Here is a 57,671-nt window from a genome sequence, read left to right on the forward strand (position 1 = left end):
AGAGTTCCATATTAAATGAAATTATTGAAGAAGTATTGCCAATTTTACAAAAATTTGACACTGGACTATCAACAATCAAAATTGAAAAGAAATATGATGATCCAAATAACTACAATATATTTGCTATACATAATACCCATGAGGGTGGTTTAGTCGCCTGGCTTTTTGATGAAGAATCTCTTGGAACGCAACGCTTATTTAGTTTAGTATTTCTGATAGTAGTAGTTATGAAAACAGGAGGATTGATAATTGTTGATGAATTAGGTACAAATATTCATCCTAATATTGTAAGAATTATTATTAGAATATTTCAAAATTCTAAAACAAATCCAAAAAGTGCTCAACTGATTTTAACTAGTCATGATAACACGTTACAAAGAAACAACTTGTTACGACGCGACCAAATTTGGTTTACACAAAAGCGCTCTGATCAAAGCACTGAGTTGTATCCCTTGACTGATTTCCATGTGCGAAATGATTTGGCAATTGATAAAGCTTATTTAGATGGTCGTTTTGGGGCCGTTCCATTTCTCCCATCTGAAGAGGAAATGATTTTACAGGGTGATGAGCAGTGCCAAGAAAGTTAAATCGTCGCCCACCTAGCAGAAATATTGCTCAGAAAATACTAATTGCTTGTGAAGGAAGTAAAACAGAACCAATTTATTTCAATAGTATCCGCAATGAATTACGTTCGCCAACTTTAGATATTATTGTATTGCCTCATCAAAACAGAACTGATCCACGTAGTATTATTGAAAGACTCATCGAAGAACGACAGCAGAGGAAAGATAACCAGCAGTGGAGTAAAGAAGATAAAGCTTGGGCTGTTTTTGACGGAGATGAGCATATTGAAAAAAGTTTGGCAAATTGGCAAAGTGCAATAAATCGAGCTAAAAGTCAAAAGATTAATCTGGCAATTACAAATCCTTGTTTTGAACTCTGGTATCTAATTCACTTTCAAGACCATTTTGCACAAATTACTCGTGATAGGTTAGTTAATTTGCTTGAAATGCATATACCCGACTACGACAAATCAATGTGCTTGTATCCAACACCATTGAAATCGTTAACTGAACAAGCGATTCAACGTGCTGAGAAGATGGCAAAGCAGATAGAACGTAATGAATTATATGAGCATTCAAATCCCTGCTGTAGTGGCTTGGCTAAACTGATTAGTAGTTTATTAAGTTTAAAGAATAGTTAGAGAAATTACTTAAAATTATTTTAATCAGCTTTATATAATTAGTGCGTGATTAAAAAATGGTGGTTGTTCACGCGTCGTGGCTTTATTTGAAGAATTTATGCGATCGCTAATGAAATAGTGATAAATTTAATAATTACATAGGGTAGTTTTAAAAACAAGCCGAACTTGCAAAAGTCCGGCTGAGTTTAATCAATCTTCTATACGCAGTAGCTTGCGGTAAAACGGTTGTGAAAAATCGGTCGCACGATGACGTTTATAGTTGTCCATAAGTTCAATTAAAAAATTAATAAACTCAAAACTGGCCATCATCAGTTCGTAACTTAGATCAGCGTTGCCATCAAACTGGATTCGGCAACGCGTTAAGTCTGAGGGTAAAGTAGCAACATTCCAGGAGGCGACAAACGGGACATGCTCACTGGCTTCTATCTTCCGCTGTCCCTCCAAGACCCCTTTTTGATAGAGACTGATGGCATAGGGTAAGAAATTACGCCTAGCGCCCTGAATATAAGGTAAGTAAACACTGGCTTGTTGTTGAGTGACAGGCTGGAGTTGCTCAATAGACATAGTTAAATATTCCTCAAGTTAGTTAGCAACTGGGATATTAGCGTTCTTTTATTACTCTCATTAGAGAATATTTAAAACCTTGTTTCTCCGTGCTTTGTTCCAAACAAGGATTTTTTTTGGTTTTGCCGATAAAGCGGTCAGCATCTTATTTTTCTCTCCTCAGAGATATAAAAGAGCGTTAGTAGCTCTTAGTAGTATTCCCAAAAAATGTGTCTAAAGCACACAGTAGGGGAGCAAGGGAAGAAGAACTATTGACCGATACCTCATGCCCAATCTCCCATAAATGAAGTTACTGCTAAGAAATATTAAAATTTCGGTTACAATGATGCAGCATTAACTTTATCGAAGCTGGGGGCAATAACACTAAAAATCCTCACTGGAAAGTGGTGGATGTCGTTATTGCTATTGCTGGCAACGACAAACTGCTGTTACCTTGTGATCACTTTTCCTAATCTGGAGTTTCCATTAGTGAAAGTCCGACTTTACAAGCTTCCTACCCAAGTGGTTATCAAAGGAATTAAGCCTCTGTCTAAGAGTAGCAAAGGTGGTTAACATAAGGTAATTAAGCACAGTGGCGGTGAAAACAAAGGTAGTCCCAGCGGCTTGTAGCTTAGAGATAGCGGGTATTGCAGTTTGCCCATTTCGATTAATATCGGGAAAAGTAGCTTGGGGATATTTGTCCGTAAAATTACTAACTGTAGACAAATACTGGTTTTTAAATCAACTAACTTATGCCAGCGAATTCCTGGCCCGAAGAAGATTCTTATCAAGAGCTTGATTCGCTCAACTCCTTGTTGTCTGACCTATCAGTAGATGAGGAGTCAGCGTCTGAGACAGAACCTGTGTCTCTAACATCCCAGTTTCAAGGTCGTAGACGCAAAGCAGCTCTAGTCTTGACTATCGTCTGGAGTGGCACGATCGCTCTACATTTAGTTTCTTGGGCTTCCATATTTATTCTTGGACTGACCACCATTCTAGGATTTCATGCCTTGGTGGTAGTGTTTGCTAAATCCCGTCGCTATCCAAAAGAAATACAGGGAGATTTGCCCTTTGTATCTATGCTAGTGGCTGCGAAAAATGAGGAAGCAGTAATTGCTAAATTAGTCAATAATCTTTGTAACCTGGAATATCCAGGTGGGCAGTACGAAGTATGGATAATTGACGATCACAGCAGTGATAGCACGCCACATTTATTAGCAGAACTAGAACAGAAACACGAACAACTGAAAGTACTAAGGCGTTCAGCAGAAGCTAGTGGTGGCAAATCGGGGGCGTTGAATCAAGTATTGCCACTGACAAAAGGTGACATTATAGCAGTATTTGATGCTGATGCCCAAGTGACACCAGACTTGTTACTACAGGTAATACCTTTATTTCAAAGAGAAAAGGTGGGGGCGGTGCAGGTGCGAAAAGCGATCGCCAACGCTAAAGAAAACTTTTGGACTAAGGGTCAAATGGCAGAAATGGCACTTGATACCTGGTTTCAGCAACAGCGGACTGCCCTTGGTGGTATTGGCGAACTGCGGGGCAATGGTCAATTTGTCCGCCGTTCAGCCTTGGAAAGCTGCGGTGGCTGGAACGAGGAAACCATTACCGATGATTTGGATTTGACAATCCGCTTACATTTAGAAAAATGGGATATTGAGTGTGTTTTTCATCCAGCAGTGCAAGAAGAAGGAGTGACAAGTGCTGTTTCACTCTGGCATCAGCGTAACCGTTGGGCAGAAGGCGGATATCAACGCTATTTGGATTATTGGGATTTAATTCTCAAAAACCGCATGGGATGGCGCAAAAGCTGGGATTTGCTGATTTTTATGCTGATTATGTATATCTTGCCGACAGCAACAGTACCAGATTTACTAATGGCGATCGCCCGTCATCGTCCACCAATGTTAAGTCCGATCACAGGCTTGTCCGTTACTATGTCGATGGTGGGGATGTACACAGGTCTAAGGCGGATACGTCAAGATCAGAAATTCCCACTTTCTACATATTTTCTGATGCTGGTGCAAACCCTGCGTGGCAGTTTATATATGTTGCACTGGTTAGTGGTCATGAGCAGTACTACTGCCCGCATGTCGGTAAGACCAAAGCGCTTGAAATGGGTGAAAACCTTGCATACGGGGAATGGGGAATAGTCCCTAACGGAGAATTTAAAATTTAAAATGCAAAATTAGCAAAAATAATTTTGCATTTTTTTATTCATCATCAACTTCTGATTCCTCTACCCACTCAGGTGTAGTTATAGAATCGGAGAATTGTGTTGAATCCTCTGCAAAGCGGATAATTTGTCCGTTGAAGAATTCTGCTAGACGTTGAGCTGCGATCGCTACTTCGTCAGGTTCCCAATCAGCTGTGGGTGTTCGCTTTGGCGCTGTAGGCAAAGCGAACACCCCATTTCCATTTGGCCCATTTTCATTTACACCATTTCCATTCCTTGCTACCGGCTCGGTTTTTACTGGTGCTGTTGCCGGTGGTTGAGTTGCTGGCTGTGGTACTGGCGCTGAAGGTGGAATTTGCTGGTTGTAACTGGGAGTAGGCGGTTGCTGAACGCGAGTAGAGTCTTTTGGCGGAGGAGCTTTTCTAGCTGAGGTAGGAGTTACAGAGCCTACTTGTTCCAGATTTACCTGAACTTCATGCTTAAAAGTCTGCTGGAAAGCTGCCTTCATCATCGGCAGATCAGATTTAAGTGTTTCATACCATTTAGAACCTTTGACAGCAATACGCGCTACAGTACCGTTAAACTCTATTAGCTGGCACATTTGCCCCAATAAAGCTTGTCTGGAAGGCATCGGAAAATTAGCACGCACCTGTTGCCAAACCTGAGTTAAGTCATATTCTGCTTCTTCAACAACTTCTGAAGTTACTGGTTCGATTTTCGCAGGCGGCACAGGAACAGATACAGGTTCTGGGGTTGGTGGTGAAACTGAGTTAGCAGCAGAATTGTGATTTGTTTGCCGTTCAACTGCGGCAGATGAAGTGATGGGCTGATTTTGAGCAGCTGCTAGGTGAGAATTGTGATTTGTTTGCCGTTCAACTGCGGCAGATGAAGTGACGGGCTGATTTTGGGCAGCTGCTAGGTGATTGGGAGATGCAGAATTATGATTTGTTTGCGGATCAGCTAGAGGTAAAGAAGAGACGGCGTGATTTTGGGCAACTGCTGGAGGATAGCTTGGAGATACAGCAGGTGTGTTAACTCGCGGCGCGACACTTGGGGCTTGTGGGTGAATATTCGTCGCACTCGGTAACAATCCTAGTAATGTTATCTCTAACCACAAACGCGGCTGGGTGGTATTTTTAATTTGCACTTCAGCTTCTCGCAGGTGTTTCTGTCCTGCCAAAATCGCGCTCATATCGAAGTATTGGGCAAACTCAACCAGCGCTGTCCAGGTTTGCTGAGTACAAGCAACCAAATCGTGGCGGTTGGGTGCTGTTCTGGCAATCAGTAAATCGCGGTAAAAGGCGGCAAGATTTTGCAGAAGAGTTAGCGGTTCTCGCCCACGATCTAGAATTTTATGGGTACAGTCCAGAACTGCTTCGGGTTTATCTTGAGCGATCGCATTTAAAAGCCCCAGTAAGTCCTGTTCGCTCACTGTCCCAACCAAATCCCAAACTCTATCCGGTGTTACTTCACCCGCTAACAAACCCAATTGGTCAAGTAGACTTTCGGCATCCCGCAACCCTCCCTGAGCAAGTTGGGCTACCAGGGTTACAGCATCGTCTGAAATATGAATGTTTTCTTTAGAGGCGATCGCACTTAAATGCTTGACCATCGCTTCTAACTGAATGCGTCTAAAATCAAACCTTTGACAGCGCGAAATAATTGTTGGTAACACCCGTTGCGGGTCTGTTGTCGCCAATACAAAAACCACATGTCTCGGTGGTTCTTCTAGTGTCTTTAGTAGCGCGTTAAATGCCTGGGTACTGAGCATGTGGCATTCATCGATTACATAAACCTTGTAGCGGCACTGCACAGGAGCAAACTGGGCTTTTTCAATTAACTCGCGGATATTATCAACACCAGTATTACTAGCGGCGTCAATTTCAATTACGTCTAAGGCATAGCCCTTGGTGATCCCCTGACAAACCTCACACACGCCGCAGGGTTCAGCAGTCGGCTTGTCACTTTTGAGACAATTGAGGGATTTAGCCAGAATCCGGGCGCTAGAAGTTTTCCCCGTACCTCTGGGCCCAGTGAATAAATAGGCGGGGGCGATTTTGGATGTGCCGATCGCGTTCGTGAGGGTAGTAGCGATCGCCTCTTGACCCACCAGTTCAGCAAAACTTTTGGGGCGATATTTGTGGTGCAGGGGTTCGTAAGACATGAAAATATAGACTTCAATGCCTTTCAAAGTTAATTACTAGCACCGAGTCGAGTTTAGGATTCAACTATTTTAAACTCTCGTACCTGCTTTGTTTGTCGATTTTGCCATAGCGGAAGACTCAACTAATGCCGTAAATTTTGGCACTCAGGAAACTTGCAGCCAGAGCATATCCTCTACTATGATTTCAAGATCAATGTATGGGAATTATAGCATATCATTTAGTACGTTTGTTCTATATAGAAAAATTGGGAGTGGGCAAGAATAACTATTGCTCAATCAGGACTTACGCACTCAGATCCCCCAACCTCCTTAAGAGGCTAGGGGGATCTACGTTTCAGGCTTCAGTGCGTAAGTCCTATATATACTCAAACTATACTTAGAACAGAAACGCAATTCTTTAAGTGTTTATACTGTAGTTTAAAAGAGAAAGTATCGTTAGATTTACATAAACTACAAAAAAAATGCCTTTTAAAACTACTCCTAATAACTTGTGACTTGGAGGCTGATGCTACATAAACTAACATTTTGAGATTTCTTTAGTTAAAGATTTTCAGGCGTTGCATAACAGTAGCAATTGTATAGTATTTGTCCTTATTCTACAAAGAATCAGGACGCTATTTCCGTTTGCTTTTAAATAGTAAACAGTCAGCAATATTTAATCAGTAAACCAAAAATTTTCCAAAACATGAATTACAGACGGACTCAACTGCTTTTTATTGATGCGACTGTTAATGATATTGAGACTTTATTACAGGGGGTTTTACCTGGTATTGAAGCGCACGTCCTTTCTGGTGAGCAAGATGGTGTAGCCCAAATTTCCCAAATTCTGCAAAACTGGCCAGAAGTTAATACACTTCACATTGTTTCTCACGGTTCACCAGGTTGTCTGTATTTGGGTAACAGTCAACTTAGTCTTGATACCCTGAATATTTACACATCTCAGTTGCAAAGTTGGTTAAGAGATGGACTGACTTTGATGCTCTACGGTTGTAATGTTGCAGCCGGAGATGCGGGGGAAGAATTTGTTAATAAATTGTACCAGTTAACAGGGGCAAATATTGCTGCTTCTGAGAGTCTGACAGGGAATGCAGCTTTAGGGGGAAATTGGGAATTAGAAATAACATTGGGTAACGTTACCACAAGTAAAGCTTTTACCCTTGAGGCGATGGTAGCTTATGCAGGGGTTATGCCCAATTTAAACTATGTACTTCAACCAGCCAATACAGCTTTTATAGATATTAGTGGAACAGGTTCATTTATAGATATAAACGATGTTGATGATCAAATATTTGACTTACCCAGTTTACCTTTCGCCTTCAATTTCTATAACGTTGATTATACAACTGGTGTACGAGTAAGCACCAATGGGACAATCTACTTCGGTGAAGGTACTACTACTTTTACCAATACAAGTTTACCAACGAGTGACTTTAGTGCACCTTCTCTTATGCCTTATTGGGACGACTTATATGGTATATCTGGAGCTGGTCATAAAATTTACTATCAAACGATTGGCAGTCCTGGTAATCGCAAGTTCATTGTTCAATGGAATGCAGGTCACTACGATTATCGGTCTAATACCTCGATTGGTTCTATTAGTTTTCAAGCTGTTCTCTACGAAGGGACTAATAACATTGATTTTGTCTATAATGACGTAATTTTCGAGAACAGTAATGGCATTAATGACAGAGGCGCTTCTGCTACCATTGGTGTTCAAGAAAATGAAAGCAATGGAAGTCAGTATTCTTTTAACTCTTCTGTTCTCAACAATGGTTCAGCAATCGGTTTAACAAGAAACAATTGGCCTACTTTCACCGGAACAGCAGCCACCCTCAGCAATGGCACAGAAGATACCGCTTATGCCATCACTGCCGTTCAACTCTTACAAGGGTTCACCGATGTTGACAATGATACCCTTTCCGTTTCTGGATTAACTGCTACCAATGGCACTCTGACTGACAATGGCGATGGAACTTACACCTTTAACCCTGCTGCTAACTACAAGGGTACAGTTAGCCTTAACTACAACGTCATCGATGCCAAGGGTGGGATTACCCCCGCAACTGGCACCTTTAGCCTAGACAGGGGAAATGATGCGCCTACCTTCAAGCTTTCAAAAATTGCGGATGATATCTTTAAAATCTCTAATAGCAGTAGCAAATCAAAACTTCAAGTTACTCTCACCGGACAAAGCTCTAATCTTGTAAATGAACTAGGAGTGTTTACCGTTGACGATGCTCAAGGTAATATCAATGGTATTGCTCCAGGCGCAGCAGGTTATGCCCAAGCAGCTTTAGACCGAGCTAAGGTAATTTTCTCTGCTATTGCCAATCTTCCCAATGGGTTTAATACTGACAATTTGACACATCTGTTGGAATTTAACTCCGGTGATAACCTCAGATTTTATTTGGTGAAAAATAGCACAACTGATGCTATACGGGCTGGAATAAGTCCATTCACAGACATACTATTTTCTGATCCTTTAACGCAAAAGATTACAGACTTGGGGAATGATGACTTTTCCCTTGCGTGGAAAGATGGCTCTGGTAATAACGCTGCTGACTTCAGTAATCTGGTGGTAAAAATTCAGTCCACAAATGATTCATTACCTCTGGGTACAAATCTGCAAGGAAACCCCCAAGGAGAAGTGATTGATTTGCGCGGTGTCACAAGTCAGGTAAAAGCTGATTTTGTGGTCAACAGAGAAGCAGCTTTCAAGAATTTCATCGGCTTCTATCAAGTAGCTGATGAGAATGGTGGCGTTGACACCAACGGAGATGGCAAAGCAGATATTCTCACCGGACAGGCTGGTTATACTGAAGCCGCAGTTCGTGGGCGGGTTGCAGGCATTGACTTGACAGTTAATAATTAAGGTAGTGCAACTTCCACAGGAACTTTCCAGCCAGGTTCTATCTTTGCACCATTTATTATTACTAATGGTACGCCTGATGTTTTACTTGATAGCAATCCAAATAACGATCCAGCAGTTTACTTCCCATTCTTGGGAGCTAACGTTGATAAAGTAGATCACATTCGCTTGTTAGGGAATAATGTTTTTGGCTTTGAGGATTTAGCAAGTGGTGGTGACAAAGATTTCAACGATATGATCGTGCGAGTCAATCTGACTATCGCCTAGTCTAAATTATTAAACATCGCCTATACTCAGTCGAGCCGATGTTAAGCAATGTTGTTAAGCACCATTGGTTTAAGTAAGTGAGCGTGAATAATTAAAGGTTTGTAGTAGGGGCTAAAGCCGAATGGCACTGAGTTTAGTTATTTGTTGAGGCAAGCAGGGGGTGCAGGGGAGCAGAAGGAAAGTTGCAGTAAGTCTTTCCCCTCTGCCCAATAATTCGACGCCGCTCAGTACAAGTGCCCAATGCCCTAGAGGAAAAAAGAGATTTTCTGTCTATACATACATTTTATTGACTGAACTAGCGCCATAGTCCAGTGCGATCGCTACAATTTTAGGATAAGCAATATTCGATGGTGCAGCAGATGCTCAAGCGGCTATTTCAATGGCTCAAAAAGCTTTTTCAGAGCTTGTTTGGTGGAAAACAGGCTGCCTCAAAATCTAGGGGGAATGTGGAAAAAGAACCAGCACCACCCCTAAGCGATACGGATCTGGAATTTCTCTTCACAGAGCTATTGCAAGGAGTACATCAAGCACGAGGGGAAGTATGGGCGCAAAAGTGGCTGCATAATATTGAACATCGGATTACAACTGAAGACTGGGTTGAGTGGTTAGGGCGCTTTGGTGAAAGATTGCTAGCATCACCTACACCCAATAATGAAATAGCTGCGCGGTTGGTGCAACTGGGTGAGTTGGGCATCGGAGAAATTGGAGATGTTGCCTATAGTATCGGGATGCAGTTGTTGACACGCAATCAAGGTGAACCAATTTGGGAATATGAGGGGCCAGATGCTGTTAGCACTACTTTGCCATCTGAGCCAACCGACCCAATATTAGAGTCAGCAGATGCGCCAGAAAACCTCCCGGAGGGAGAATACCAAACTGTCACCCTAGAACAGTTGTTTGTGATGTTGCAGGAGGATGAAAGCTTACGCCAGCAGATTGCTCAACAGCTTGCCGTTGAGACAGATGATCCCCAAGTGCTTGTGCAGGCATTGATTAATCAATTATACCCTGCTGGTGAATCGACTACAGAGCAAACAGAAAATTAGTTGAATCTGGGAATTGTAACGTTGTAATGCTGTACTCTTGAAGTTTTGTATATTTTTTGCTAACCTGCGACGAAAGCGCTATCCGGATCTAATTAGTTTTTACGTAATTGATGATTTTTTTAACACAACGATGGCTACAATCTAGAAAAACAAAATCCAAGAGTGTGGCAGATGCTCAGGCGGATATCACAGTCGCTTAAAAGGTTTTTAAAGCGCCTCATTAAAAGTAAGCAGACTAGTTCTCTCAAGCGTGGGAGAAGACACAATCTGGTGGAGATACTACCAGAACTAACCAATGCGGATCTGGAACAATTGTTTATCCAATTGCTAGAAGGCGTGCATCAAGCACGAGGACAACAGTGGGCATTGAGGTATCTGCAACGGGTCGAAAATCGCATTCCGGCTGAACGCTGGATAGATTGGTTGGTGATGTTTGGTGAAAGCTTGCTAGCTTCACCGACGCCGAATCCTCTGTTAGCAACACAGATGGTGCAATTGGGGGAACTTGGTATTGGCAGAATTGGAGACATTGCCTATGACATTGGCATCCGGCTAATGCAAAACTCACCCACACAGATAGAGGATGAGGAGAATCAGGCGCAAGATGGCACAGAATCCACTCCTGGGCAAGAACTGATCCGCAATTTAGGCGAACAGTTATGGGAATATGATCAGCCAAATGTAATAGAAACTACTCCTGGGCAAGAACTGATCCGCAATTTGGGCGAGCAGTTATGGGAGGATGATGAGCAAAATGTCGTAGAAACCAATGAAGAAATTCTCCTAACTACACCTGGGCAAGAGCTAATCCAAAGCTTAGGTGAGCAGTTATGGGAATATGATGTTCCAGATGTTGAAGCAATAACGCCAGCGCCCGAAAATGCCTCTTCTGAGGAAAGATTGACCAAGAATTTAGAGGAACTGGTATTGGAGTATGAACGAGAAGATGCCCAAACTACAATAAGAGAAAATCTCCCTGTCCCCGCAGCGGAAGATTCAATCACCTCATTAGCCGAACTGAAGTTCGGTGATGAAGAGAAAGTTACTTCAACTAAGACACCAGCAAATCTCCTTTCCACTAGACAAAGAACTGAATTAGCAACGTCTGACTCAGTGGAAACCTGGGATAACACTTTGACCAATTTAGAGCCAAATGTAGCAAATACCTTAGATGAGTTGTGGGTGAGATTGGATCAAAGTACCAATTTAGTCCAGCAACTTGCTTCTAACTTGGCAGTTCAAAGCAGCAATTCCCCTGGTATTATTGAGCGACATAGCGATAATCCGATTACCCAGGCTCAAACGTGGTTTTATCAAGGTCTTCAGCAAGCTAAAACAGGTGATTTGTTAAGCGCGATCGCATCTTATGACCAAGCCATCGAACTGCAACCAGAATTTTCCGAATATTGGTTTAACCGAGGCTTGACGCTGTTTCATTTAGAACGTTTTGATGAAGCGATCACATCTTACGAAACCGCCACAGAACTGAAACCCGACTACTACAAAGCTTGGTACAACCGGGGTGGAACTCTCGGAGAATTAGGATACTTTGAAGAAGCGATCGCTTCTTTTGACAAAGCCATAGAAATCAAGCCAGACTACCAAGAAGCTTGGTCTAGCAAGGGTTTGGCGCTGCTGAAGTTAGGTTGGCTACCAGAAGCTATTTCCAGTTATGACCAAGCGCTCCATCTGGAACCAGAAGACCAGGAAAACTGGTATCACCGAGGCATAGCCCTAGCTGTAAGCGAACAATTTGCAGAAGCGATTATATCTTACGACAAAGCGCTAGAAATTGACCCAGACTACCACGAAGTTTGGATAGACCGGGGTGTAGTCCTGTTTAATTTAGGAAGGTGGTCAGAAGCGATCGCTTCCTGGGATAAAGCACTGTCAGTTCAAGCCGACTTCTACTTAGCTTGGTACAACCGGGGTATAGCGTTAGACAATTTAGGACGCCGCATTGAAGCGATCGCCTCCTATCAACAAGCGATCGCCATTAAACCCGACTTCCACTTAGCTTGGTATAATCAGGCAGTAGCACTGTTTTATTTAGAACAATTTGCTGAAGCGATCGCCTGTTATGACAACGCTTTGCAAATTAAACAAGATTATTGGGAAGCTTGGATTGGTCGTGGAACCGCCGTCGGCAACTTAGTGAATGCTGACGGATTGCTGAATTTGTCGAGTAGTATAACAGCAACAAATCCCGCCTTACAACAGGGCGGCTACGAAGGAAAATTAGCCAGCTACGAAGAAGGGTTAAAGCATCTGCGGACAGATACCCACCCAGAAGGTTGGGGTAGATTACATGTTGCGATCGCTAATACTTACTACGACCAAGGCAAAAAACATACCAATACGCGCGATTATTGGCGCAAAGCTGCATCTGAGTATCATCAGGCGCTGTTAACCCTGACACTAGAATATTTTCCGCAGTTGCACTTAGAGGTTTTGCAATCTCTAAGCAAAGTGCTGATGGGTTTGGGACAAACAACACAAGTTCAAGAATTACAGCAACGCGGCACAGATTTATTGCGACAATTATTGAGTGAAGAAACTCGCTCAGATGAAAGTAAAAAACAGCTAGCTTTGAAATTTACAGGCTTTAAGCAGTTGGCAGTTGATTTAGCTGTAGAGTCTGGTGATTTAGTTGAAGCCTGGGAAATTGCCGAACAAGGCAAAAATGCTTGTTTAAACTGGCTACTTTCTGGCTGGAATGATCAGATTTACTCACCTGATTATGGCGCAATTCAACAACTATTCAATCCCACAACAGCAATTATTTACTGGCATGTTAGTCCAGTCGCCTTACACACATTTATTCTTAAAGACCAAGCGCCATCACCCATCCTCCTGTTTACACCCATGCAAGATCCTGGGGCAATACCTTTAGGAGAAGACGCTATCCGTCTAAATGAATTGCCGCTACCCGAAGCAGTGCAACGCCTAATTGAATTTGAAAGTTGGCTAGAAGATTGGCATCAACAATACCAAGAATATCGCAGCACGGCCCAAGACAAAGAAAGTAAAAGCCAGCATTCTTGGCGAGTTGATATGGAACAGAAGCTAGTGCAACTGTATGACATCCTGAATATTTCCACAATTGCACAGGAACTCGAAGGCATCACCCAACTGGTTTTAATTCCTCACCGTGACTTGTACAGATTGCCCATTCATACCCTTTTCCATCTCTCTTCTCCATCCCAGGAAGAATTGCCGAATGTGGAATCAAATTTTACCGTCACTTATCTACCTAGTGCCCAAATAGGTTTACCAATAAAAACTGAAGAGATTTGGCAGTGGCAAAATCAGTTATTGCTCAGTGTTGAACATCCTGAAAGTGCAGGTTATCCCACACTAAAATTTGCCAAACTTGAGTCTGAAATTGTGAGCCAGATGTTCAATAATATTCAACGAATTCAGGGGTCTGAAGCTACGAAAAATATTGTCGAAAAGTCCTTATTTGATAATTACAACATATTTCATTTTACGGGTCGTGTCACTAATAATTTGGCTGAACCTAAAAAGTCAGAATTAGCATTAGCAGGAGAAGACAAACTTACTTTAGATGAAATCTGTCAACACAATCTAGCAAGTTACAACCTTATTACTCTGTCTGCGTGTGAAAATTTAAGTACTAGCAACCACACTATCAGCAGCGAATATGTGAGTTTAATGAGTGGTTTTGTGAGTCAGGGTGTTCCTCATGTAGTGAGTACTCTTTGGAGTGTAGAATCTTCAGCTAGTGCCTTGGTAATGATAGAGTTTTACCGAAGATTACAGCCTAATAAATCAGCAGTTACTGCCTTAGCTGAAGCAACACGATGGTTGAAAGAACTAACTGCTGGCGAACTGACAAAATGGTATGAAGATATCTTGAATAATCTGCATCCTGAGGAATTACGAATTCAAACTTATTTAGCGACACAGCTATATAGAAATAGTAAAATGGCATCAGACAAAAATCTTTATAATCATCCTTACTACTGGGCGGCATTCACGATTATGGGTAAGCCAAATTAATCCTTTGAAACTTAGTCAAAATAATTCATAAGGTCAATCTAAAATCGTAAGAATTCAGGAGTCAGAATAGTGGAAGAATCAGGAGCTAATTTACTTTACTCATGAATTTACTTGTGATATTAAACCTTCTATAAATTCTGACTTCTGAAACGGCAGTTGCTTCTCCTAAGGGAGACGCTGCGCGAAAGTCGGGGAACCCGCCCAATGCACTGCCTCCTCCTGAGTACTGAATTCTTATCTAAAATCCAAAATTGAGTCACCAACACTAAGGAGTGGAGAAGGCTTGAATCTAAAGTTTATAACTTTTAAATAAGCCTAATCTAACTCCCGGCGTCCTTCCAATGCCCTTGCCAGGGTCACTTCGTCGGCGTACTCTAAATCACCACCTACAGGCAAACCAAAGGCAATCCGCGTCACCTTAGTAAATGGTTTCAGTAGCTGACCGACATACAGTGTCGTAGTCTCCCCTTCCACACTCGGACTAATTGCCAGAATCACTTCTTGAGGTTTTTGCTGACTCACCCGCCGCTGCAAAGCCAGTATAGTCAACTGTTCTGGCCCAATTCCATCAATTGGCGAAATCACCCCACCCAAAACGTGATATTTGCCTTTGTACTCGCGGGTTTTTTCCAGGGCAATCACATCGCGGGGATCTGCTACGACACAGATAGTGTTGTTGTCACGGTTGGGATTGCGGCAGATTTCACAAACAGGTTCAGCCGATAAGTGAAAGCAAACAGAACACAAGCCTATTTGTTTTTTTGCCTCAATTAAAGCTTGTGCCAAAGCTTCAACTTCTGCTTCTGGGCGCTTCAAAATATGCAAAGCCAGTCGCTGGGCAGATTTGGGGCCAACTCCTGGCAAGCGTTGCAATTGCTCAATTAATCGTGCTAAAGGGCGTGCGTAAACCGTGGTTTTGTCTCCAAAATGTTTTTACCATAACTATGATGACACTTTTACAAGATTTTTTGGATTGGTTATTTAATATTCTGACCCGATGAATATTTATAGGATGACTTTTGTAATTCATGTGCTAGTTCAGATAATCCGCAGTCCTTTAAGTTTTGGTAAAAACTCTCGTCCTTTAGGGTACGGAATTTTGCAAGTGAACGTATTGCATCTTCTAGTTCTTTGACACGATTTAAATGGTAAGCCAAACTAGCTGCTTGCTCTATCACTATAGGATTGTACTCTCGGCGTATAAACTGTTTAGCTGACTCAAACGCACCTTCCAAATCTCCATTATCTTTCAAAGTTTCTATTGCTAAAAAGATAAGCGAACCTCCTAGCTGCTTCGGAGGAATATCTGGAATTAATCTCGCTGCAATCTCAGTTTGGTCTAACTTAAAAGCTGTTCTAGCTGCAATCAATTTTGCTTGTATTTGGATATCATCATCAAGTTCTTGATCCTCACACAAAGGAAAAACAACATCAAAACTTTTAGAATATTCTTCTAAATCTTCCAATATATCTGCGTAGCGTACAGATTGTTCTGAGTTAAGTTCTTCCCTTTGCCATAGGGGATCTATGACACGCACAGCTTTTTTCTTATCTTGTTTATCAAGCTTTCGCTCAGATAAATAGCTTTCTGCAAGAATTTGTTGTGCTTCTTGGTCAGTTGGTAATAGCTCAAGCAGTTCCCAACCAAAAGACCTTAATTTTTCTGTGTTCTCCCTTAACCTGAAGAACCGCATAGCAGCACGATATACATCTGGATGCGGATAGAGTGCAACTAGCTCTAAAACATCCTCTTCTGACTTTTCGAGTGAAGATGAAAAGAGCAAGCGACTACCTATTTGCTCAATCCCAGCCCGAATATTTTCACTAGAAAGTTCTAAATTCAATCCATAGAAGAGTCGTACATAATTGCTTACTAGTTCCTTATTACTGTCAGGATCAGCAATTGCCAAGAACTCTTCTTGTTCTAGATTCTCACAGGAAAACAAAAAGAACAGTTTAGTCTCATCTGTTTCAAAAATTTGGCAACATCTTTGCTTAAAGCTGTCTAAATCTTTAGGTTTTGGTACGCGTGATACAACAACTTTAACATCGATTGACTTTCCAAGCGCTTTGGCTACTGCACTTTGCTCAATCAGTCGCTTAATATGCTTGCTTACTTTAATACTTTCTGAACTCAAAGGAGACAGCATGACAACTTCATCAGGTAGCTGCTGTGTACAAATACCTGCTATTTCGGTAATGCCTGTACGGGAGTCTATAATCACAAAATCTGCCTGTAATTCTTTTTCAATCCGGGCAAGAAACTGTTGAAAAAACGCAACTCCATCACGTTCTTTAGAGAATAATAAATTCCAGTCAAGCTTAGTCAGCTTTCTGTAATACTCATCAGAGAGATACTGACCTGCTGGAATGAGCCACAAGGGTGAAGTTCTTTTTGAAGGAATTGGTACCTGAAGGCTTATTTGCTCAATGCTTCCTGGATCAGTATTTTGTTGCTGATAATCTAGGATGTAATCGAGGAGTCCTTTTTGATTAGCTGGTAATTCAAATCCAGAAAACTGGGCAAACTTTGCGTCTAAACCTGGTGCTTCAAGGTCAAAATCTACTAAAACAGTTTTTCGACCCAGTTTAGCTAGATAAAGTGCAAAATTTACTGCGGCCAGTGTTCTACCAACACCACCTTTATACGAATAAAAAGTAATTGTCTTCATGCCACACTATCCCTCCCCCAAGAACATCCTTGTCGATGCCGAACATGCTGTGCCTCAGAATATGTCTCTCTCTCTTTCGGTGAGATTAAGTTAAAATCTGGGGTTGGTACTTCGTTCACTAGCTCTGTGTCTTTAGCATCTTCAAATATTGTGTTGATGGCTGCCTCTACGTCTATCTTATCCACAGTCAGATTTGCTGCAATTATTTCAATCCGCTGCTTTTCTACAATAATCGCTGCCTCAAAATCTGCCCCTAAAGCATTTAAGTAGGCAAGTACTGAGTCAAATGTGTGATCATGATTGATGTCTTCCAACTTAGATACCCAACTTTGTCCCACACCAAACCGTTCACCCATTTCTTTTTGGGTAAGTCCAAGCCGCTTACGTACATTTCGCATTGCCTGAGTTAAAGCAAGCCGAAAAATCTCCTGACGCTCGACGAGACGATTCTCAGGTGTATCTTGGACAATTTCATTTAAGGAAGCCAAAGCATCGCCGCCTAGATGGGGATTATTGCTCATCTGTTTTATCCTCCTTCGCTACTACCAAATCTCGCCTTTGAGCTGCAATCTTAATTTGATTTGGTGGAGTTTTACGCCCCTTTTTCTTAAAAGCGTGCAGTAAAATTAGACGCTTAGGTGTTAAAGCACAGAGAAAGATACGGATATTGTTAGGAGTGTTATCCAAACGTAATTCATAAAGATTATCTTCTGTCTCTATTTTGTCTAAAATATCTGAACGCTCGACTAGTAAGACTAATCCTTTGTTTTTTAGATAGTAGAGGCGCTGTTGAAACTGCTTCAATTCGCCCTGAGTGAGCGAACGATCATTGAAAAACTCCTCAACTGGTTGAGTCCCGTCTACCTCCTGGTAGTAAATAATCTGCCATTCTTCACTCACCACAGGCTCCTCACACCCTGAACTAATATGCCATATTTGGAATATTAGTCGATATTACAATATTATCAACCTAAAAATTCGGTTGTCTTGATTGTCAGTGAGTTCAGTCGTTATACAGGTAGGCTATCAGTGCAGCAGTTTTGAGCCTATCGGGTTGGCGAGGTTAACTGTAAGGAGCGTAGGCGCAGCCTGCACTTCGACAAAGCTCAGTGACCACCGCAGGCATCGCTTTTTTGAGACACTGTAAAATTAAGTCAGACTGACAGAGATGATGTGAGCATGAAAACGCTAGCCAAATGGTCTGTGGATGACTATCATCGTATGATTTTAGCGGGGATTTTGCGCGATCGCAGTGTAGAGTTGCTAGCGGGCGAAATTGTGGAAATGACTCCAGAAACCCTAATTCATTACAGTTAGAGTCCGATGTATAACCACAGTTATACCCTTGCCATGAAGAGAGCAATTTCTGTTCCTGATGCCCTGTTCGAGGCGGCTGAACAATTTGCACAACGTATGGAGCTTTCCCGCAGTCAGTTAGTATGCAGTAGCACTTCAAGAATACCTGCAAACTTATCGTAGCGATCGCATCACAGAACAATTAGACGAAATTATTATTCTATTTTGGTTCTATTGCCTACAAGGATCGTATTTGGTTGGAAAGTGCATGATAAATTATACCAATGGACTCGCGTGGCAGCAGGACGTGAACCTAGCCGATCAAAAGCCGCAGTTGATAGTCAATCTGTGGAAACAGCAACCATGATTTCTCTTGAGGTAGGTTATGATGCATTTCAAACATCCTCTAAGCTCGACTTTATCCAAAATGAGCACTTAAGTTTTCTTTATCCGGCAAAAACCCTAGCTTTTTAGCACAAACTTTTTCATGTCACTATTTATTGTTGAACTTCATAAAGTAAAACTACTGTCCCACAAAGGTTTCACCTTCAGCGTTGGTGTTTTCAAAAAATGGATAAAGTCGAGCTAAGGTTCAATCGGCCGTAGCATGAATATTTAGATACTTATTACCAGATTTAGCAAGTGCGATCGCACTTCTACACTCAACCAATAACGAGTTATTCTAGACTATTTGGGAAGAAAACAGCAGGTGAAATATGAAAAAATTCTGCTAGTTCTTCAATGTGTCTGGTTGTTAATTTACGCCGCTTTTTCAATATGGCCGATATAATAGATTCTGTTTTGAAAATGGGTACTAAATCTTTTTGAAGTAGCCCATTTTCTTCTATAAGAACCCGAAGTAAATCTACTCCATAAATATCAGGCACGGGCTGCTGCGTTTGTTCAAACTCGTAAACTAGAGTACCTAAAACATTAAGATAATCTTCTTCATCTGATGTTAGCGGGGCGCTGTCTATCAGAGAATCAATAATTTTTTGGGTGGCAAATAACTCTTCTTCAGTCTTGATAGGACGAGGAGGAAATGCTTGCAGTAGCTCAATGTAGGTAGGGCGTTTATTTAAACCAAGGGTCATTTTTCCATTTGTCGGTATCGTAATCTGTATGGGTTATTATGTTACGAATAAATATTTTTTTGCTTTGATAGTCAATATAAGTAATAAAGCGATACTTGTTTCCTTGAATATTAAAAACTGTAAGTTCACCTACTGGATCGGCAGAGTTAAAAGCTTGACGAACTTCAAGTATATTCTGCCACTTGGCTGATTTTGCAACTTTGTTCCAACCACGTAAACTAGACTCAGCATCAGAATACTTTTGATAAAAAAGTTTCAGTGTTGTGGTAGAAATAATGTGCATAGTAAATGCATTTCCTTAGAGTAAAGATCACAAGCATCTCCCTGGCGAGTAGTAGTTATTTCTAAGTTAGCAATTTGCTAAGTCGGTGTCAATAGCTTAATGATTGAGGTTTTTCACTTCACCCCAATCGCGGTATTTCGGTAAAAAGATACTTGTTACCAGGTTTAGCAAGTGCGATCGCTTACCCGTCCGGTGTTGGCGATCGCCAAAAATCTGATTAAAGATAGCGCTTTTGAGTAGCACATCAAACCCTTATAACTTCGTAAAACTTTAATTACCACAGTGTCAATACTGTCTACGCCTAGAGATTCTACTGAGATATTGCACCATTCTTAATAACCGTAAGGTTGACAACTTGGTATGAGTAGTGATTCTAGAATTCCCTGCTTTTCCGAATTAATAAGGCATAGCGATTTTAATTCAACTAGGAAAGTGTCAAGATAAGCTTATATAGAAGTGAAAAATCAAGTGCAACGAATTAACGATGACAGAAGCTAAAAACGTAATCGGTGGAAACCTAGATGTCTGCTGCACTTCTCCCATGACCGGGTTTTACCGCGACGGTTTTTGTAGCACAGGTGGCCAGGATTTCGGGTCGCACGTCATATGTGCCGAAGTGACATCAGAATTCCTGGAGTTCACCAAATCGCGGGGGAACGACTTGAGCACACCTGTTCCTGATTCTAATTTTCCTGGACTGAAGCCTGGCGATCGCTGGTGTTTGTGTGCTTCTCGCTGGCAAGAAGCTCTCGAAGCTGGCGTAGCTCCACCCGTCATCCTCTCTGCAACTCATGCTAGAGCTTTGGAAATGGTTTCCCTAGACGAACTCAAAAAACATGCCCTAACTTCTTCTTGATTGGGTATTGGGCACTTGTACTGAGCGTAGCCGAAGTATTGGGAAGGGGCAGAGGGGCAGTTCTTGCTGGGAGCAGAGGAGAAATAGATAATTTTTTATTCTCCCCCTTGCCCCCTGCCCCTTGCTCCCCTGCCTCTTCCCCACTCTCCAATTCCAAATCAACTCACTGGAACTTCCAGAGGTAGTTTTAATACATTGGCAACCATAGCAATCAATTTAGTGGGGTCAATTGGCTTAGATAAATGCTGCTGAAACCCTGCTCTTAGCGCTTCTAAGCGGTCTTCCTCTCGCGTGTACGCTGTTAAAGCGATCGCCGGGATACGTCCACCTTTTTCTGGTTCTAAAGAGCGCAGTTTCCGAATCAGCGTATAACCATCTTGCTCTGACATGCCAATATCGCTAATCAGGATATCTGCTTTTGCTTGTTCAATTACTGTTAGCGCTTCATCAACTGATGCTACCGCAGTGGCGATCGCCCCATATTCCTCAAACATAAAACTGAGAAAGTTACGGGTATCTGCTTGATCATCTACAACTAAAACTCTTAATCCAGCCAGGGGCACAGAAGCCACAGGGGAGGAAATTTCTCCTCTGGCTTCTCTATTTCCCCTATTAGCCCTATTGTCTTGTAGCAGTGGCAGTCTGACAGTAAAGGTTGCTCCTTCTCCTGTGCCTGGACTTTGGGCAAAGATTGTACCTTTATGCAACTCCACTAGATGACGGACGATCGCTAGTCCTAGTCCTAGTCCATTGTGCGATCGGGTTGTGGTGCTGTCTGCTTGCCGGAAACGCTCAAATACTTTGGGTAAAAACTCCGAACTGATGCCAATCCCTGTATCGATAACTTGAATTTGGGCGTACTGAGATTTTGAATTTTGAATTTTGAATTTTGGATTACTGCCTTCATCAGTGTTTGAAGAGTCTAAATTTTCACCATCAGATCCCAATCCAAAATCTGAAATCGAAGATCCAAAATAGGCAGATAGCTTAACTTCTACCCTGCCACCCTTAGGGGTAAACTTAATGGCATTAGTTAATAGGTTCCAGACAACTTGCTGTAACCGGGCTGGATCGCCATAAACTGACCCTACCGAAGTATCCAGGACAGTATTTAACTTAATATCTTTTGCTTCTGCTAGGGGACGCACTGCCTCTAGGGCTGCCTCCATCACTGAAATCAGATTCACAGCAGATACATTTAATCGCAACTGACCACGGATAATCCGGGATACATCTAAGATATCCTCAATTAGTTGCATCTGAGACATCGCGTTGCGTTCAATCGCCTCTAGGGCCCGGGAAGTGGCTTTCTCATCAAGTTTCTTAGAGCGGAGGATTTTTGACCAGCCCAGCATCGAGGTTAGGGGTGTACGGAGTTCGTGAGAGAGAACGGCGAGAAACTCATCTTTCATCCGATTTGCTGCTTCTGCTTCCTGTCTTGCCGTCTGTTCTCGAATTACTTGAGCGCGGACTTCTTCTGCTTGCTTGCGTTCAGTAATATCTTCGAGAGTACCTACATATCCCAGCAATTCTCCTTGACCGGAAAGCATCGGTGATGAGCGAACCTGTACCCAACGGACGATGCCTTGAGCAGTTTGAAAGCGAAACTCTTCAGAGTAGTTGCGACCTTCACGAATGTAGTCAGACCAACTGGTAACGGCTCGTTCTCTATCTTCTGGATGAACAGATTCTAGCCATCTCTTTTCTAAACTCTCTGCCGCTTTCAAGCCACAAATTGTCTGATAGCGAGGATTAGTATACCTACAGCCTCCTTCAGTATCAATTTCAAAAATGCCAACGGGTGAACAGGTACTCAGCGATCGCAATCGTTCTTCACTTTGCCTGAGTTCGGCATTCACAGCTACCAGCTGCGCTGCTTGTTGCTTGACGGCTTCTGTTTTCTTAAATAGTTCTACGAATACTGTGACTTTAGAAGTCAAAATATTCGGGTCTAATGGTTTGAGCAAATAATCAACTGCACCCAAGGCATAGCCTTTAAAGAGCATTTGGTCGCTGCTGCTAAAGGCGGTGAGAAAGATAATTGGAGTGTGACGCGATCGCCCCCGATTGCGAATCAAGGTAGCAGTTTCAAAACCATCCATCCCTGGCATTTGCACATCTAGCAAAATTACCGCATAGTCTTGATTTAGCAGACACCTCAAAGCTTCTTCCCCAGAAGTAGCTCTCACGAGATTCTCTCCCAATTTTTCTAGGATTGCCTCTAGTGCCAGCAAATTTTCTAGTTTATCATCCACTAGGAGGATGTTTACTTTGGGTTCAATCTGCATCGGTTTATTTCCGTGATGAGTGACAAAGCTTGACCATCTGGGAAGCAATGTCTTTTAGTGTCAAAATCCAGTTTACTGCAACAGCAGAAATTGCTGCCTCTGGCATAACGTTACTCTCAGCTGTGGCAGGTTCCTGTACGATAGTTAATCCTCCCCGCACTTTTATTTTCTTAAGACCTTGCATACCATCTTGGTTTGCTCCTGTCAATATTACACCAATAACTTGCTGGGTGTAGACATCGGCTGCTGACTCAAACAGCACATCGATAGATGGTCTGGCATAGGAAACAGGCTCATCAGTTGAAAGGGCAAAGTGACCTGGTTCAACCAGCAAGTGATAATCTGCTGGAGCTAGGTAAATATGTCCTGGTAGTATTTCGTCTTTGTCTTCCACTTCTCGAATCGGCAACGAACTAGATTCTTGTAATAACTCCTGGAGTGTGTTGTTAGACTCCTTGTGACGATGTTGCACGATCGCGATCGGCACTAAGAAGTCTGCTGGTAAGTTCCCCAGGATAATTTTTAATGCTGATAATCCGCCCAAAGAAGTACCAATTACCACAATTTTAAACGACACTTATTTAGTCCTCACACCTGTAGAATGTGGGTTTCAATCTTAGTGGGACTTGATGGCTCATAAAATCCTTTCAGCATTCTCCAGTTCCACCACAGCTACTAACTTACCTTGATTCGCTTTTATACCAACTAATCAAAATTATATATTTTTGCTATTTGCATTACAATTAAAAATTTTATCATTGTGAAATATTTTACAGAAAAATATTGTAAATAGGCTTTTTAAAATATTATTTAATGCCAAAATCGATACATTATGGAAATATTTTTTTGCTAACTAACTAACATTTTAAATTTTAATTATTATTGTTTTGACAATTCATAAAAATTTACTTAAGCTAAAAGATAAGTTAAGCAAATCAACAAACGACAGCGATTTGGTTTAGCTACATCAAAAATTGCTATTGCAGACTATTAGCATGAGGAAATTAATCACAAAAAAGTTATTCGTTATAGGCAAGTTTACTAGATTTGTCTACAAAAAGCTAAGACATGATTAAGCGTATTGCACCGCGCACATATTGAACAGATTTTGGTTATTTATGGATGGATACTTGTGGTGATGTTAGTGACTATCCATCAATCATTGAAGTTTGACTAGCGATTTTAGATTTTAGAATTTGGACTTCGGCTTCTCTACGAAATACTGCGCGAATGCTCAGTCGAACGGTTTTAGATTTTGGATTAGGGTCTTCTGGTTTATGCTGCATCAGGTGCGGAAGAAATCTAAAAGACGCTCGATAACTCTTTGGTATAGCCTCTGGTAGAGAAGAGGCTGTGCTATCGGTAATCCAAAATTGGCAATTCCATTATCCAAAATTGATTGACCAAAGTGCGGTAGATATGTCCAGGAGAAGACAATGCTTGAATATTTGACATCTTTGAACGACCACAATTTACCCTATCCAGATACGATTCATCCCATTGTTGTCCACTTCGTAATAGCGATGGTGTTGTTTTCCTTCTTCTGCGATGTAATTGGCTATTTTACTGGGAAAGCCAGTCTTTTTGAGGTGAGTTGGTGGAATATGTTAGTTGCCACGATCGCCATCTTCGTCGCAATTATTTTTGGTCAGTTTGAAGCGGGTCTAGCACAACCTTACAGCCTAGCTAAATCGGTGCTGAATTTGCATACGCTGATTGGTTGGTCGCTTTCAGGAATCATCACGGCGATTACAGCTTGGCGCTATGTAATTCGTACCCGCAACCCGCAAAAAGTACCGATTTATTATTTGGGAGCCGGACTAGTTTTGACTTTAATAGTTGGCTTACAGGTATATCTTGGAGATGAACTTGTTTGGGTGTATGGATTGCATACAGTGCCAGTTGTGGAAGCACTAAAGGATGGTCTATTGCGATGAACTCAGAATTGATTGACCAATTGACCGGCTCTTTAGGCGCAAACGGATTACCTTACACCATTCCCATTCATCCCAATTTAGTCCATCTGACAATAGGTTTGTTCATCATTGGGATGACCTTTGATATCGTTGGTGTTCTGTTCCCCTTCCAAAAATGGGTCTTCAAATTTTTGGCAATTACTGTGGAACGTGACAACTTATTTGATGTTGGCTGGTACAACATGCTAGCTGCCAGCATCATTACATTTTTTACGGTGACGGCAGGCTTTTATGAAATGCTGTTGGCAACACCACCAGCTGATACCAAGAGTGCTTGGGGATTGCAGGCAATGGAAACCATGCTCTGGCATGGTGTGGGTGGTGTGTTCTTATTAGCGCTAATTGTTGGCATGACCATCTGGAGAGGATGGCAGCGCTTCGTTTGGCGCAAAGACGCAGACAGACAAGTGCAATGGAGTTATCTACTCACAGGGGTAGGAGTCATGTTGATTATGTACGTTCACGGGACACTAGGGGCGCAAATGGCTACCGAATTTGGCATACACAATACAGCAGATAGTTTGCTGCGATTGGGTCAAGACCTCAACACAACACTCAAGTAAAAGTCCTTTCCCCCATACTTCGACGCCGCTCAGTACAAGTGCCCAATGCCCAATAACCAATGACCATGAAAATCGAAAAGATTTTAAATATTTTGACGCTGCTTACAGGCGCGATCGCAGTGACTCTTACCAGTCTCTGGATCGGCAAGCAGGTTTACTCCTGGCTTCCCCCCCAAGCAGCAGCCGAATCTCAACTAATTGATGATTTGATTAGCTTCTTAGTAACCCTCGGTGCCTTCATCTTCTTGGGAGTAACAAGTACTCTGATGTATTCTGTGATCTTCCATCGGGCAGTCAAAGATGACTTCACTGACGGTCCCCCAATTCATGGCAATGTCACCCTAGAAGTTGTCTGGACAGTGATCCCAATTCTTTTGGTGTTTTGGATTGCGGGCTACAGCTACCAAGTTTACGAACAAATGGGGATTCAAGGTCCATCAGAATTAGTTCACCTGCATAATCCATTGGCAGTAGCAGCAAAAGATGTATCAGCTAACGCTTTAGCAGAACCCGTTGAGAAAATCGACGTCCTAGCTAAACAGTGGGCGTGGGTTTTTCATTACCCAGAGAGAGATGTCACCAGTACCGAATTGCATTTACCGAGCAATCGCCGGGTGCGTTTAGCGCTGCAATCACAAGACGTTCTCCACGGCTTCTATATACCTGCATTTCGTCTCAAGCAGGATATTATTCCTAACCATGCGCTCGACTTTGAATTTACTCCTATCCGCCCTGGTCAATACCGATTGACCGATTCCCAATACAGCGGCACATACTTTGCGACGATGCAGGCGAATGTAGTCGTCGAATCTCCTGAAGATTATCAGCAGTGGCTGGCTCAAGCTGCAACCCAAAAACCATCCCTAGCAAATAATCAGGCAGCTTCTGAGTATGCTCAAACATCCAATCAATCAGTCCAAACTGGTTGGATCACAGTTCCACCTGCTGCACCTCCTCTAGTCAATTCTCCTGGTTGAAAGGAAAGTAACCGATGACTAATGTTCCTATTGAAGGCATCATTTTCCCTAATGAGAAGCCTAACCACGAATCTCCAAGTAACTGGAAAGAATACTTCAGCTTTAGTACTGACCATAAGGTAATTGGTATTCAGTATCTCGTTACCTCGTTCTTCTTCTTTCTCGTCGGCGGTATTTTTGCAATGGTGATGCGGGGAGAACTGCTAACACCCGAATCAGATTTAGTCGATCGCACCGTCTACAACGGTATGTTCACCATGCACGGCACTGTGATGCTGTTTTTGTGGACATTTCCCTCACTGGTTGGTTTTGCTAATTATTTAGTGCCTTTAATGATTGGGGCGCGAGATATGGCATTTCCCCGCCTCAACGCCGTTGCCTTTTGGATGGTGCCAGTAGTCGGGATTTTGATGATGGGTAGCTTCTTTGTTCCTGGTGGCCCAGCCCAAGCCGGTTGGTGGTCTTACCCGCCCGTCAGTCTTCAAAATCCCACAGGTAACTTGATTAATGGTCAAGTTATCTGGCTCTTAGCGGTGGCAATATCCGGCGTATCCTCAATTATGGGGGCAGTAAACTTTGTCACCACAATCGTGAAGATGCGGGCCCCAGGAATGGGCTTCTTTCGGATGCCCTTGTTTGTCTGGGGAGTGCTTAGTGCCCAGATTATCCAACTATTCGGACTACCTGCACTGACAGCGGGGGCAGTGATGCTCCTACTTGACCTTACAGTTGGTACTAGCTTTTTTGACCCAGCCAAAGGTGGGAATCCAGTTATGTTCCAGCACTACTTCTGGTTCTACTCTCACCCCGCCGTTTACGTGATTATTTTGCCTGTCTTTGCGATTTTCTCGGAAATATTCCCGGTTTATTCACGTAAACCCCTATTTGGTTACAAAGTAGTTGCCGTTTCATCCATCTTAATTGCACTAGTCAGCGGTATTGTTTGGGTACACCATATGTACGTCAGCGGTACTTCAGGCTTGATGCGGTTGATTTTCATGATGACAACAATGTGCGTGTCTGTACCCACTGGTATTAAGGTATTTGCTTGGGTAGCGACCATTTGGGGAGGTAAACTGCGACTGCACACACCAATGCTGTTCGCTCTAGGTGCGTTGATCATGTTTGTGTTCGCTGGCATTACAGGCATTATGCTTTCCTCTGTGCCTGTGGATGTCCACGTTAACAATACCTACTTTGTGGTAGGACATTTCCATTACGTCCTCTACGGCACCGTGACGATGGGCTTGTATGCTGCCATCTACCATTGGTTCCCGAAGATGACTGGGCGGATGTACTCTGAAAGCTGGGGTAAAATCCACTTCTGGTTAGCTTTCATCGGCACTAACCTCAACTTTTTGCCCATGCACCCCTTAGGATTGCAAGGGATGTTACGCCGAGTTGCTTCCTACGCCCCAGAGTATCAATTCTGGAATGTCATCGCTAGCCTGGGCGGGTTTCTCTTAGGAATGTCCACCTTGCCCTTCATTTTCAACATGGTGATTTCTTGGATGCAAGGCGAGAAAGCACCTGATAATCCTTGGCGGGCAATTGGATTAGAGTGGTTAGTTTCTTCACCGCCCCCAGTAGAAAACTTTGAAGAAATTCCGATCATCATCTCTGAACCCTACGGCTACGGCAAATCTGAACCTTTGACAGCTAACCTACGCGAAAACAGTCACTCAACATTGACAAGCGCAGACTGACTTTTTTTTGGGAACCAAAACCCTTTTAAAATCTCGTTTCCAGGTACTACCTGGAAATGCTCTTCATTGGGCTACTGCCGCGAGTAAGAAAAGCGGCAGCCCTCCTGTGGGCATTAAGAGCTAAAGACTGGGAACGAGGGTATGAGGCAATTACACATCGCAGTCTGCAAGGTAAAGGAGAATTCCACCAATGGACAGTTATATCAATTCAAATGAGTCGCATCAGACAGGCGCAGAACATAGCCACGACGAAGAAGGCAACAAGATGTTTGGCTTCATTGTGTTCCTACTGTCTGAAAGCGTCATTTTCCTGAGTTTTTTTGCAGGATATATCATCTACAAAACAACAACTTCTAACTGGCTACCGGCTGGTGTTTCTGGACTAGAAGTCAAAGATCCGGCAATCAACACAGTAATTCTAGTCGCCAGTAGCTTTGTGATTTACTTCGCCGAACGCGCCCTTCAACGCCATGACTTAGTGAAATTTCGCCTGTTTCTCTTGGCAACAATGGCGATGGGAACTTACTTTTTGGCTGGACAAGCGATTGAATGGAGCCACCTGAAGTTTGGCTTCACCTCCGGGACATTCGGTGGAACATTCTATCTACTAACAGGTTTCCACGGTTTGCACGTTTTCACAGGTATTCTGTTGCAATTGATAATTTTGGTACGTTCTTTCATCCCAGGCAACTACGACACAGGTCACTACGGCGTCAACGCAACTTCGTTGTTTTGGCACTTCGTCGATGTTATCTGGATTATTTTGTTTCTCCTTATCTATGTTTGGCAGTAAACATTAGACTTCTGGTGAGAATACGGTCTAAAGATATTTAGAATCACAGATGCACACAAATTGATCTGTGTGCATCTGTGATTCTAAACCCCAATGGGAGCAAATCTCTCCAACAGGCTAATTGTTGGCTGTAATGAGTACGGTTGAACAAATAGTATACTTTGTTCAGCAAAAGCAGTCCAATTTTGGTTGGTTAAAGGCTCAGAGGCAACAATAACTTGGTTTGGGTGCTTGAGAGAATCACTTGACCAATAAAGAGTAGGGGCTTGTGTGCGATAAGCGTAGCGAACTGCTACAACTGCTTGACCATCACTGACAATTATATTGGCACTAAAGCTAGTGTCATGTTTTGATGCCAACTCAGTCAATTTTTGAAGTGTCACACGTAAGGCATCAAACAGAGTGCAGTCTGGATACGACTGCCACATTTGGACCAGCAGGGCGAAGATGTGTTCTGAGTCAGTCATGCCTTTAATCAAGCGGTATGTGGAATCAGAGAGGCTCTCACGTATTGGTCTATAGAGAGTCTGTTGAAAGTCTGAGATTTCACCATTATGCACAAACAACAGTTTCCCACTGCGAAATGGCTGACAGTTGCTAATGTTGAGCGATTCACCTATCCCAGCTAATCGCGCATAGCCTACAGTACAAGTAGATTCTACATAGTTGCTTAACTCTTCGAGATTCGGATCGTTCCAAAGCGGGATCGTGTTTCGGTAAATGAAGGGTTTACCCACTTCGTCGTACCAGCCTACACCCACCCCGTCTGCACAAACTACTCCTGATTTTAATTCCAAAGGACTGTAACTTTGTTTGTAAAGCGAATGCTCCGGTTTATACAGCAACTCATCTAATCGGATGGGATTACCAAGGTAGCCTATTAATCTACACATAAAAAATGACTTGCTGAAAGAGTAAGTAAATTAAGTCACAAGCCCCGATATCAATCGAACCTTTTAACTGTGAAATGACTGCAAAGTATTACTAACTTAACAATTATTTTTTATCTTGTGTATGCTTGAACTATGACTTTAGTCATGCTTTTGTTTGTACCTTTCATTAAACTTTTTCTGGAGAAATGTCAATGACCATTTCAATGTACCAAGCTTCAATACCCGTGTCTATTCGCACACTGAATAACCTTGTAAGCATTCTCGAAAAAGGTGCTACATACGCTGAAACTAAAAAAATAAATCCTTCTGTGTTGATCAATAGTCGTCTATCCCCAGATATGTTTCCATTATCAAAACAAGTACAAATTGCCTCTGACATAGTAAATAGAGGTGCTGCACGACTAGCAGGAATAGAACCACCCCAGTTTGAGGACAATGAAACTACATTCCCTCAACTTATTGATCGCATTCATCAAACTATATCTCATTTAAATACATTTAAACCTGAGCAAATTGACGGTTCAGAGGAGAGAACAATTAGCCTTAAAATAGGTGACAATACTCTTGATTTTCAAGGAATGCCATTTCTCTTATATTTTGTTTTACCAAACCTTTATTTCCATGTCACAACAGCATATGACATTCTCAGGCACTGCGGTGTAGAACTTGGTAAACAAGACTTTCTTGGTCAGCCTTAAAATGAAAAAGCATTTAGGCAAATTACTTTCTTAATTTGCCTAAATGCTGATTGAACTCGCTTTATCTATTTTCCCAATGCAGTCTACTTCTTTTTCAAACTAAATAACTCGTATTTGGTACGATCGCAAAGAAGGCATACTCATACCAAGCAGTCCAGATGAAACTGCGAATCCATCGCTGACGTTTTTCGGGACTCAATTCATATTCAAACGCCCCACGAGATACATCAATGGAAGATAGGTGAGAGTTGCAACCGCAGCCGTGTTGATAAGTAAAACCGTATTTGGAAGCAATACTTTGCACCTTCATCTGAATAGCAAACACCTTACCTGCATGGAGTATGGCATCCCAAGCACGTTTATGTTCGATATCGCGCTGATCAAACCGCAAGGCACGTTCTTCAAAAACATGATCGCGGTAAATTGGTGCTAGATGCACATGATAGAAACTGGCAGGTAGTTCATAACCAAACTCGTTGAATAAATCTATACCAATGCGAGCCACTTTTACTTCATCAGCATACTTTGTCCCCTTTGATTCCACATCACGGAGAATTTCTGCAAAGTTCGGATAGCTGTGTTTGAGAAAGTCTTGCCCAAAAAAGTCAAGGGTTTCCCATGCTAGCTGTGCAAATAGCTGGGAAAATGAGGGTATCAAGTGAGCCAGTTGGGGGCGATCGCTAAATAAGTCAACATCACCATGCTCTAATTTGTATAGGAACAACTGTGCCATCTCAACATAGCTTTGGGGATGGGAAAGTCCGACACTCGTGGTTCCTCTAGCAATGTCTTGCCATGTAGAAGGTAGTTGAGAAACATGAACCGCATTTTCTCCAGCAATGATTGCAACAGGAGGACATTCGAGAAGTTGCATCGACAATCTCCTTTAAGACTCTAATGTGTAATTTACCTTAAGCGATCGCTAAGTCTATCTTCTGAACACAATTAAAAATGTTTGACAGACTGTCTTTTGACAGCGATGCTACGACGGGCTATTCGGCGTCGCAACTTTATTCTTAATATTTTTTATCGAAAATACTTAGTGCTAATTTTAATGCACTTTTAGTTAGAAGATGTTTTAAAAGTATTGGGCGATTAGAAGCATCGGTGTCAACTTAAGCGCCAACCCGTTTAAAACCCCACTTCCATTCCTCTCCCCGAAAGGTCGAGAGGTTTTACTACGCAAAACTTGTCCCTCTCTGACTCCCAGAGGGACAGACTTGAACTTTAGTTCAAGGCAGGGAGATATTTGTCAAACTCACGTAAAATCACGTTCATTTATAGCAGTCCTATTTGATTTTGTTCAAATTAGCGGTGTCTAGATCCCCGACTTCGTAAAAGTTGTTGGGGATCTAACTTTTCACGAATGATTTAGGATTGCTATAGTGGTTTAAACAGCCTGGATTTTAAGCACCAGCTATTTTCTTATATAGTTTATCCCCTTTGACTATCTCTTCATAGTGCTGTTCATAAGAGGTAAACCTGATGGATTCTTGTTTTCCTAAACCCAAGATGCCAAAGGTGCAGAGGCTATTATAAAACAGTTCGTGTACTCGCTTTTGAAGTACCTGATTAAAATAGATAAGAACATTGCGACAAACGATGACATTAAACTCATTAAAAGAACTGTCAGTTGCTAAATCATGCTGGGCAAAGACAATATTTTCTCTTAAGGATGCTCGAAAAATAGCGTTATCATAAGCTGCTGTATAATATTCTGAGAATGACTTCTTGCCGCCTGCTTTCAGGTAAAGCTGGGTATATTCCTGCATCAGTTTTAAGGAAAAAATACCACTTTTGGCACTTTGTAATACCTTCTCATTAGTATCAGTGGCATATATGCGGCAACGGTGATAAAGTCCTTCTTCTTGTAGTAGAATTGCCATTGAGTAGACTTCTTCACCAGTAGAGCATCCAGCGTGCCAGATCCGAATAAACGGATAGGTTTGCAAGAAGGGAATAACTTGATTTCTGAAGGTGTTATAAAAGCTGGGATCACGAAACATTGATGTTACATTCACTGTCAGACCAAGCAAAAACCGTTCCAAATAAGCACGGTTGTGGAGTAACCGCTCTTGCAAGGCAGAAATATTAGCTAATCCCTCTAATTCCATGAAGCTGTGAATGCGGCGCTTGAGTGAGGAAAGAGCATAATCGCGGAAGTCATAACCGTAGTACTGATACATCCCTTCCAAAAGCAGATGTATTTCGATGTCCTCCAGGGTAGGTTTGGGCAAAGCCATAGTACGAATTAGCCTATATGCTGAACCAGCTATTTAAATATGCTGGCAATACAACGAGTTAAGTTGCTTGAAGTTAGCAAAACAACTGTTTCCCAAAAAACCTCATGGAGCAAAAATTATTCGCATTCTGGGCTGGTAGGGTTTTTAGAACCGAAGTGAATTTTACACCGAAAATAGCTTGCTGGATCTATTAAATTTGCTCACAGTGCTACCTATGAGTTTCAGTTTAACCTAGCGGCTGTTACTCCTAAAACAGCGATCGCTATTATTGAAATCCCAGCTAGCCATCGCACCTGGGAGCGCAGATTTTTAATCTCTTGGCTCACATTTTCTGTATGTGGTATAGGATATGGTTGAAGTTCTGCAACTTCAACAGCTACTTTTTGTGGTCTATTTTGGGGCTTTTCAAAAGTTACTTGCGTGTGTAACCAATTAGTAATCAATTGGGGACAGTTTTTCTTAAACCAATTTAAAGCCAAGGTTCTAAAAACTGGTTTCGACATTCGGGCAATTAATTTCATCACCCTGTTTAGAGGCTTCAAGCGAAGCTTTTGATTGATCAAATTGACTGAACCAACGTCATACAGACAATCCAGAATTAGTTTCACAGTGGCTTCTTCACTGTTGATCAAGTTTTGCAGTAAAAGCTGAACATCGTGCATCCGCTCTGCTTCAAGATACTTTTCTGCCAATGTTTCTGGAGGATTTATTGAAGGACTTACGGTTGTATTTAGAGCGTTTTGTCTTATTATCGTCATATTGGTAACATAGCAGCCATAATAATCTAAGTACACCTATCTACCGAGAGAAAGATTTTTTATTTAGAGAAAGAACCTAAAAGCGAAAATTTGTTCGTGAGAGACATGACTATATTATGTCTGTAAACTACTTACACTGACCTTGGGGTAAATAAATTTTTTATTTAGATGCTAATACCTCAATTTCTGCAACGACGCGTTCTAATTCCTCAATGATGATAGTGGTTTCAGTCTTCCTGAAGGTATCCACAAGCGCCCGATAATACCAAAGAGTACCTTCTTTACGCCCCTGAAAACGTTCCCAAACTGATTCGCCCAAAACGCGATAATCTTTGAGAATAGACTGGGCGTTATAAAGTTTATCTGCTAATGACACGAGCAGTACTGATGGAGAAGCGGTAGGAATATGAGCAATGTATGCCTCCTTGCGCTGTCGCCAAGGGGGTTTTGGAGTTGTATCAGCGTCAGTACAAGCATCTACAATTGCTGTTACATTGTCACCAAAGCGGCGGCGAATTTCTTCCCGTGTTGCGGCCCCACCTTGGTCTTCTATCGCATCGTGTAAGAGGGCTGCGATCGCTTCATCTTCATTTGCCCCATATTCTAAAGCAATACTGGTGACACCTAATAAATGGGCAACGTAGGGGACACCTGAACCTTTACGAACTTGGTTGGCGTGCAGTTGAGTAGCGTAGGTGAGGGCTGCGGTAAAACGTTCTGAGAGCATTGTTTTGAAAGAATAAAACAGCTTTATAATCAGATATTGCACTACTGCTAATGTCAATTTTATAACAAACCGCTCCAGACACAGAGAATGCAGAGCAGGAAAGGGGTACAGAAGTAATTGAATCTCAGCCTAAAATTGAGATATCTATCACTAAAATTGAGATATCTATCAAGCTTGCGATGAAATCATCATGACCAGCGAAAAAATAACGGTGCAGTCTTTGTATACTGTCACTGATGAAGAATTAATGCTGATGAGTTCGCAAAACCCAGAACTGCGGTTTGAACGCAATGCTAATGGAACTTTAGAAACTATTCCCCCAACTGGTGGAATTTCTGGTAATCGAGAAATAAAAGCAGGAGCCTATTTGTTGAATTGGGTAGAAAGTCAGGATTTAGGTGAAGTTTTTAGTTCAAGTACAGGTTTTAGATTAGCAAATATGGCAGTGCGATCGCCTGATGCTGCTTTTGTGACTAAAGGACGTTTACCAGAAGGTTGGGATCAGCAAGAGGACAAATTTATCAACTTAGCACCCGACTTTGTAATTGAAATTCGTTCTAAAAATGATAGCTTGGCAAAACTCAAAGCCAAGATGGAAGAATATATTGCTAATGGTGTTCAATTAGGATGGTTAATTGATAGTAAAAATCAACAAGCTTTAGTTTATCGCCAGCATGGTTCAATTACTCAATATCCGGCTACAGCAATATTAAGCGGTGAAGATGTTGTGCCTGCATTTATATTACCTTTGAAAAAATTATTGTAAGAGCTATGCCTACGGTTGCCTACCCCTACGCACTTTATACCCATTTGATATGACGATGTGCCGCGCCAAGCAAAAATTTGATTCTAAAGTATGTTGCAAATCTTTTTTATTAAATAGATTTTAGCGAAAGTTCATAAGTAAATAAAATAACTACTAAGTTCTATATATTCAATCTTTCTTTTGAGTGATGTTGGATAAAAAGACCTTCTGTATCTACGCTTTAAAAACTCTGGGTAGAAAAGCAAAACTTTTGATTATAAATAATATAATTATTCTTTTGATAGACAAGATTTAAATCTATGTTACATCGTAAGATAGATTTAAATATGATCCAAATTATTTAAAGTAAATCCAGGAAATAGTATTTAAAGCAGGAGTTAATTTAATAATGGCAGACAGTCCTGGATTAGGAGAGCAGGCGCTCAATAAAGCGGCAGAAATAGGATTATCTAGCCAATTAGATGAAGTAGAAAATTTAGATGTAAACATCAAAACCGATCCGCTGAAACTAGTTCAGGGGGAAGTCGATGCCGTGACGATTGAAGGTGAAGGTTTGGTAATGCAGAAAGACCTCCGCATGGAGGAATTTGAAATGCAAATGACTAATGTTGCCATTAATCCCCTGAGTGTAGCTTTCGGCAAAATTGAACTCACTAAACCTACAGAAGCCAATGCACAGGTTGTGTTAACTGAGACTGATATCAATCGCGCCTTCAACTCAGAATATGTGCGATCGCAACTGCAAAGTCAAAAAATCAATGTTAACGGTCAACTGACGACTATTGAGCCTCAACGTGTAGAATTTCGACTACCAGGTGATGGTAAAGTAGCAATAAATGCCACTATGAAAATAGTAGAAGCAGGTGAAAATCAGCAAGTTGCTTTTTCCGCAGTACCCCGGATCAGTGCCAATGGAAAAACTGTTACTTTGGAAAATGTCGAGTATGGCGAAAGTGGGGAAATATCACCAGATTTGACAAAAGCTTTGGTAGATCAAACTAGCGAACTTTTAAATTTGAGTAACTTTGATTTAGAAGGAATGAGCTTGCAAGTTAACCAACTAAAAGTAGAAGTAGGCAAACTAACCCTACAAGCTGAAGCTCATGTTGAAAAAATTCCTTCAGCTTAAAAATAAGACGCTAATAAATTCAGGAAACTAATAATGGAAACTACAGACGCAACCCAAACAAATTCAACACCTTTTCCAAATATTCCACCAGTTATTGAAAGTAACGATAGTGAGTATGTTGATAGCGGCGTACCCAGCACAGTGGCGATCGCAGGACATCCCCTACATCCCCTGAGTGTGACCTTTCCCATCGCCTTTTTAGCCGCCGCCTTGGGAAGCGATATCGGCTACTGGTTAAGTGGTGATTTCTTCTGGGCTAGGGCTTCACTATGGTTAATCGGACTCGGATTAGCTGGAGGCGTCCTTGCATCAGCGATCGGCCTCAGTGACTTTTTTAGAATTGAACGAGTTCGCAAGCGCAGTGCAGGTTGGGCGCATTTAATACTTAACGTTTCTCTAATAGTTTTAAGTCTAGTCAACTTCCTGCTGCGCTTGGGCGATGCTGAATCCCGAATACTACCTTGGGGACTGGTTCTCTCGCTCATTGTCGGTACGCTGGTTAGTATTTCCGGTTGGTTCGGTGCTGAACTTTCCTATCGCCACAAAATTGGTGTAGTGGGTGCTGGTAGCAGAAGATATCCTTGAGTGTAAATTCTTCCTTGTCTTTGAGCGATGGGATATTTTTTTATTTGCAAGTTCCCTACTCTAATGGTAATTAGATTTACTTAAGTAGTTATCTGCTCTAATTTCATGCTGGGCTGCGTCAGATATAAGCAGCCCAGTTTAGTAGTTTGTAAATTATGAAAGCACTGATTGTGTTTCCAACTTCTGGGCTTTTTGCTTGAACACGGTTGGTACTTCTGAGCTGAACGCCTCACCTTGAACCACTTCTGAGCGGAAACCATCAACCCCAACTGGAACATCGCCAGTGATGGTGGTGCGATATAGGAGACGCTCGACATCCAAATGATCTAAATCTTGAGGAGCCAAATGCACGGTGGCACGGTTGTCCCAAAAGGCGATATCACCGTTGTTCCAACGGAAACGGGTGGTATAGGCAGGCTTGGTGATTTGGTTAAAGAACAACTCAAGCAACAGCTTGCTCTCTTGTGATGACACATCAACAATGTGTGAGGTGAAGCCAGGGTTAATGAACAACGCACGCTCACCAGTCTCAGGATGAACCCTTACCACTGGGTGGATTGAGACTAGTGGATTGACAGCAATGCGCTCGGCGAACTTGCTGTTGCGGGGCAGATACCCACTCCCATTAAAGCGATGTTCAGCTTTCAATGTGTCTGCTAGCGCCCGTAGAGGTGCTGACAGACCCTCATAAGCTGCAACTAAATTACTCCACTGGGTGTCACCACCAAAGCTAGGGACATTAACCGCACGTAAAATTGACGCCGCTGGCGGGTTGATAGCCGCTGTTACGTCTGTGTGCCAGGGGCCTCCAGTGCGAAAACCGTACTGCTTCTCATAGAGGCTCCGGTCTACGGGTTTGATCTGCGGAAATCCCGGAACTGGTTCAGGCTCTCCGAGTGGATGGGCGAAAGTCACTTCGCCGAAACGAGATGTGAATTCAACCTGTGCAGTATGATCGATGTTCTGTCCACGAAAGAACACGACTTTCCACTTCAATAGTGCTTTACGAATTTCTTTGACTTGATCATCATTCAGAGGACGGGAAAGCTCTACCTTACTGATTTCGGCACCGATGAAACCAGCTACTTGTTTGACTTCGATATGTTTGTAGCCCATATAGATTCTCCAGAGTTTGATCCATAGGATGGTGTTCGCACTCGTCCGTTTCTTTTGGAATTTTCCTATCAAGTGCAAGCAAAATTCTAAAGGAAGCGATCGCAGCTTCAAAAGTTATACTGTATCTTGATAGATTTACCGTAGTATTAATTATTGTATTTTTAGACTGCCGGAATAACCAGAGGTTTATAGCATCTCATCAAAGGCTTCAGAAGTGCCCAGAAATAAAATGGCTCTGTCCCACAACTGATTTTAGGCATCCAATTTATCAGATGTGGGTATTGGCTCTGATACCCGCATCGTCACAAGATGCTATTAAAAAACCGCGTTTATGTCTGTCCTGTGTGCGGTCACATTTAGGATAAAGACGAATAGCAGTAAGTTAAGATACAGCCCTTGCCCTGACTGGTTAAGAGCTTGTAGGCTTTTGCTTTTAACCAGTCAGGGGCTTGACCAGAGGCAGCAGTCCTTAGGGAATACATTCCCAGTCTTTAGACTGGGAACAATGTGACACAAGCCTTTGGGCTTTTTTTTGTGCCATTCGGATAAAGACTCAAACGCAGCTAAATAGATTGACCATTGGTCATTCTCTGATGAATTTATTCAGGGTAGAAAACTATCGTCCTTAATTCAATGCTCTGACGAGGTGGAGCATCTGGTGGGCTAGTGGGGTCATCAAACCCAGTATGAGCGGCAAACCTGGCCCGTCCTTCTTCTACGGAGTCAAAGCACTTAATAAATAGCGCTTCGTCTTGTTGCATTTGTGGGAAATAAAACCATTGATGTGATGGGTTATAGGTTATTGCGTAAGTTTCACCAGCGTAATTGGGGTACAAGAGATCACTAGCTACAAGGTCTGTAGGTGCGATAGAAAGAGCGTCGCACACTGCCAATGGTGACTCCTCAACTGGTGCAATAGGTCGCCAAATATTAATCAGTGCAAACCTTTTTTGCAGCACTTGATCAATGTTATCTATTCCCTGCTCTGTCAATACCTTGCGGGCGCGAGTATAGCCAGATTTAGCTGTAAAGTCATTATGCACGCGCTTGACAGGTTCCCTGATTTCGTTCTCGCCCGACTGCGAACGTTGAGCGTTACGAAGAGTGTGATCGAATATTAGTACTTCAGTTGCACCTGTCACCTCTTTCAATAATTGCTTGGCTTCAGGATAATAGACGTTGCGGATCTCATCTTCATCATAGAAATCACTAACTTTTCAATTGATCGTGCTGTTCTCAATAGTACTTTAGAGAGTTTAAATAGTCCTATTAGATGAATAGTATTGTATACCAATATTGGTTCTTAACCTTAGTTGTGATCAAGGACAATTGAGTGTATTGCTATTGACATACATTTGATGGGCTGAAAACCAGCGATCGCTTTTATAAGGCTACTCTTTCCACAACCAGAAAGACTAATAATTACAAACTTTTCTTTTGGTTTCACAGCAAAGCTAACATCTTGTACAGCCGTAAATCGATGCCTATTCCCCTTAGAGATAATCTGGAATTTCCAAGGTCCCACAGATATAAGCCCCTATTAGGTATTGCATCCAAAGAATAAATAATATATCTTTATACTTTTATAATATACGGTAAATTAATAAAGATACAGTACTTTTTGAATTTAAACGAAAGTATCACACAGTTAGAACCAAAAAACAAGGTGTGTTAAGAAGTTTGTAACTTTTCACCGAAACCTGCGTGCCGTAAAGAGCAGCTATATTCATGTATGGGGATAAGGCACGGGCGAATTGATTCGCCGTCAAATAAGGATAAAGGAGTGCAGTGTTAATGGAAAGACTTAAACTTGGACGTTCCGGGCTAGAAGTATCACGACTATGTTTTGGCGGCAACGTGTTTGGGTGGACTATTGATGAAGATACTTCATTTGAGATTTTAGATTACTTCATCAAGGCTGGAGGTAATTTTATTGACACTGCTGATGTCTATTCCAAATGGGCTACAGGCAATCAGGGTGGAGAGTCAGAGATCATCTTAGGGAAGTGGCTCAAGCAGCGAGGCAACCGTGACCAAGTGGTGATTGCTACTAAAGTTGGCAATGATATGGGTATTAAAGGCAAAGGGCTTTCTCGTAAACACATCCAACAAGCTGTTGAAGACTCATTGCACAGGTTACAAACCGATTATATTGATTTGTATCAATCACATATCGATGATGAAAGCACTTCCCTTGCAGAAACCTTAGAAACTTATGGGGAATTAATTCATCAGGGAAAAGTGCGCTTCATTGGTGCTTCAAACTATAGTGCAGACCGTTTGGCACAAGCATTGCAAATCAGCCAGCAGCATAGTTATCCTCGCTATGAGAGCCTTCAGCCTCGTTATAACTTGTATGACCGAACCGAGTATGAGCAGGAGCTACAACAAATCTCCCAAGAACAAGAAATTGGTGTGATTAGCTATTCCTCTCTGTGTAGTGGCTTTCTCTCTGGTAAATATCGCTCAGAAAAAGACCTTTCTATTAGTGCCCGTGGTAATTCTGTCAAGAAATATTTGAATGCTCGTGGTTTAGCAATTCTAGAGGCACTGGATGAAGTCGCCAAGATTTATAATGTGACTCTCACCCAAGTTGCTCTAGCCTGGCTAATTGCACGTCCCACTATTACCGCTCCTATTGTTAGTGCTACAAAAATTGAGCAGCTTCAAGATATCATCAAATCTGTAGGTCTTAAACTTGAGCCAGATGCTATTCACCTTCTAAATCAAGCCAGTTCCTGAAACAAGTAGTTCAAGAACATTCGACCAACAAGCGCCCCCACAATCGGTAGACGTTGAAAGAGAAGATAAGTCCGCGTAGGCGGACTAGCCTTCCCTACAGGACGCTACGTGTAGCTGGCTTTTGAGTAGGGGTATGCCTAAGTTTGTGTAGCCGCGACTTCCAGTTGTTCGGGCTGCTAAAATTTTGCTTAGTCTCTAGTCTGTAGAAAATGCTTCGACACCGTAACCAAACAATATTTATTATTCTTTCTGTCCTCATCGTTGTACCGATGGGCTTTTTGTTTAAATATTATAACGGCCCTGCCCATCACTGGTTTAATGACTACGGAGCCGCTGTATTTTACGAAATATTTTGGTGTCTATTTGCATTTTGGTTTTTCAGAAGTCGGGCGGCAGTAATCCAAATTCATATATGGGTTTTTGTGATCACCTGTATACTAGAATTCTTGCAACTTTGGCATCCGCCACTATTAGAAGAAATTCGCGCCACCTTGATAGGTAAATTGTTACTTGGTACTACTTTTGTTTGGTGGGATTTTCCTCATTATGTATTGGGTTGTGTCTTAGGTTAGTTGTGGCTGCAACAATTACAGAAAATAGGTTATGCAAAAAAAAGTCAAGGTTAAACCTAATTCAAAACAGCAAAAAATTGAAGAACAACCTCATGGCAGTCTGACTGTATATTTAAAATCATCCCCAGTTGATGGTAAGGCTAATGAAGAGTTAATTAAACTATTAGCAGATAAATTTGATGTACCAAAATCTCATATCAGAATTAAGTTAGGTTTGTCCTCTCGGCAAAAGCTGATAGAAATTGATACAGATATTTAGTTGCTGCTTAGTAACACCTTTTTTGAAGACTCTTTCTCCTCGTGAATGTGAGGCTATATCCTATCCAGTACATCCTCTACTAGAGCCAATAACCTAGAGACAGAAGCTCACAAAACCGAATTTTTCTGCTGTGTAATACTGATATACCTTGGTTGAGCTTTGACTCTTTCTATCCAAGCTTGAATAGCAGGAAATTGTGTCAAATCAAACCCACCTTCATCAGCTACATGAGTGTAAGCGAACAAGGCAATATCAGCGATCGTGTAACACTCTCCTACAAAAAAAATCTGAGAAGTTAAGTGTTTATCCATCAGGCTAAGTGCTGTATAGCCCGGTTCACGTTTTTGCTTAATAGCTTCACTATATTCTTCAGTTTTACCTAAAATAGAAATCCAAAATCTTGATGTAGCAATAAAAGGCTCATGGCTATATTGTTCAAAACATAGCCATTGCAGCACCTGCGCTCGTAAAAAGCGGTCATATGGTAAAAACTCTGTACCTTCACTCAGATACACCAATATGGCATTTGATTCTGCTAAATATTTCCCTGGCTCAATTTCCAGAAGAGGTATCTTACCGTTAGGATTTTTACTTAAAAATTCTGGTGTTTGAGTCTCGCCTTTCAAGATGTTAAGCTCTATTCTCTCAAAAGGCATACCTAGTTGTGTCAATAAAAGACGTATCTTATAACCATTGCCAGATGGTAAAAAATCGTACAGGCGCAGTAGTTCCATGTTAAAATACAGTTAGTAATATGTTGATAACTGAAGGTTCAAAATACAATATCTTACCAAAAGATTTTCCAAAAACCGGATAATTTTTTTTAGATTTAGCATCTGAGCGTACTACATAAAATTATCCGAAAAAATAAAAAAAAATATTATTTATTTCTAGATTGAGATGTTTAATTTAGTTAGGGATTGAGAATAAAAGTATGTGTGGAAGATTTACTCTAAACCAGTCAGCAGCAGGATTATCTCAAGTTTTCCATGTCGAGTCAGTTCCCGATTTAGCAGCCGAATATAACATTGCACCTACGCAAATGGTGGCAACAGTGTTACAAAATCCCGAAAGCGAAAAGCGTGAATTTAAGCAGTTGCATTGGGGCTTAATTCCGTCATGGGCGAAAGATGCAGGAATGGGGGCAAAGCTGATTAACGCTAGGGCAGAAACTGTTGCCGAAAAACCCGCTTTTCGTTCGGCTTTTAAGCACAGACGCTGTTTAGTGCTAGCTGATGGCTTTTATGAGTGGCAACGGCAACAAGGCAAAAAACAGCCGTTTTATTTTCGCCTTCAAGATGGGCAACCCTTCGGCTTTGCAGGTTTGTGGGAGAAATGGCGATCGCCTGCTGACGAGGAAATAATTTCTTGTACAATTTTGACAACGGCAGCTAACGAATTACTCCAACCTATCCACGAGCGGATGCCAGTGATTTTAGAGCCACAAGATTACGATTTATGGCTAGATTTGCAGGTGCAAACGCCCCAAACCCTACAGCAGTTATTGCGTCCCTATCCAGCGTCAGCAATGACTGCCTATTCAGTTAGCACCTTGGTAAACAACGCTCGGCATAATAATCCGGAATGTATCATACCCCTGAGTGAGAAGAATGCCACCGCAAATCAGTTAAATTAGCTATTGAGTGTACTAGGGAATTGGGAAGATGAGGGAGCAGGGGAAGAAAAACTATTGATTATTGCCGAATGCCTAATACTTCTCTACGAGAGGCTGCGCCAACGGCAACGCTCAGTACAAGTGTCCAATACTTCGGCTTCTCTACGAGACGCTACGCGAACGCTCAGTACAAGTGCCCAATCCCCAATCCCCAATCCCCAGTCCCTTATCCCCAGAGGGGACTCTGAGTTCCCCAATCCCCAATCCCCAGAGACAAATATGCCAAGAACACAAAAAAACGATAATTTTGTTGACAAATCCTTTACAGTAATGGCGGATATCATCCTGAAAATCCTGCCAACCAACAAAAAAGCTAAAGAAGCGTTTGTTTATTATCGAGATGGCATGTCAGCCCAAGCAGAAGGGGAATATGCTGAAGCATTGGAATACTATGAAGAAGCTCTAACGCTAGAGGAAGATACCAACGATCGCGGCTATATTCTTTACAATATGGGGCTAATCTATGCCAGTAACGGCGACCACAAAAAAGCTTTAGAACTGTATCACCAGGCAATTGAGTTAAACCCACGTATGCCCCAAGCCTTGAACAACATCGCCGTGATTTATCACTATCAAGGTGAAAGGGAGAAAGAAGCTGGAGATAACGAGGCTGGCGAAGCACTGTTTGACCAAGCAGCAGACTATTGGATTCGAGCTATTCGCATGGCTCCCAATAACTACATCGAAGCCCAAAACTGGCTGAAAACCACTAAGCGATCGCAAATTGACGTATTCTTCTAAAAGTGATGAGTTAGGAATTATGAATCATTCACTCCTAACTCCTGTACAGACGCGATTAATCGCGTCTCTCCTAACTCCTAACAAAAAAAATATGATTGACCAAGAACAAGTTCATAAAGTAGCTAATCTTGCTCGTTTAGAATTGACTCCAGAAGAAGAGGAACAATTCACTACCCAGTTAGGAAATATTTTGGATTATATTGAACAGTTGAATGAACTTGATGTCAGTAATGTGCCCCCAACAACACGGGCAATTGATGTCAGCAACATCACACGAGAGGATGAATTGCAACCCTATCCAGACCGGGAAAGTATCCTCAACAGTGCGCCTGAACAAGAAGGCGAATTTTTCAAAGTGCCAAAAATCCTCAACGCTGAATAGTCAAGCAATTTTGGATTTTGGACTTCGGCTTACCTCGACTTCGCTACTTCGACGCCGCCCAACTCTTAGAGAGGCTGCGCCAACGATGCCGCTACTTCGACTACGCTCAGTACAAGTCAGGACAAGCTCAGTACAAGTCGGTACAAGTCGCTCAGTCGAACGATTTTAGATTTTAGATTGACCCCAGCAATTAAGTCACTTGAAAAGTCAATTAATGCAAGGATTTTGGATAATATAATTATTCTCGCGTTCTAATTCGGGGGCTTCTCTACGAGACGCGCAAGGGACAAACATGCATTAAATAATGGAACGCAAGAATATTCTCTACGAGAGGCTCCGCCAACAATTCCATTTTCCAAAATTTCAAATCTAAAATTAGGTCAAAAGTCAAAAGTCCAGAGTTTTAGATTCTTGACTCTTGACTAATAACTAAGTACAACATTTCATTAATTCGTAGCGAAATAAATTAGGCAAAACTCTGTGTCACTTTGCGTTTACTTTGCGTCCCTCTGCGTTTAAAAACATTACGCTTTTACGCAAAACTGTACTAAGGAGATAATTATGGGTTTGGGAATTCTTAAGAATGGTCAGTGGGTATCTCAAAGAGATCAAGAAGACTCAGAAGGTAAATTTATCCGTCCATCAACAACTTTCCGCAACCAGATTACATCTGATGGTTCTAGTGGTTTGAAAGCTGAAGCAGGGCGCTATCATCTGTATATTTCTTGGGCTTGCCCTTGGGCGTGTCGCACCGCCATTCTCCGCCAATTGAAAGGACTTCAAGATGTCATAGGGTTATCGGTCGTTGCAGCAGAAATTGATCAAAATAGCTGGGAATTTGGCGATGAACCGGGGTGCATTCCCGATACAGTCAACGGTACTCAGTATCTTTGGCAACTTTATCTGAAGGCTGACCCTAACTATAGCGGCCGGGTGACAGTTCCAGTTTTATGGGATATTCAAAATGCGACAATTGTTAATAATGAATCCCGCGAAATCATCCGGATGTTTGATACACAATTCAATGCTTTCGCTAAACAAAATATCAACTTTTATCCAGAAGATTTACAAAAATTAATTGACGAGACGATTGATACAATTTATCAACCAATAAATAATGGTGTCTACCGGGCGGGATTTGCTACCACTCAGTCAGCTTATGATGAAGCGGTAACGGAATTATTCACCGCTCTTGACTACTGGGAAAAAGTATTGGGAAATCAACGCTATCTTTGCGGAAATGAAATTACTGAGGCGGACTGGTGTATGTTCACTACTCTGTTTCGTTTCGATGTAGTTTATTATGTACATTTCAAATGCAACTTACGCAGGATTGTAGATTATCCGAATCTGTGGAATTATCTCAAAGAACTTTACCAACTGCCGGGTGTCAAAGAGACTTGCAATCTTGACCACATCAAACGGCATTATTACAAAAGCCATCCCCAAGTTAACCCAACTCGCATCGTTCCCAAAGGCCCACTGATTGATTTTGATGCACCCCATAACCGCGATAAAATATTTGCTTGATTAATACTGTTGACCTTTAACTGTTTTGTTCGCTTGTCGCGTTATCGTTTCATGAGTATTACATGCAGCCTAGAACTTAGTGGCATTCATCTGGAGTAAAAAATTTAAACGCGTTGATTTTTGCAAAATATACGTGATCCAGTACAAATACTTTAAATCACAGTAATTCGATAAAGTTTAAATAAATCGAATAGTTGATAACAAGCTTTTCCCTTACAGCTAGGTTAAAATTTGGAGCCTCATACTGGCTCTGACATTAGTGACGAAGAAGCGATCGCTTCATGCACGGTTGGTAGAGCAACTGCCACAGAACTGTCTCCACAATGTTTTAGCGATTTCTAGCAAGATTAGGACGTCTTGAAGAGATCATATTGAACTAGCAGTCTCCTTAGCAGCTTCTCGCAGCCGTTCCACATCGCGCATCGGTGGTGCACCAAAGAGCCGCTTGTACTCCCGGTTGAAGTGCGAGGCATCGTCGTACCCCACTCGGTAGGCAGCACTGCTAGCGTCAAGGTTTTCCCCCAGCATCAGACGGCGAGCCTCCTGGAGCCGCAGTTGCTTCTGGAACTGCAAGGGACTCATTGCAGTGACAGACTTGAAGTGATGGTGAAAGCCCGAAACACTCATTCCAAGCTCTCGTGCAATGCTTTCAATCCGAAGCGGCTCCTTAAAGTCTTTACGAAGTCGCTCGACGGCTCTGGCGATGTAGTAAGTGTAGCCACCCAGAACTGCAATATGACGGAGCCGATTACCTTGCTCTCCCATCAGGAGTCGGTAAATGATTTCCCGCTTAATCAGTGGTGCGAGAACATGAGCTTCAGCAGGGGAATCTAGAAGCCTGACGAGCCGCACCACGGCGTCCAACAGATTTGCATCCAACGGACTTACGTCAATGGCTTTCACATCAGCACGGCTGCGCGATGAGGGATACCCTGCCTCGACCATCACTGAGCCCACGAGGGTGGGGTTAAGATCGAGGCGAACGCTAAGGTACGGTTGCTCCTTAGACGCTTCCAGAATTTGGCTGACAATCGGTAGTTCAACCGTAGCAAGCAGATAATGCATTGGGTCGTACTGATAGCGATCGTTGCCCAGAAGAACTTCTTTGCTGCCCTGGGCAATCACACAAAAGGCAGGAACAGAGACACCATGACAGGATTCTGAAGGCGAAGAGGAGCGCTTGAGGTGCAATCCTTTCAGCGGCTCAATCGTCCCATCATTACGGATAGTCTGTGCAATACGCTCAGTCAGTTCGTCTCTGTTGGCTTGCGCTCTGTCTGCCTCGCGCTTTGCCTGCTGGTCGTTCATTAAATCCATATCGGACTTTTCACTGGTTTTGGCAGCGTTCATTTCTAAGTTTGCAGGATTGTACAACGATCTTAGAGGATCGTCTTATTGCTTACCCTTGAAGATTCTTAGAATGAAGCTAAAGCAATGAAAAATGATTCCAGCTTCTTGTAAGCATTCTGGATTTTTATTATTGATACATCGATGATGGATCGCTTCACCGGCGGCACAGTCTACCCGATTGTTCCCGGTCATGAGATCGTCGGTCGTGTCACTCAGGTCGGCTCAGCAGTGACCCAATTCAAACCCGGCGACCTAGTGGGAGTCGGCTGATTGGCAAGTCCGTTAGGCGGAACTCAGTAGTTACTCAACAAAAAGAGGAATAAGATGATTAAAGACAAAGTTGTGATTATTACCGGCGCATCATCAGGGATTGGTGAAGCAAGTGCGAAATTGCTTGCAAGCAAAGGCGCTAAAGTCGTATTAGGCGCGCGACGCAAGCACCAATTGAGACAACTGGTTGATGAAATTCAAAAAGCTGGCGGACAAGCAGTCTATCAAGTGATGGATGTGGTTAACCCATCTGATAACGCTGAGATCGTCAAGCTTGCCAAGGAAACATTTGGAGGCGTCGATGTTATTTTCTTGAACGCTGGCATAATGCCAACTTCTCCACTTTCTGCATTGAAAACTGATGAATGGAATCAAACGGTTGATGCCAATATCAAGGGTGTACTAAATGGTATCGCTGCTGTTTTGCCAACGTTTATTAGCCAAAAGTCTGGGCATGTTATCACAACTTCATCGGTTGCTGGATTAAAAGCTTATCCAGGTGGTGCGGTGTATGGTGGGACGAAATGGTTTGTACGCGATTTTATGGAAGTTCTACGCATGGAGTCTGCTCAAGAGGGGACTAACATTCGGGCTGCGACAATTTACCCTGCCGCAATTAACACTGAGTTGTTGGATATGATTACTGACCAAGATGTGGCTGAAAAAATGACAGAGTTGTATAAGCAATATGGCATCTCACCAGATCGAGTAGCCAATGTTGTGGCGTTTGCGATTGACCAGCCAGAAGACACAAACGTGAACGAATTTACGATTGGACCAACCACGCAGCCTTGGTAAGGATTGTGCTGGCGGTGCTGCTCTTCATCCTCCTCAACGTCTTCTATCTCTGGCCTCGATGGGGTCACAGAAGTGCTTCGTTCCGCATCGACGATCTTCCCTGTGAGCAGCGATCGCAGCGAAGGCGACTTACAACGGCGGGAGCGATCGACGGCGAACAATATCAGTTCCACATCAACGGAGAAAAACAATGCAAAACCGCAAACTTGGCAACAGTAATCTGGAAGTCTCGGCTATCGGGCTTGGCTGCATGGGAATGAGTTTTTCTTATGGCCCGCCCAAAGACACGCAGGAGATGACCGCTCTTCTGGGGGCCGCCGTCGAACGCGGCGTTACATTCTTTGACACCGCCGAGGTCTACGGTCCGTTCTTGAACGAAGAGCTTGTGGGCGAAGCCCTCGCTCCTTTGCGTGGGCAAGTGGTCATTGCCACTAAATTCGGATTCGACCTCAGTCCTAATTCCGATCCCCGTGGGATGAAGGGTGCGCCAGGATTGGATAGTCGCCCAGAGCAGATCAAGCGGGCCGTGGAGGGGTCGCTCAAGCGACTCAAGGTCGAGACAATCGACCTGCTCTATCAGCACCGGGTTGACCCGAATGTGCCGATCGAAGACGTGGCAGGAGCAGTGAAGGAACTGATTCAGCAAGGTAAGGTTAAGCACTTTGGACTCTCTGAAGCAGGAGTGCAAACGATTCGTCGCGCGCACGCGGTTCAGCCGGTCACTGCTCTCTAGAGTGAATACTCGCTGTGGACAAGGACTCCTGAGAAGGAAGTGATACCGACCCTTGAGGAACTCGGAATCGGCTTTGTCCCGTATAGTCCGCTGGGCAAGGGCTTTCTCACTGGCAAGATGGACGAAAGCACGACCTTCGACAGCTCTGACTTCCGCAGCACCCTGCCTCGCTTCACGCCGGAGGCTCTGAAGGCGAATCAGGCTCTGATTAATCTGCTCGGCAGCATCGCAGAACAGAAGCAGGCGACACCGGCTCAAATTGCGCTTACTTGGCTGCTGGCCCAAAAGCCGTGGATTGTTCCGATCCCAGGCACTACAAAGCTGCATCGCTTGGACGAAAATATCGGGGCAGTCTCAGTCGAACTCACGCCCGACGATCTGCGTGACATCGATGACGCCGCCTCCAAGATCGCAGTGCAAGGGGCTAGATACCCCGAAAAGCTGGAGCAAATGACCGGTCGCTAAACGGCGAAAAATATGTTCTCTCGTTTACATTTTGGTCACCGTAGCAGACTACGTACGCCAGACAAACGACTGGTGCAGCAATACCGTCGAGTGGATGGAAAAGGTCACTCGCTTCTCTACGAGACGCCAAGGGCGAACGCTCGAATTAAAAATTAAAAATTCTAAGCCCACGACTTAAGTCGTGGGCTTGGAACAAGGATGCCTTGCACTTCGCGCTGCGCGTCTGGCTGCAATTCTTTTTTAAAGTAAGCTCTGTATCCCACGACCAAAGTTTCTACTTAATTTTCCATTTTTAATTAGACATTTTTAATTTTTAATTGTTTTGTCAGCGATGAACAATACAAGACCTGATTAAGCGCAGAATAAAAGGAAAATAATCATGAGCAAAGTCTGGTTTATCACAGGTGCCGGCAGCGGCATTGCAGGCTGGTAACCGCGTCATCGCGATCAGAAGAAATAAATCTCGACAAAGTGCGAAATGCCTACCGTGACGTTTCGAGCGAGAACATTACGTTTGTCCGATTGGACATTGCCAACGAGGTACAGGCGAAGGCGGCCGTCGAGGAGGCGGTGAAGCAGTTCGGCCACATCGATGTCCTGGTCAACAATGCAAGGCATCGGGGAGAGTGCGCGATCGCGTGGGTATGATTAGTCTACCTCACTTAAATCAAAAGTGCTTTGACCTCTCCCCGGTCTAAAGACCTACGGTGTACACACAAGTATTTTTGAACCTGCAATGCGATTGTATCCACTGACAATGCCAATGCACACCCTACGTTATCTAGCAACTCTAAAAGACTTGTGTATACACGCTAGCCTAAAAGAGGAGAGGCATCACCCTACAAAACTAGGTTTTTTAGGACTTGTCTGTACACGGTAGATTCCCTAGTAGGAAAGGGGGCTGGGGGTTAGGTTTCGCCTTAGCTTTTTCACATGACGTTAAAAGTCAGGTAAATTGATAATATTGAGTCTACTTTTTTTGTGCAACTGGCTGCACGCGCAAACCCTCTGTCTCATCAACCGTAGGAGTGGCAATCAGCGATTCATTTCCTGTCAGACCTGATGTAATTTCGACTTCAGTACCATAATCTCGCCCAACGACAACTTTTTGATAATGCACTGTTTGGTCTTTGGTTAGAGTTGCTACCTGCGTACCTCCGGCGTTAACGACTAAGGCACTATCTGGCACAACAAAGGGAGTATTAGTGCGGTTAATGGCAAATTTAACAGTGGCATACATCCCAGGTCGCAGCGTCGCGTTGTAATTCTCCACTTCTAATTGTGTCAGCAAAGTGCGAGTATTTGGATCTATAGCGTTGCTAGTACGCACTACTTTACCCGTAAACGCTCGTTGTGGTAACTCTTTGACTGTAATTTCTGCTGTTTGACCAGTCTGAAATGACGGTGATAAACTCTGTGGAACATTCACATTCACGTCTAACTTGTCATAAGCAGCAATGGTATAAAGGCTGGTATTGCTAGTGTTGGTGTTGCTGGTATTGGTGTTACTACTAGTATTGCTGGTGCCACTACCTGCTGAAATTAAAACACCTGTATTTACGTTACGTGCGGTAATCACCCCTGCAAAGGGAGCAGTAACTTTCTTATAAGACTGTAATACGGTATTACGCTGGAAGTTTGCTTGACTTGCATAAACGTTAGCTTGTGCTGCTTTGACGTTAGCAGAGTCAGAATTGATAGTATTTTTTGCTGCCTCAACGTTCGCAAGATTAGCCTGATATGTGGCATATCTTGTATCTGCATCTTGTTGAGGTACTGCACCTTGCTTGACAAGAACACTCCAGCGCTGCCAACTCTGACGTGCGATCAATAGATTAGCCTGGGCTTGCTTCAAATCAGAAACACCTTTAGCTAAACTAGCACGACTTTGAAGGACGTTGGCTTGTGCTTGTGCTAACTCTGCCTTCGCTTGCAAAACTTGCTGATCTATGTCTGGTGAATCAATTTCTGCTAATAATTGACCTGCCTGCACGCGATCGCCAATGTCTGCGTACCACCGCCGCAAATACCCAGTACTGCGAGCGTAGATGGTCGTTTGGTTAAGGGCTACAACACTGCCAGGTAGTTCCAAATTGGTAGTAGCAGCAGCGCGACGAGGAGTGATAATGTTGACTGAGGTTAAGGTGCTTGCTTCCTTGACTGCTGCTTGTAATTCTGACCTTTGGCTTAACCGAGGCAGAATACCTATGGCTAGTAGGCTACCAAAAAAAACAGCACCAATTACAGCCCAACCAATTCGACCGATGCCGCGCCTTTTTCTAGAAGTCGTTTGTTGTTGAGAATCAGGAGATGCAGGAGGCTGAGAATCCATAGTTAAGCTATCCCAATATTATCTTATTTGCAGAAATTCAGCAGCTAGAGTCATTACGATCATTGGCTTTGGCAATTTTGAACAATGAAATTGCTTACTCCTTGCCTTGGGATGATGACAACGAGTATGCAGTCTGTGGATCTGAGAAATTTAAATCGTCATCATCCTGATCAATAGGACGAGGTTGTTTACGCCGTAACATGCTGTATACAACTGGTACAAAGATGAGTGTCGCAACTGTTGCAGCTGACAAGCCGCCAATTACAGCGCGACCCAAGGGTGCATTCTGCTCACCACCTTCACCAAGACCGAGAGACATTGGCACCATACCAATGAGCATGGCTAAGGCAGTCATTAATACAGGACGCAACCGCGTGTGACCCGCCGCTTGCGCTGCTTTATAGGCATTTTGCCCTTCTAGACGCTGGTCATTAGCAAAAGTAATCAGTAGAATACTGTTTGATGTCGCCACACCTATACTCATAATTGCACCCATTAACGAAGGAACGCTGAAAGTGGTGCGGGTGACAAACAGCATCCAGACAATACCAGCTAAAGCACTTGGCAGTGCCATCATAATAATCAGGGGATCAAGCCAAGATTGGAAGTTCACCACCATTAAGCAGTAAACCAGCACAATTGCAAATACAAGTCCGAAACCAAGTCCCAGGAACGAAGAGTTCATCGTTTGCACTTGCCCGCGGACATTTATCTGACTACCGTGAGGCAATTTTTTCTTATAATCAGCGATGATTCGATCTACATCGCGGGCAACTCCCCCCAGATCGCGATCGGAGGAGTTAGCGTAGATATCGAAAACTGGCTGAATGTTGTAGTGATTTACAACTTGCATCACTGTGTCGCGTCTGACACTAGCCAAATTACCTAAAAGTTGGGGTGCAGTTTGACCGTTACTAACTGGGGTATTTTTCAGGCTGTCAATAGAGTCAATTTTGTACTGGGGAACTTGTACAGCAAGGGTGTAACTAACGCCTTTTTTGGGATCGAGCCATTGGTTAATTGCAGCTTGACCGCTTGAACTTAAGGAAGTGAGAACGCTATTGGCAACATCACGCTGCGTCATACCCAGTTGTTGAGCCTCGGTGCGATCTACATCAAGACGTAACTCTGGCGCATCGACAACTTGCTGCATGTGTACATCTACAGTACCAGGAATCAGCGTCATCTTTGCTTCAATTTCTTTGGCAATTTTAAAGTTGGCCTTTGAGTTTTGCAGAGGCCCAGATATTTGCACGTCAACAGCAGCAGGCAAACCGAAATTCAGAATTTGAGTAACAATATCAGCCGGTTCAAAAAAGAAGGTGTAATTGGGAAATGTCGCTTTCAATTTCTGGCGGAGTTGCTTGACATAAGAAAAAGTTGAACCAGATTCTTTTAGGGACACAAGAATGTCAGCATCAGCCGGCCCAATTGTAGCACCGTTGTAGCCGTATGTAAGGTTAATGCCACTGTTGGGTAAACCGATGTTATCCAGAATCTTCGAGAGATTTTCTTTCGGTACAGTCTGGCGGATAACGCCTTCGACTTGGCTGACAATTCTTTCTGTCTCTTCCAAACGAGTACCAGGTAAGGCTCGAACATGCAGGCTAAACTGACCACCATCGACTTCAGGGAAAAAATCTTGACCGACGAACGGCAACAAAACTCCTGCACTTATTATAAAAGCACCAAACAGCACAAAGACTATGCGGCGGTGATTTAGTGCTGAGGTCAGGACATCGTAGTACCAACTGCGAAATTTCTCAAATTGTCGGTTAAACTTTTCGTGTAGCCGCCATATCCAATCTTTCTTAACAGGTTCGGCAGTTTTTGTTGTTGCTTCTTGCGTTTGGTGGTGGTTGTCGTGACCATTATTGTTTTGGACTGGCGAATGGGTGTGGTGGTAGTCGCGACTATCATGGATTTCGACTAGTGAATGGGTGTGGCGATCGCCATGACCATTATTGTTTTGGACTGGCGAATCTATATGATGATCGCCATGACCATTATTGTTTTGGACTGGTGAATCTATATTATGGCGATCGCCATGACCATTATGATCCTCACTTTCTCTATGCAAGTGCGCTTCATGTGGTAGGAAATAATTTGCCATCGTCGGTACTACAGTCCGAGATAGCACATAAGAAGCAAGCATGGCAAATACTACCGCCATCGCTAGCGGGACAAACAGGTACTTTGCCACTCCACTCAAAAACACAACTGGCACAAAGACAATACAAATACATAATGTTGCTACAAGTGCTGGAGTTGCGATTTGCTGCGCTCCATCTAAGATTGCTCGCTTGATTGGTTTACCTTGTCCGAGATTTCGATGGATATTTTCAATTTCTACTGTGGCATCATCTACGAGAATACCGACAGCTAAGGACAAACCACCCAAAGTCATAATGTTGAAAGTTTGCCCCAAACGACTCATCACAATAATCGAAACCAGCATCGAGAGGGGAATCGATACGGCTACAATGACAGTGCTGCGCCAACTTCCTAAGAAAATCAAAATCATCAGCGCGGTGAGACACCCGGCAATCAATCCTTCTTTGAGAACGCCTTGAATCGAAGCTTTAACAAATACAGATTGATCGAACAAAAAGGCTAAATTCAGTCCTGGGGGTAAAGTGGATTGGATGCGAGGCAAAGCTTTTTTCACCCGATCAATCACATCAATAGTTGAGGCATTACCACTCTTGAGAATACTCAGTAAGCTTGAGCGCCTGCCATTTTCACGTACTATGTTCGCTTGCACAGCAAAGCCATCCCGTACCTGCGCGACATCGCGAATGTAAGTCACATTACCATTGACTTGCTTAATCGGCAAGTCGTTGAGGGCTGCTACTACATCTGGACTATTGTTGATTTGTACGGCGAAGTCGCGAGCGCCTATCTTCATATTGCCTGCGGGCAAGACTAGGTTTTGGGCACTGACAGCATTAGTCACGTCTTGGGCAGAAACACCTTTAGCCAACATCGCTTCGGGATCGATATCAACCATAATTTGCCGAGGTTTACCACCATAGGGCAAAGGTACACTCGCCCCTTGGACTGTTGCTAACTGGGTGCGGACAAAGTTGGTAGCATAGTCATTGAGCGCTTGTTCCGGCAAGTTTTTGCTGCTGACACTCATCTGGATAATCGGCACGCTAGAAGCGTTGTATTGAATGATGAATGGCGGCGTGATCCCGGGTGGCAAAGGACGGAGAATTGTTTGGCTGACAGAGGTGATTTGAGCGACGGCTGAGGCTATATTGACGCTCGGTTGGAAAAAAACCTTGACAACACTAACACCACTTAAAGATTGAGACTCAATGTGTTCGATGTCCCCAACAGTTGTTGTCATGGCACGTTCGCTAATTGTCACGATTCGCTGTGCCATTTCCTCAGATGTCGTACCAGTATAAGTCCAAACTATACTGACAACCGGGATGTTGATTGCGGGAAAAATGTCAACCGCTGTGCCAAATATCGTTACTACACCCAGGATCACAATCATCAAGGCAGCGATCGCGAATGTATACGGAAGACGTAAAGCAATTTTGACGATCCACATGCAATTTCCTTTTAAATGGGTTTAGCGCTCTATCATCACTATTGCGAGAGAATAATTTAGAATCCTTCTTACAAGTGCCCTTTGTCAAAAGCCACAATTTTGTGCATTGTATTAGAAAATAAAAACTCAAACCCATTTCTTATCTTGTATTAAAAATGGCATCTTATTTTTCGTTTTCTAGGGTGATGAAACAGAGTTAGATATATAAAAATCTACTGAAGATATCGTAAATAAATGTAACGCGTTTTCTCCTTTGTGACCCACGTCACCAGTCATAGATGCTATTAACGAAATATTTCTTAACATTAAACAAACAGGTGTTGGGTCAATCCGGTTCGGTTAAGCTTTAAGCAGTATTGAGTACAGAGAACATGAGTGTTTCAATTTTGGCTCCTATTCCTTTGTGTATCAGTTTCTTGAAAGGAAATTTAGCTCTAGTTTTTTTACTGCTGGCGGGTTATATTACACACACTTTACGATTCTTTTCTTCGCAACGCTGCACGAACGCAAGAGCGTCTTGTAGAGTTGGAGTGTGCTTCATTCGCAATTGACTTTTAACGATTTTAGTAAATTTGCTTGCATTGGGATGCTCCCCAGATGCAAGCCTGTAAAGATAGCCCAATAAAAGGGCTGCTGAATATAATTAACTTGTGAGAGAGGTCTTTGTGAGCTTCTACGGTTATAACAGAAGCCGACATTAGGATACACTGACTTTTGAATACACCGGAAGTTTATCAGTGACTTTATTTGTCGCTGCTAGTGACTTTCTGCCTAGTGTCCCTCGCTTTTTGCTGTATGAAACTTACTCCAATCTACGGCAAGTCTCCCTCAAGAAGGTTTCTTAGCATCTAAAACGACTCCCACTGTTTTGAGGCTATAGCTTTAAAATATTTACAAGCTTAACTTACGAATTAGCTCTCTCTAGAAAAATACCGTTTTTGCTATCTAAGCTGACATTCTACCTGTTTCTATCCAAATTTTTGTAGCTTGACAAATCAGCTGATTCATTAATATTAAGCCTGTTTTACTATTTAGTTTCTTACCCGTGACCTATTAGACAGTTAGAGTGTTCATTTTACTTTGTTCAATAGCTTTTAGCCCTTATCGCTCCCATGCTCACCCATCACCGCAAGCCCGTGTGCTTATCACTTATTTCCACTGACCTACCAATCTGGTCTGTTGTGGAAACTGCCGCGACATTGTATCAAAAGGATACTAATAGATTCCATTTGCTGTTAACTGCACCGCCCCTAATTAGCTGCGAAGTAGAGAGTGTCGCAAGTCCAGAGGACACACTTGCTCAAAGTAAGAGCAAAGCTTATACCCCTAACAGTCCCAGAATTTTGTGGCTGGAGATTTCCCCTTACCGGGTGATCATGACTATGCAAGGTAACGCTCAAGTGAGTTACCGTCACTTTTGGGAACAGGGCGTTTATGGCATTAGTCGCTATTGGTTGCCAACTGAGTCATTCCAACCTAACAATCCGATTCGTTTACGAAATTTTACTAGTAGCCTAACTCTCAACGGACATCCCTTGCCAGAACATTTGCGTCTGGAATATGAATTGTGGGCAGAAAAAGTCCAACTAGGATGCTACATACTTAATTTGGAAATTAAACACTGATAGTTAGGGGGACTGGGGATTGGGGACTAAGAACATTTTCCAATACCCAATACCCAATACCCAATACCCAATACCTAGTACAGTACGGCATAAATAAGCCACCCATTCCAAATCAACGAAACGCTTATGCTGTATTCATTTTGACTTTTGACTTTTGACTTCTGCCTTGCGGTACTAGTCCCTTTCAGCCAAAATAACTGGGTTGGTTTCTAGGTTTCCATTTAATATTGCAACCAACACTCGGCTTTTGCTCGCTTGTAACAGGTTTACCCGCCAGCGCTGCTTCAATGGCTGCCCGTAAATCTGCGCCTGTTACAGGTTTACCATTACTCGGACGGCTATCATCTAATTGCCCCCGATAAACAAGTTGGCGTTGGTCATCAAATACAAAAAAATCTGGTGTGCAAGCTGCTGTGTAAGCCTTTGCCGTTTCCTGGCTCTCGTCGTAGCATAATGTAAAATTAAACCCTTGTTCTGTAACAAATGCTTGTAACGACTCCGGCGCATCATCTGGGTAATTCTTTGCATCGTTAGCACTGATGGCAACGATCGCTAAATCACCTGTAAAATAATCTTTTCCTAACTGCCCTAATTCTTTTTGGACGTGCTTTACAAATGGGCAATGCCGACAAATAAACATTACCAACAGCACTTTTTTGTCTGCAAAGGTGGAAAGTGAAGTTGCCTTTCCAAATACTACTTCCGGTAGATCAAAATCTGGTGCTTTCGTGCCTAGCGGCAACATAGTTGAAGCAGTTAAAGCCATAATTTACCTGATAACTTTATGCTGATAACTAACGGCTTTTGCTATCAGTATATTTTACTTTACCACTAAGTTTTCCATAAATTAAGAGACGGTAAATTTACCGTCTCTTAATTTATATTGAGAGTTATGTTACAGGAATCAGTTTTTAC

The 57,671-nt window shown here is 42.7% G+C and carries 53 protein-coding genes and 5 pseudogenes (2 of these 58 cut by a window edge); 32 read left to right on the forward strand and 26 right to left on the reverse strand.

What is annotated here, in order from left to right:
• Together V7K49_RS31160 and V7K49_RS31165 are read left to right on the forward strand one after the other, a co-directional pair.
• A protein-coding gene (locus tag V7K49_RS31160; RefSeq protein ID WP_335209095.1) for an AAA family ATPase crosses the window boundary here: on the forward strand, positions 1–587 show its end. Its footprint begins 730 nt before the window's first position; only the last 587 of its 1,317 coding nucleotides appear in the window; the start codon falls outside the window, past its left edge; its stop codon occupies positions 585–587.
• Positions 572–1,204, forward strand: coding sequence for an RloB family protein (locus V7K49_RS31165; RefSeq protein WP_335209097.1), 633 nt, complete (start codon positions 572–574; stop codon positions 1,202–1,204). Before V7K49_RS31160 ends, V7K49_RS31165 begins: the two co-directional genes overlap by 16 nt.
• A gap of 189 nt (positions 1,205–1,393) precedes the next feature.
• Here V7K49_RS31165 and ebsA read toward each other — a convergent pair whose 3' ends face one another.
• Positions 1,394–1,768, reverse strand: a complete 375-nt coding sequence (gene ebsA, locus V7K49_RS31170; RefSeq protein ID WP_334866044.1) for a type IV pilus biogenesis protein EbsA — start codon at positions 1,766–1,768, stop codon at positions 1,394–1,396.
• Between the two features lie 731 nt (positions 1,769–2,499).
• Between ebsA and V7K49_RS31175 the strand changes: the two genes are divergently transcribed.
• Complete coding sequence (locus V7K49_RS31175) at positions 2,500–3,906, forward strand: glycosyltransferase (protein WP_335209099.1); 1,407 nt, start codon at positions 2,500–2,502, stop codon at positions 3,904–3,906.
• Between the two features lie 60 nt (positions 3,907–3,966).
• On the opposite strand, the gene V7K49_RS31180 is transcribed toward V7K49_RS31175, so the two are convergent.
• Positions 3,967–6,093, reverse strand: coding sequence for a DNA polymerase III subunit gamma/tau (locus V7K49_RS31180; RefSeq protein ID WP_335209101.1), 2,127 nt, complete (start codon positions 6,091–6,093; stop codon positions 3,967–3,969).
• Between the two features lie 685 nt (positions 6,094–6,778).
• Here V7K49_RS31180 and V7K49_RS34825 point away from each other — a divergent pair.
• The 4 genes and pseudogenes from V7K49_RS34825 to V7K49_RS31200 all read left to right on the forward strand — a co-directional run.
• Positions 6,779–7,267 (forward strand): annotated as a pseudogene (locus V7K49_RS34825) (DUF4347 domain-containing protein); the annotation flags it as partial.
• 561 nt (positions 7,268–7,828) lie between these two features.
• Positions 7,829–9,229 (forward strand): annotated as a pseudogene (locus V7K49_RS31190) (cadherin-like domain-containing protein); the annotation flags it as partial.
• A gap of 359 nt (positions 9,230–9,588) precedes the next feature.
• The gene (locus V7K49_RS31195) at positions 9,589–10,275 is read left to right on the forward strand and encodes a hypothetical protein (protein ID WP_335209223.1); all 687 of its coding nucleotides are present in this window, start codon (positions 9,589–9,591) and stop codon (positions 10,273–10,275) included.
• A gap of 171 nt (positions 10,276–10,446) precedes the next feature.
• Positions 10,447–14,298, forward strand: a complete 3,852-nt coding sequence (locus V7K49_RS31200; protein WP_335209103.1) for a CHAT domain-containing protein — start codon at positions 10,447–10,449, stop codon at positions 14,296–14,298.
• A 315-nt stretch (positions 14,299–14,613) separates the two neighbouring features.
• Here the strand turns inward: V7K49_RS31200 and recR are convergent, their stop codons facing one another.
• The 4 genes from recR to V7K49_RS31220 form a co-directional block, all read right to left on the reverse strand.
• Positions 14,614–15,171 (reverse strand): recombination mediator RecR, encoded by a 558-nt coding sequence (gene recR, locus V7K49_RS31205; RefSeq protein ID WP_273764321.1) that lies wholly within the window; start codon positions 15,169–15,171, stop codon positions 14,614–14,616.
• 104 nt (positions 15,172–15,275) lie between these two features.
• Positions 15,276–16,970 (reverse strand): KGGVGR-motif variant AAA ATPase, encoded by a 1,695-nt coding sequence (locus tag V7K49_RS31210; protein WP_335209105.1) that lies wholly within the window; start codon positions 16,968–16,970, stop codon positions 15,276–15,278.
• Positions 16,967–17,491 carry a helix-turn-helix domain-containing protein gene (locus V7K49_RS31215; RefSeq protein WP_335209107.1) on the reverse strand — a complete coding sequence of 175 codons (525 nt, stop codon included), beginning with the start codon at positions 17,489–17,491 and terminating at the stop codon, positions 16,967–16,969. The genes V7K49_RS31210 and V7K49_RS31215 overlap by 4 nt, the downstream gene beginning before the upstream one ends.
• On the reverse strand, positions 17,481–17,873 hold the full coding sequence (locus tag V7K49_RS31220) for a type II toxin-antitoxin system RelE/ParE family toxin (RefSeq protein ID WP_335209109.1): 393 nt from the start codon (positions 17,871–17,873) through the stop codon (positions 17,481–17,483). The genes V7K49_RS31215 and V7K49_RS31220 overlap by 11 nt, the downstream gene beginning before the upstream one ends.
• Positions 17,874–18,149: 276 nt before the next feature.
• Between V7K49_RS31220 and V7K49_RS31225 the strand changes: the two are divergent.
• Together V7K49_RS31225 and V7K49_RS31230 are read left to right on the forward strand one after the other, a co-directional pair.
• Positions 18,150–18,284 (forward strand): annotated as a pseudogene (locus tag V7K49_RS31225) (Uma2 family endonuclease); the annotation flags it as partial.
• Between the two features lie 216 nt (positions 18,285–18,500).
• On the forward strand, positions 18,501–18,740 hold the full coding sequence (locus V7K49_RS31230; RefSeq protein WP_335209110.1) for a hypothetical protein: 240 nt from the start codon (positions 18,501–18,503) through the stop codon (positions 18,738–18,740).
• Positions 18,741–18,943: 203 nt separating this feature from the next.
• Here V7K49_RS31230 and V7K49_RS31235 read toward each other — a convergent pair whose 3' ends face one another.
• The 3 genes from V7K49_RS31235 to V7K49_RS31245 all read right to left on the reverse strand — a co-directional run bounded on the left by V7K49_RS31235 (position 18,944) and on the right by V7K49_RS31245 (position 19,886).
• The gene (locus V7K49_RS31235; protein ID WP_335067126.1) at positions 18,944–19,360 is read right to left on the reverse strand and encodes a helix-turn-helix domain-containing protein; all 417 of its coding nucleotides are present in this window, start codon (positions 19,358–19,360) and stop codon (positions 18,944–18,946) included.
• Positions 19,341–19,643 carry a type II toxin-antitoxin system HigB family toxin gene (locus tag V7K49_RS31240; protein ID WP_335209111.1) on the reverse strand — a complete coding sequence of 101 codons (303 nt, stop codon included), beginning with the start codon at positions 19,641–19,643 and terminating at the stop codon, positions 19,341–19,343. Before V7K49_RS31240 ends, V7K49_RS31235 begins: the two co-directional genes overlap by 20 nt.
• 96 nt (positions 19,644–19,739) lie before the next feature.
• Positions 19,740–19,886: a hypothetical protein gene (locus V7K49_RS31245; protein WP_335209112.1), complete on the reverse strand. Its 147-nt coding sequence runs from the start codon at positions 19,884–19,886 to the stop codon at positions 19,740–19,742.
• Between the two features lie 241 nt (positions 19,887–20,127).
• Between V7K49_RS31245 and V7K49_RS31250 the strand changes: the two genes are divergently transcribed.
• Positions 20,128–20,499, forward strand: coding sequence for a DUF2237 family protein (locus V7K49_RS31250; protein WP_334866024.1), 372 nt, complete (start codon positions 20,128–20,130; stop codon positions 20,497–20,499).
• Positions 20,500–20,657: 158 nt separating this feature from the next.
• On the opposite strand, the gene V7K49_RS31255 is transcribed toward V7K49_RS31250, so the two are convergent.
• From V7K49_RS31255 to V7K49_RS31265, 3 genes are all read right to left on the reverse strand, one after another.
• Positions 20,658–22,787, reverse strand: coding sequence for a hybrid sensor histidine kinase/response regulator (locus tag V7K49_RS31255; RefSeq protein ID WP_335209113.1), 2,130 nt, complete (start codon positions 22,785–22,787; stop codon positions 20,658–20,660).
• Between the two features lie 4 nt (positions 22,788–22,791).
• Positions 22,792–23,364 carry a chemotaxis protein CheB gene (locus V7K49_RS31260; RefSeq protein WP_335209114.1) on the reverse strand — a complete coding sequence of 191 codons (573 nt, stop codon included), beginning with the start codon at positions 23,362–23,364 and terminating at the stop codon, positions 22,792–22,794.
• Positions 23,365–23,935: 571 nt separating this feature from the next.
• Positions 23,936–24,073 (reverse strand): hypothetical protein, encoded by a 138-nt coding sequence (locus tag V7K49_RS31265; RefSeq protein ID WP_335209115.1) that lies wholly within the window; start codon positions 24,071–24,073, stop codon positions 23,936–23,938.
• A gap of 150 nt (positions 24,074–24,223) precedes the next feature.
• On the opposite strand from V7K49_RS31265, the gene V7K49_RS31270 reads away from it, so the two are divergent.
• The 5 genes from V7K49_RS31270 (at position 24,224) to V7K49_RS31290 (ending at position 28,802) form a co-directional block, all read left to right on the forward strand.
• Positions 24,224–24,724, forward strand: coding sequence for a DUF2231 domain-containing protein (locus V7K49_RS31270; RefSeq protein ID WP_334972460.1), 501 nt, complete (start codon positions 24,224–24,226; stop codon positions 24,722–24,724).
• The gene (locus V7K49_RS31275; protein WP_335209116.1) at positions 24,721–25,326 is read left to right on the forward strand and encodes a DUF2231 domain-containing protein; all 606 of its coding nucleotides are present in this window, start codon (positions 24,721–24,723) and stop codon (positions 25,324–25,326) included. Before V7K49_RS31270 ends, V7K49_RS31275 begins: the two co-directional genes overlap by 4 nt.
• 65 nt (positions 25,327–25,391) lie before the next feature.
• Positions 25,392–26,303, forward strand: coding sequence for a cytochrome c oxidase subunit II (locus V7K49_RS31280; protein ID WP_335209117.1), 912 nt, complete (start codon positions 25,392–25,394; stop codon positions 26,301–26,303).
• Positions 26,304–26,317: 14 nt separating this feature from the next.
• Positions 26,318–28,009 (forward strand): cytochrome c oxidase subunit I, encoded by a 1,692-nt coding sequence (gene ctaD / locus V7K49_RS31285; RefSeq protein WP_334866012.1) that lies wholly within the window; start codon positions 26,318–26,320, stop codon positions 28,007–28,009.
• 190 nt (positions 28,010–28,199) lie between these two features.
• Positions 28,200–28,802 carry a cytochrome c oxidase subunit 3 gene (locus V7K49_RS31290; RefSeq protein ID WP_334866010.1) on the forward strand — a complete coding sequence of 201 codons (603 nt, stop codon included), beginning with the start codon at positions 28,200–28,202 and terminating at the stop codon, positions 28,800–28,802.
• 83 nt (positions 28,803–28,885) lie between these two features.
• Here V7K49_RS31290 and egtC read toward each other — a convergent pair whose 3' ends face one another.
• Positions 28,886–29,695 (reverse strand): ergothioneine biosynthesis protein EgtC, encoded by an 810-nt coding sequence (gene egtC, locus V7K49_RS31295; RefSeq protein WP_334866008.1) that lies wholly within the window; start codon positions 29,693–29,695, stop codon positions 28,886–28,888.
• A 191-nt stretch (positions 29,696–29,886) separates the two neighbouring features.
• On the opposite strand from egtC, the gene V7K49_RS31300 reads away from it, so the two are divergent.
• Positions 29,887–30,393, forward strand: a complete 507-nt coding sequence (locus tag V7K49_RS31300) for a DUF1993 domain-containing protein (protein WP_335209118.1) — start codon at positions 29,887–29,889, stop codon at positions 30,391–30,393.
• A 94-nt stretch (positions 30,394–30,487) separates the two neighbouring features.
• Here the strand turns inward: V7K49_RS31300 and V7K49_RS31305 are convergent, their stop codons facing one another.
• The 4 genes from V7K49_RS31305 to V7K49_RS31320 all read right to left on the reverse strand — a co-directional run bounded on the left by V7K49_RS31305 (position 30,488) and on the right by V7K49_RS31320 (position 34,121).
• Positions 30,488–31,267, reverse strand: a complete 780-nt coding sequence (locus tag V7K49_RS31305; RefSeq protein WP_335209120.1) for a hypothetical protein — start codon at positions 31,265–31,267, stop codon at positions 30,488–30,490.
• Between the two features lie 532 nt (positions 31,268–31,799).
• Positions 31,800–32,636, reverse strand: a complete 837-nt coding sequence (locus tag V7K49_RS31310) for a CheR family methyltransferase (protein ID WP_335209121.1) — start codon at positions 32,634–32,636, stop codon at positions 31,800–31,802.
• A gap of 221 nt (positions 32,637–32,857) precedes the next feature.
• Positions 32,858–33,394 (reverse strand): hypothetical protein, encoded by a 537-nt coding sequence (locus V7K49_RS31315; RefSeq protein WP_334866000.1) that lies wholly within the window; start codon positions 33,392–33,394, stop codon positions 32,858–32,860.
• A 160-nt stretch (positions 33,395–33,554) separates the two neighbouring features.
• Positions 33,555–34,121 carry an HD domain-containing protein gene (locus tag V7K49_RS31320; protein WP_334865998.1) on the reverse strand — a complete coding sequence of 189 codons (567 nt, stop codon included), beginning with the start codon at positions 34,119–34,121 and terminating at the stop codon, positions 33,555–33,557.
• Between the two features lie 190 nt (positions 34,122–34,311).
• Here V7K49_RS31320 and V7K49_RS31325 point away from each other — a divergent pair, with 190 nt between their 5' ends.
• From V7K49_RS31325 to V7K49_RS31335, 3 genes are all read left to right on the forward strand, one after another.
• Entirely contained in the window at positions 34,312–34,887 is a 576-nt protein-coding gene (locus tag V7K49_RS31325; protein ID WP_335209122.1) for a Uma2 family endonuclease, read from the forward strand.
• 388 nt (positions 34,888–35,275) lie between these two features.
• On the forward strand, positions 35,276–36,016 hold the full coding sequence (locus V7K49_RS31330; protein ID WP_335209123.1) for an LmeA family phospholipid-binding protein: 741 nt from the start codon (positions 35,276–35,278) through the stop codon (positions 36,014–36,016).
• A gap of 33 nt (positions 36,017–36,049) precedes the next feature.
• The gene (locus V7K49_RS31335; protein WP_334865992.1) at positions 36,050–36,601 is read left to right on the forward strand and encodes a DUF2231 domain-containing protein; all 552 of its coding nucleotides are present in this window, start codon (positions 36,050–36,052) and stop codon (positions 36,599–36,601) included.
• A gap of 153 nt (positions 36,602–36,754) precedes the next feature.
• On the opposite strand, the gene V7K49_RS31340 is transcribed toward V7K49_RS31335, so the two are convergent.
• The 3 genes and pseudogenes from V7K49_RS31340 to V7K49_RS34830 all read right to left on the reverse strand — a co-directional run bounded on the left by V7K49_RS31340 (position 36,755) and on the right by V7K49_RS34830 (position 39,242).
• Entirely contained in the window at positions 36,755–37,717 is a 963-nt protein-coding gene (locus tag V7K49_RS31340) for a TauD/TfdA dioxygenase family protein (RefSeq protein WP_335209124.1), read from the reverse strand.
• Between the two features lie 599 nt (positions 37,718–38,316).
• A pseudogene (locus V7K49_RS31345) lies at positions 38,317–38,919 on the reverse strand (CmcJ/NvfI family oxidoreductase); the annotation flags it as partial.
• A gap of 107 nt (positions 38,920–39,026) precedes the next feature.
• Positions 39,027–39,242 (reverse strand): ATP-binding cassette domain-containing protein, encoded by a 216-nt coding sequence (locus V7K49_RS34830; protein WP_442948710.1) that lies wholly within the window; start codon positions 39,240–39,242, stop codon positions 39,027–39,029.
• 269 nt (positions 39,243–39,511) lie between these two features.
• Between V7K49_RS34830 and V7K49_RS31350 the strand changes: the two genes are divergently transcribed.
• The 3 genes from V7K49_RS31350 (at position 39,512) to V7K49_RS31360 (ending at position 41,290) form a co-directional block, all read left to right on the forward strand.
• On the forward strand, positions 39,512–40,459 hold the full coding sequence (locus V7K49_RS31350) for an aldo/keto reductase (protein ID WP_335209125.1): 948 nt from the start codon (positions 39,512–39,514) through the stop codon (positions 40,457–40,459).
• Positions 40,460–40,668: 209 nt separating this feature from the next.
• Positions 40,669–41,031, forward strand: coding sequence for a ribosomal maturation YjgA family protein (locus V7K49_RS31355; RefSeq protein ID WP_335209126.1), 363 nt, complete (start codon positions 40,669–40,671; stop codon positions 41,029–41,031).
• 31 nt (positions 41,032–41,062) lie between these two features.
• Positions 41,063–41,290: a DUF167 domain-containing protein gene (locus V7K49_RS31360; protein WP_335209127.1), complete on the forward strand. Its 228-nt coding sequence runs from the start codon at positions 41,063–41,065 to the stop codon at positions 41,288–41,290.
• A 107-nt stretch (positions 41,291–41,397) separates the two neighbouring features.
• Here V7K49_RS31360 and V7K49_RS31365 read toward each other — a convergent pair whose 3' ends face one another.
• The gene (locus V7K49_RS31365; protein ID WP_334865981.1) at positions 41,398–42,024 is read right to left on the reverse strand and encodes a glutathione S-transferase family protein; all 627 of its coding nucleotides are present in this window, start codon (positions 42,022–42,024) and stop codon (positions 41,398–41,400) included.
• Between the two features lie 200 nt (positions 42,025–42,224).
• Between V7K49_RS31365 and V7K49_RS31370 the strand changes: the two genes are divergently transcribed.
• The 4 genes from V7K49_RS31370 to V7K49_RS31385 all read left to right on the forward strand — a co-directional run bounded on the left by V7K49_RS31370 (position 42,225) and on the right by V7K49_RS31385 (position 45,618).
• The gene (locus V7K49_RS31370; RefSeq protein ID WP_335209128.1) at positions 42,225–42,926 is read left to right on the forward strand and encodes an SOS response-associated peptidase; all 702 of its coding nucleotides are present in this window, start codon (positions 42,225–42,227) and stop codon (positions 42,924–42,926) included.
• A gap of 258 nt (positions 42,927–43,184) precedes the next feature.
• On the forward strand, positions 43,185–43,706 hold the full coding sequence (locus V7K49_RS31375) for a photosystem I assembly protein Ycf3 (protein WP_298919396.1): 522 nt from the start codon (positions 43,185–43,187) through the stop codon (positions 43,704–43,706).
• A 91-nt stretch (positions 43,707–43,797) separates the two neighbouring features.
• Positions 43,798–44,088, forward strand: a complete 291-nt coding sequence (gene gatC, locus V7K49_RS31380) for an Asp-tRNA(Asn)/Glu-tRNA(Gln) amidotransferase subunit GatC (RefSeq protein ID WP_273764277.1) — start codon at positions 43,798–43,800, stop codon at positions 44,086–44,088.
• Between the two features lie 561 nt (positions 44,089–44,649).
• Complete coding sequence (locus tag V7K49_RS31385) at positions 44,650–45,618, forward strand: glutathione S-transferase family protein (protein ID WP_334865975.1); 969 nt, start codon at positions 44,650–44,652, stop codon at positions 45,616–45,618.
• Between the two features lie 366 nt (positions 45,619–45,984).
• Here the strand turns inward: V7K49_RS31385 and V7K49_RS31390 are convergent, their stop codons facing one another.
• Complete coding sequence (locus V7K49_RS31390) at positions 45,985–46,968, reverse strand: AraC family transcriptional regulator (protein WP_335209129.1); 984 nt, start codon at positions 46,966–46,968, stop codon at positions 45,985–45,987.
• Between the two features lie 144 nt (positions 46,969–47,112).
• Here V7K49_RS31390 and V7K49_RS31395 point away from each other — a divergent pair, with 144 nt between their 5' ends.
• From V7K49_RS31395 to V7K49_RS34835, 5 genes and pseudogenes are all read left to right on the forward strand, one after another.
• Positions 47,113–47,238 carry an alcohol dehydrogenase catalytic domain-containing protein gene (locus tag V7K49_RS31395; RefSeq protein WP_335209225.1) on the forward strand — a complete coding sequence of 42 codons (126 nt, stop codon included), beginning with the start codon at positions 47,113–47,115 and terminating at the stop codon, positions 47,236–47,238.
• Between the two features lie 54 nt (positions 47,239–47,292).
• Positions 47,293–48,036 (forward strand): SDR family oxidoreductase, encoded by a 744-nt coding sequence (locus tag V7K49_RS31400; RefSeq protein WP_335209131.1) that lies wholly within the window; start codon positions 47,293–47,295, stop codon positions 48,034–48,036.
• Positions 48,030–48,296: a hypothetical protein gene (locus tag V7K49_RS31405; RefSeq protein ID WP_334865969.1), complete on the forward strand. Its 267-nt coding sequence runs from the start codon at positions 48,030–48,032 to the stop codon at positions 48,294–48,296. The genes V7K49_RS31400 and V7K49_RS31405 overlap by 7 nt, the downstream gene beginning before the upstream one ends.
• 35 nt (positions 48,297–48,331) lie before the next feature.
• A pseudogene (locus V7K49_RS31410) lies at positions 48,332–49,234 on the forward strand (aldo/keto reductase).
• A 456-nt stretch (positions 49,235–49,690) separates the two neighbouring features.
• Complete coding sequence (locus V7K49_RS34835; RefSeq protein WP_442948713.1) at positions 49,691–49,882, forward strand: SDR family NAD(P)-dependent oxidoreductase; 192 nt, start codon at positions 49,691–49,693, stop codon at positions 49,880–49,882.
• Positions 49,883–50,204: 322 nt separating this feature from the next.
• On the opposite strand, the gene V7K49_RS31415 is transcribed toward V7K49_RS34835, so the two are convergent.
• A complete protein-coding gene (locus V7K49_RS31415) occupies positions 50,205–51,566 on the reverse strand; it encodes an efflux RND transporter periplasmic adaptor subunit (protein ID WP_335209132.1) in 1,362 nt (453 codons plus the stop codon).
• A gap of 94 nt (positions 51,567–51,660) precedes the next feature.
• Complete coding sequence (locus V7K49_RS31420) at positions 51,661–55,131, reverse strand: efflux RND transporter permease subunit (protein WP_335209133.1); 3,471 nt, start codon at positions 55,129–55,131, stop codon at positions 51,661–51,663.
• 1,112 nt (positions 55,132–56,243) lie between these two features.
• Here V7K49_RS31420 and V7K49_RS31425 point away from each other — a divergent pair.
• Positions 56,244–56,756 carry a hypothetical protein gene (locus V7K49_RS31425; protein ID WP_334865961.1) on the forward strand — a complete coding sequence of 171 codons (513 nt, stop codon included), beginning with the start codon at positions 56,244–56,246 and terminating at the stop codon, positions 56,754–56,756.
• Positions 56,757–56,940: 184 nt separating this feature from the next.
• Here the strand turns inward: V7K49_RS31425 and V7K49_RS31430 are convergent, their stop codons facing one another.
• Together V7K49_RS31430 and V7K49_RS31435 are read right to left on the reverse strand one after the other, a co-directional pair.
• The gene (locus V7K49_RS31430) at positions 56,941–57,522 is read right to left on the reverse strand and encodes a thioredoxin family protein (RefSeq protein ID WP_335209135.1); all 582 of its coding nucleotides are present in this window, start codon (positions 57,520–57,522) and stop codon (positions 56,941–56,943) included.
• Between the two features lie 145 nt (positions 57,523–57,667).
• Positions 57,668–57,671, reverse strand: the end of a protein-coding gene (locus V7K49_RS31435; RefSeq protein ID WP_335209136.1) for a high light inducible protein. 212 nt of this gene lie beyond the right edge of the window; the window shows 4 of its 216 coding nt (coding positions 213–216); its start codon lies beyond the right edge, outside the window; it ends in the stop codon at positions 57,668–57,670.

It is taken from the genome of Nostoc sp. (assembly GCF_036919675.1).
GTDB lineage: Bacteria > Cyanobacteriota > Cyanobacteriia > Cyanobacteriales > Nostocaceae > Nostoc.

Bases quoted from the DNA above. Each gene is read 5' to 3' on its own strand.
- ebsA (WP_334866044.1), bottom strand. From the start codon at position 1,768: ATGTCTATTGAGCAACTCCAGCCTGTCACTCAACAACAAGCCAGTGTT.
- V7K49_RS31175 (WP_335209099.1), top strand. From the start codon at position 2,500: ATGCCAGCGAATTCCTGGCCCGAAGAAGATTCTTATCAAGAGCTTGAT.
- V7K49_RS31180 (WP_335209101.1), bottom strand. From the start codon at position 6,093: ATGTCTTACGAACCCCTGCACCACAAATATCGCCCCAAAAGTTTTGCT.
- V7K49_RS31195 (WP_335209223.1), top strand. From the start codon at position 9,589: ATGCTCAAGCGGCTATTTCAATGGCTCAAAAAGCTTTTTCAGAGCTTG.
- V7K49_RS31200 (WP_335209103.1), top strand. From the start codon at position 10,447: ATGCTCAGGCGGATATCACAGTCGCTTAAAAGGTTTTTAAAGCGCCTC.
- V7K49_RS31210 (WP_335209105.1), bottom strand. From the start codon at position 16,970: ATGAAGACAATTACTTTTTATTCGTATAAAGGTGGTGTTGGTAGAACA.
- V7K49_RS31215 (WP_335209107.1), bottom strand. From the start codon at position 17,491: ATGAGCAATAATCCCCATCTAGGCGGCGATGCTTTGGCTTCCTTAAAT.
- V7K49_RS31235 (WP_335067126.1), bottom strand. From the start codon at position 19,360: ATGACCCTTGGTTTAAATAAACGCCCTACCTACATTGAGCTACTGCAA.
- V7K49_RS31240 (WP_335209111.1), bottom strand. From the start codon at position 19,643: ATGCACATTATTTCTACCACAACACTGAAACTTTTTTATCAAAAGTAT.
- V7K49_RS31250 (WP_334866024.1), top strand. From the start codon at position 20,128: ATGACAGAAGCTAAAAACGTAATCGGTGGAAACCTAGATGTCTGCTGC.
- V7K49_RS31255 (WP_335209113.1), bottom strand. From the start codon at position 22,787: ATGCAGATTGAACCCAAAGTAAACATCCTCCTAGTGGATGATAAACTA.
- V7K49_RS31265 (WP_335209115.1), bottom strand. From the start codon at position 24,073: ATGCAGCATAAACCAGAAGACCCTAATCCAAAATCTAAAACCGTTCGA.
- V7K49_RS31270 (WP_334972460.1), top strand. From the start codon at position 24,224: ATGCTTGAATATTTGACATCTTTGAACGACCACAATTTACCCTATCCA.
- V7K49_RS31275 (WP_335209116.1), top strand. From the start codon at position 24,721: ATGAACTCAGAATTGATTGACCAATTGACCGGCTCTTTAGGCGCAAAC.
- V7K49_RS31280 (WP_335209117.1), top strand. From the start codon at position 25,392: ATGAAAATCGAAAAGATTTTAAATATTTTGACGCTGCTTACAGGCGCG.
- ctaD (WP_334866012.1), top strand. From the start codon at position 26,318: ATGACTAATGTTCCTATTGAAGGCATCATTTTCCCTAATGAGAAGCCT.
- V7K49_RS31290 (WP_334866010.1), top strand. From the start codon at position 28,200: ATGGACAGTTATATCAATTCAAATGAGTCGCATCAGACAGGCGCAGAA.
- egtC (WP_334866008.1), bottom strand. From the start codon at position 29,695: ATGTGTAGATTAATAGGCTACCTTGGTAATCCCATCCGATTAGATGAG.
- V7K49_RS31300 (WP_335209118.1), top strand. From the start codon at position 29,887: ATGACCATTTCAATGTACCAAGCTTCAATACCCGTGTCTATTCGCACA.
- V7K49_RS31305 (WP_335209120.1), bottom strand. From the start codon at position 31,267: ATGCAACTTCTCGAATGTCCTCCTGTTGCAATCATTGCTGGAGAAAAT.
- V7K49_RS31310 (WP_335209121.1), bottom strand. From the start codon at position 32,636: ATGGCTTTGCCCAAACCTACCCTGGAGGACATCGAAATACATCTGCTT.
- V7K49_RS31315 (WP_334866000.1), bottom strand. From the start codon at position 33,394: ATGACGATAATAAGACAAAACGCTCTAAATACAACCGTAAGTCCTTCA.
- V7K49_RS31320 (WP_334865998.1), bottom strand. From the start codon at position 34,121: ATGCTCTCAGAACGTTTTACCGCAGCCCTCACCTACGCTACTCAACTG.
- V7K49_RS31325 (WP_335209122.1), top strand. From the start codon at position 34,312: ATGACCAGCGAAAAAATAACGGTGCAGTCTTTGTATACTGTCACTGAT.
- V7K49_RS31330 (WP_335209123.1), top strand. From the start codon at position 35,276: ATGGCAGACAGTCCTGGATTAGGAGAGCAGGCGCTCAATAAAGCGGCA.
- V7K49_RS31335 (WP_334865992.1), top strand. From the start codon at position 36,050: ATGGAAACTACAGACGCAACCCAAACAAATTCAACACCTTTTCCAAAT.
- V7K49_RS31340 (WP_335209124.1), bottom strand. From the start codon at position 37,717: ATGGGCTACAAACATATCGAAGTCAAACAAGTAGCTGGTTTCATCGGT.
- V7K49_RS31350 (WP_335209125.1), top strand. From the start codon at position 39,512: ATGGAAAGACTTAAACTTGGACGTTCCGGGCTAGAAGTATCACGACTA.
- V7K49_RS31355 (WP_335209126.1), top strand. From the start codon at position 40,669: ATGCTTCGACACCGTAACCAAACAATATTTATTATTCTTTCTGTCCTC.
- V7K49_RS31360 (WP_335209127.1), top strand. From the start codon at position 41,063: ATGCAAAAAAAAGTCAAGGTTAAACCTAATTCAAAACAGCAAAAAATT.
- V7K49_RS31365 (WP_334865981.1), bottom strand. From the start codon at position 42,024: ATGGAACTACTGCGCCTGTACGATTTTTTACCATCTGGCAATGGTTAT.
- V7K49_RS31370 (WP_335209128.1), top strand. From the start codon at position 42,225: ATGTGTGGAAGATTTACTCTAAACCAGTCAGCAGCAGGATTATCTCAA.
- V7K49_RS31375 (WP_298919396.1), top strand. From the start codon at position 43,185: ATGCCAAGAACACAAAAAAACGATAATTTTGTTGACAAATCCTTTACA.
- gatC (WP_273764277.1), top strand. From the start codon at position 43,798: ATGATTGACCAAGAACAAGTTCATAAAGTAGCTAATCTTGCTCGTTTA.
- V7K49_RS31385 (WP_334865975.1), top strand. From the start codon at position 44,650: ATGGGTTTGGGAATTCTTAAGAATGGTCAGTGGGTATCTCAAAGAGAT.
- V7K49_RS31390 (WP_335209129.1), bottom strand. From the start codon at position 46,968: ATGAACGCTGCCAAAACCAGTGAAAAGTCCGATATGGATTTAATGAAC.
- V7K49_RS31395 (WP_335209225.1), top strand. From the start codon at position 47,113: ATGGATCGCTTCACCGGCGGCACAGTCTACCCGATTGTTCCCGGTCAT.
- V7K49_RS31400 (WP_335209131.1), top strand. From the start codon at position 47,293: ATGATTAAAGACAAAGTTGTGATTATTACCGGCGCATCATCAGGGATT.
- V7K49_RS31415 (WP_335209132.1), bottom strand. From the start codon at position 51,566: ATGGATTCTCAGCCTCCTGCATCTCCTGATTCTCAACAACAAACGACT.
- V7K49_RS31420 (WP_335209133.1), bottom strand. From the start codon at position 55,131: ATGTGGATCGTCAAAATTGCTTTACGTCTTCCGTATACATTCGCGATC.
- V7K49_RS31425 (WP_334865961.1), top strand. From the start codon at position 56,244: ATGCTCACCCATCACCGCAAGCCCGTGTGCTTATCACTTATTTCCACT.
- V7K49_RS31430 (WP_335209135.1), bottom strand. From the start codon at position 57,522: ATGGCTTTAACTGCTTCAACTATGTTGCCGCTAGGCACGAAAGCACCA.